Here is a 56447-nt window from a genome sequence, read left to right on the forward strand (position 1 = left end):
CCCAGGCTTCCTTCAGCGAGACGACGCCGATGTCGACGTTGCGCTGCTTGAAGATGCGGTTGGCGGTGAGCAGCCGGTCGAGATCTTCGACCACTTTCAGGAACGGATCACACCAGGCGTCGATGTCGTCGACCAGCTTCTGCGGCAGGTCCTGATGCACGCCGCCGACGCGGAAATAGGCTGCGTGCATGCGACTGCCGGAGGCGCGCTCGTAGAACACCATCAGCTTTTCGCGCTCTTCGAAGCCCCACAGGGGCGGGGTCAGCGCGCCGACGTCCATCGCCTGCGTGGTGACGTTGAGCAGGTGCGACAGGATGCGGCCGATCTCGCAATAGAGCACGCGGATCAGCTGCGCGCGGCGCGGCACCTCGATGCCCAGCAGCTTTTCTGCAGCCATGCAGAAGGCGTGCTCCTGGTTCATCGGCGCGACGTAGTCGAGACGATCGAAATAAGGGATCGCCTGCAGATAGGTCTTCTGCTCGATCAGCTTTTCGGTGCCGCGATGGAGCAGGCCGATATGCGGGTCGACGCGGGCGACGACCTCACCATCCAATTCAAGCACAAGACGAAGAACACCGTGCGCAGCTGGATGCTGCGGTCCGAAGTTGATCGTAAAGTTGCGAAGCTGTTCGGGTTGCTCGTTCATGATCAGACCTTCGGCCCTGCTTTTTCATCGCCCGGAAGGACTGGATAGTCGGCGCCCTCCCACGGGGACAAAAAGTCGAACTTGCGGAATTCCTGGTTGAGCCTGACCGGCTCGTACACCACCCGTTTCTCCTGGTCGTCGTAGCGGACCTCGAGGAAGCCGGTGGTCGGGAAATCCTTGCGCAGCGGATGACCCTCGAAGCCGTAATCGGTCAGGAGGCGGCGCATGTCGGGATGACCGACGAAGATCACGCCGTAGAGGTCGTAGGCCTCGCGCTCGAACCAGTCGGCGCCGGGAAACACTTCGATCAGCGACGGCACCTGCGTGGTCTCGTCGGCCTGGGCCTTGAGCCGGACCCGCGCGTTCAGGGTCGGTGACAGGAAGTGATAGATCACGTCGAAGCGCTTTTCGCGCGACGGATAATCCGCCGCCGTGATGTCGGTGAAGTTGATGAAGCGGCAGTTCGGGTCGTCACGGAGGTACTTGACCACCTCCACGATTTTGCTGACCTCGACATCCACCGTGAGCTGGTTGAAGGCCACCGAATGACCGATGGCGGCGCCCGGAAGCGCGCTAACGATCGTCTGCCCCAGGGCGTCGAGCTTGGCGTCGTCCATGACGTAAAACCTTAGCGTTCGATGGTGCCGGTGCGGCGGATCTTCTTCTGCAGCAGCAGCACGCCGTAGAGCAGCGCTTCCGCCGTGGGCGGGCAGCCCGGCACGTAGATGTCGATCGGCACGATACGGTCGCAACCGCGCACGACCGAGTAGGAATAGTGATAATAGCCGCCGCCATTGGCGCAGGAGCCCATCGAGATGACGTAACGCGGCTCGGGCATCTGGTCGTAGACCTTGCGCAGCGCAGGCGCCATCTTGTTGGTCAGGGTCCCCGCGACGATCATCACGTCCGACTGACGCGGCGAGGCGCGCGGCGCGAAGCCGAAGCGCTCGACGTCGTAGCGCGGCATCGACACCTGCATCATCTCGACCGCGCAGCAGGCGAGCCCGAAGGTCATCCACATCAGCGAGCCGGTACGCGCCCAGGTGATGAGGTCGTCGGTCGCGGCGACGAAGAAGCCCTTGTCGGACAGTTCCGAATTGACCTCGAGGAAGAACGGATCATTGGCCCCGACCGGCTTGCCGGTCGACGGGTCCAGGATGCCCTTGGGGGCCGGCGCGAGAACCGGACCGGCGGACGACACAGGGTTCAATCCCATTCGAGTGCGCCTTTCTTCCATTCATAGGCGAACCCGACCGTCAGCACGCCAAGGAACACCACCATCGACCAGAAGCCGGTCGCGCCGAGCTTGCCGAACGCCACCGCCCAGGGAAACAGGAACGCCACCTCGAGGTCGAAGATGATGAAGAGGATGGCGACGAGATAGAAGCGGACGTCGAACTTCATGCGGGCGTCGTCGAAGGCGTTGAAACCGCACTCATACGCCGACAGCTTTTCCGGGTCAGGCTGCTGGAACGCCACGATGAACGGCGCGATCAGCAGCACCAGGCCAATGAGGCCCGCTACCCCTATGAAGACGACGAGTGGAAGATAGTTCTGCAGAATGCCGCTCATTGACGAGCCCTTTTTCCCGCAGCCTCGGGACAGCCACGGATTCGTCCAGTTTGGAATTGTTCTGAGCCTTAGCGCAGTGCACCAATGGGCGCAAGACACGCTCTTTTTAGGCCCTTTGTCGCCCTCAGAACGGTGGAAATCCCGGAATCACCCCGCGGCTGGTATGGAGCAGATCGACCGCCCCAGCAAGGGCGCCCCGATCAGTCCACACGCGCTGGGCCGTGACGTCCGTGGTTGGGAAGGCTCACTCTATCTAGGCCGCGACGCTGCAAAGTCCAGATTACAACGAGGCCAAGCGCGCCCATTATCGGGCGAGCGACCCGGGAGCCATGCATCACGATCGGACCCGGGCTCGTCTGGCGAATGCGTCGGGCAGGAGGCGCCCGCTTCGCCGCAGCGAAAAATGGGTGGCGAGCGCGGCGGCAACGTGGCTGGGTCGTCGCGCGCCGCGCTCGCATGAGCTTCGGGCCGGGGGGCATGGCCCGCGAGCTCATCGATCTCGTGGTGGAAGCCGGGTGACGAGCCGGTCAGGCTCTCACGATCGCCTTTCGCCTTTCCCCACCATTTGGCCTGTCCTCACCATTTGTAGGAAACGCTGGCGGTGACGCGCCGGCGGTCGCCGTAGAAGCAGGAGGACGCCGCCGCGCAGCTGGCGACGTAGATCTTGTCGGTCAAGTTGACCACGTTCAGCGCGGTGCGCCAGTTCTGCCACTCATAGTGGAGCGCGAGATCGCCGAGCACGACCGCGGGAACCTCGAGGGTATTGGCGGTATCCGCCCACGACGAACCGATATAGCGAACGCCGCCGCCGAAGCCGAAGCCCGCCAGCGGCCCGTCCTTGAAGGTGTAGTCCGCCCAGCCGGACACCAGGAGCTCAGGCGTGTTGGTCGGGGTCTTGCCAACCAACGCCGGGTCCAGATCCCTGCTGTTGAACAAATGGTAAGCCGTGAACGAGCCGATCAGCTTCAGCTCGCGCGTGGCGTTCGCCACCGCTTCGAGCTCGATGCCGCGCGAGGTCACCTCGCCGGTCTGGTTCTGCAAGGTCGTGACGACAGGATCAGTGGTTGCCACGTTCTGGCGCTTCAGGTCGAACACCGAGACGGTGAAATAGCCGTCAAATCCCCGCGGCGCAACCTTCACGCCGATTTCCGCCTGCTGGCCGGTCTCCGGCAGGAACAGCTGGTTTTGCGCGTTGAGGCCGATGATCGGATTGTAGCTCGTGGCGTAAGACACATAGGGCGCGATGCCGTTGTCGAAATTGTAGATCAGCCCGGCGCGCCCGCTGAACTTGCTGTCGTCGCGGCTGGCGAGCGTGGCGCCGGTATCACGGCCAGCCTGCGTCGTCTCGACCCAATCGTTGCGGCCGCTCAGCACCAGCGTGAAGTTGCCGAGCTTCATCTGGTCCTGAAGATAGGTGCCGGCCTGCTTCTGCGTGATCTGGAAGTTGCGGAACGGTGCGCCCGTCAACGGAATGTCAAATCCATAGGCGGGATTGAAGATGTTGATCGAAGGAACGGTGCTGAAGTTGAATGCCTGATAGTCGTCGATCTGGTAGCCCTTCAAATCGACCCCGAACAGCATGGTGTGCCGCACCGCGCCGGTGTTGAAGCGGTACTCCAGCTGGTTGTCGAGATTGGCCTGGTTGGCGGTGTTCTTCGCGTACCAATTGTAGCGACCGAGACTGGCCGTGTTGATGTCGGCCCAATTGTTGCCGACGTAGCCGCGATAGGTCACGTCGACATGGGCAAAGCGCGCATTTTGCCGGAACGTCAAATCGTCGGTGAGATTGCGCTCGACCTGATAGCCGAGCATCTCCTGCTCGCGCGTGAACTTGTCGACGCTGGGATCCCCGGCGAAAAAGCTGGTCGGGATCTTGCCAAACCGAGCGTTGGTCACCGTGCCCTCATAGGGTAGGAAGTTGATGCCACGGGTTTCCTGCCGGGAAGCTGAAGCCAGCACCGTGAACGTCGTGTCGGCGTCCGGCTTCCAGGTCACCGACGGCGCGATGAAGTAGTTGTTATCCGGCGTGAAATTGACTTGCGTGGGGCCGTTCTGGACCTGGCCGACGACGCGGTAGAACAGCTTGCCGTTCTCAGGGCTCGTCGCGACCGGACCGCCGACATCGAAGCCGACATAGGCATTGCCGAAATTGTTGACGCCGGTCTCGATGAAACGGACGGGCTCCGCGGGCGGCATCTTGCTGATGACGTTGACGATGCCGCTCGGGCTCGATCCGCCATAGAGCACGGCCGACGGACCGCGCAGCACTTCGACGCGCTCCATGTTGGGCGTCTGAAGCTTCCAGCTCGCATAGGACGTGTAGAACAGCTGCATGCCGTCGAGGAACAGTCCGACATCGTCGGACTTGAAGCCGCGGATCAGCCACCAGTCGTTGCGCGTGTCCGCGCCAAAGGTCCCGGCGCGGACTCCGGCCGTATAACGCAGGACCTCGTCGAGCTTGTTCGCCTTCTGGTCGCGGATCTGCTCCGCGCCAATCACCGACACCGCCTGCGGCGTCTCCATGATCGGCGTGTTGGTCTTGGTGCCGGACGAGCTGCGGCCGGCGACGTAGCCGTGCACCGGCCCGCGTGGCGTCTCGACGAAACCGACATTGCGCGGCGGCGGCCTGCTCCGGCTGGCGGTCTGCTCGGATGATCGCGGCGCGCGGCGCTGGACGGAGGGCGCCGCCCGGCGGCGCGCTTCCGGCGCGGTGACGGTCACCGACGGAATGTTCTGCGCGCCACTCTGCGCAGGAGATTGTGCAAGCGATGCCTGCGGCAGCAAAACCCAGGCGGATGCGGTCGCCAATACGGCCGACCGCAGCATTCCAAGACTGTTCACGCGCAACCCCAAAACTGCGTGTTTTGATTGCACATGCTGTCGGCCAATGACGGCATGCGCTTGCGGTGACGCTTAGGGGAGCGCGCGCGAATTCCCTAATTGAAAGCCTCTTAGAAGGAGTCTTAGAAAGAGTCTTGGAAAGGGTCTTGGAAGCGATCCAACATGTTCCCGGATCGCCGAAACGTCAGCGCGAAATCTTCTCGCTCTCGAGCATCTGGGCGGCGATCGCCGTCAGCTGATCGACCTGCTGCAGCAAGGTCGCGAACTCGGCTTCGCTCAGATGTTCGCGCAAACGCCGATTGCGCTCCTGCGCACCGGCGACGATCGCATCATGTGCCGCAAGGCCCGTTGCGGTCAGCGAGACCAGCACCTCGCGGCTGTCTTTCGGGTTGGCCGATTTCGCGATCAGCTTGCGCGACACGAGTTCCGCAAGCGCGCGGCTGATCTGCCCCTTGTCCTGGCCGACGGCTTCCGCAAGCCGCGCCACGCTCATCGGCGGCCGCCGGCCGAGCGAGGCGACCAGGCCGAACTCGACCGATGACAATCCGGCGAGGCGCTTGTAGCGCAGGATGGCACCGCGCTTGAGCAGATTGGCCAGCACCATCAGCCGCGACGATAGCATGACGGTGATCGGCGCCGGCGACTGACTTTCGTCCGCATCGGACGATGTGCGCCCGGCCCTGCTTGATGTCTGGCTCATGGTCCACCTCTGCCAAGAAAGCCGCGGCGTGCCAAGTCTTGGTAGCGCGACCTCCCCAGCCTGATCCGAATGCGACTAAGAGGCATTTAGAAATCGTTGACATTGTCATCTATCTAATCTTCACTTGGCACAAGGCATCAAAAATGGCCCGGCCGGTACGGCCAACTGCGGGAGGACCGGTATGAGCATCACCCAGCGGGATCGCGATCTCGGCACGGCCTATGCGATGAAGCCGGCGCACACCCGCACCGAGCTCACCTCGGTCGTGCGCGGCACGCCGATGGGCGAACTGCTCCGCCGCTACTGGCATCCGGTCGGGCTGATCAGCGACGCCACCGACACGCCGAAGAAGGTTCGCGCGCTCGGCGAGGATCTGGTGCTGTTCCGCGACAAGCACGGCCGCGCCGGTTTGCTGCACGCTCGCTGCTGCCACCGCGGCACCACGCTCTATTATGGCAAGGTCGAGGAGGACGGCATCCGCTGCTGCTATCACGGCTGGAAGTTCGACACCGAGGGTCATTGCCTGGAGCAGCCCTGCGAGCCCGACGGCGGCCAGTTCAAGGACAAGGTGCGCCAGCCCTGGTATCCGGTCGAGGAACGCTACGGGCTGATCTTCGCCTATATGGGCCCGGCCGAGAAACGCCCGGTGCTGCCGGCCTATCAATGCCTGGAGACCATGGACGACGGCGAGTTCGTCGAGGCCGACGATTCCTCGATCGGCGGCGGCGGTCCCGCGATCATCCCCTGCAACTGGCTCCAGCATTTCGAGAATGTGGTCGATCCCTACCACGTGCCGGTGCTGCACGGCTCGTTCTCGGGTCCGCAATTCACCAACATGATGGCGTCGATGCCGGAGGTGACGTTCGACAAAACGCCGCGCGGCATCGCCGTACGCTCGATCCGCAAGCAGGATGACGGCCGTGTGTTTTACCGCGTCACCGAGGCGGCGCTCCCCACCTTGCGCGTCGTGCCGAACCCTCGCGTGGCGCAGTTCGCCCGCGTCGAGTCGCTCGGCTGGACGCTGCCGATCGATGACACCTCGTTCCGCATCTACGTCGCCGGTCGCGTCAAGAGCGCCGGCGACATCGGCCGCATGCGTTCGAAGTTCAACGGCAAATTCTGGTGGGACATGACCGAGGAAGAGCACCAGCAATTTCCGGGCGATTACGAAGCCCAGGTCGGCCAGGGACCGCAGACCATCCATTCCGAGGAGCATTTCGGCCAGAGCGACCGCGGCATCCTCATGATCCGGCGCATGCTGAGCGAGCAGCTGGAAGCGATGGAAGCAGGCCGCAATCCGATCGGAATCTCATTCGATGTGAACGCGCCTCCGGTCGAATTCGAAGCGGGGAATTACATCCGCGAAGGCTGACATGCCAGCGCCAATCAGGGCTGGACCGACAACGATAACAAAGACTAATTGGGGGAAGCGATGGTCGATGTGACGTCACAAATGTCGGTGCAAACGGCCGCCGCGGCAAAACCCTCGGCACGGCGCTATTACGTGCTCGGCCTGCTCACCATCATTTACGCGCTGAACTTCCTCGACCGCACGATCTTCAACGTCCTGATCGAGCCCATCAAGAAGGAATTCCAGCTCAGCGACACCATGATGGGCCTGCTCGCGGGCTTCGGCTTCGCCCTGTTCTATTCCCTGCTCGGCATTCCCATCGCGCGCGTCGCCGACCGGCTCAACCGGCGCAACATCGTCGCCGCTGCGTTCGCGTTCTGGAGTGCGATGACGGCGTTGTGCGGCGCCGCTTCGAGCGTCACTTCGCTGGCGCTGGCGAGGATCGGCGTCGGCATCGGCGAATCCGCTGGCTCCCCCGCCTCGCAATCGATCGTCGCCGATCTTTTCGCCAAGAACGAGCGTCCGCGCGCGCTCGGCATCTACGCCGTCGGCACCTATCTCGGCGTCTTCCTCGGCTATTTCGTCGGTGGCTACGTCAACCAGCACTATGGCTGGCGGATGGCGTTCTACGTCGCGGGCCTGCCCGGCATCCTGCTCGCCTTGATCCTTTGGCTGACGATCTCCGAGCCGAAGCGCGGCGCCATGCAGGAGAATTTCGTGCCTGAGCCGCTCGGGCCGACGCTGCGCTTCCTGGCCTCGCAGCAGAGCTTCATCATCGTGCTGATCGGCTTCTGTCTCACCACTTACACGAACTATGCGACCGCGGCGTGGATACCGCCGTTCCTCGCGCGCGTGCACCATCTGTCGAGCGCCGAGATCGGCACCTATGCCGGCACTTTCAAGGGGCTCGCCGGCATGGCCGGAACCCTGCTTGGCGGCTTCGTGGTGGCGCAAATCAGCCGCCGCGACGACCGCTGGAAGCTGTGGGCGCCCGCCATCACCTCGGGCCTTGCTGGCCCGGCGTTTGCGCTGTGCATGCTGACGCAGGACTTTGCGACGATGGTGGCCATGCTGGCGCTGACCTCGTTCCTGGTCGGCTTCCATCTCGGGCCGATCTTCGCGATCGCGCAGACGGTGGCCAAGCCGAGCATGCGGGCGCTGGCCTCCGCCCTGATCGCGCTCACCGCCACCTGCTTCGGCCAGGGCGTCGGGCCGCTCGCGGTAGGCGTGGTCAATGATGCCCTGAAGGGCGCTTACGGCGCCGAGGCCGTGCGCTATTCCCTGCTCTCGGCGGCGGTCACGACCACGCTGGGGGCGCTCCTGTTCGTCTGGGCGGCGCGCGCGATCCGGGACGATATCGGCCGGGCGGCCGTCTGAGGCCGGTGCAGGCCGCAAGCCCGGCGAAACCAACCGGCCGTACTCATGAAACCATTTTGCGGAACCCGCGAAACCATCCGGAAACAGACGGTCCTTACAAGAAGAGCCATAGACGGCGGCAAAGCCCGTCGGGAGGCTCAGATGAACCACTCAATTCACTCTGCTGATCGTGCGACCCACCTGAAGATCGTGGTGGTGGCGCTGGTGGCCGGCATCACGGTGGCCGCCTTCGGAATCGCAGCCCGCACCAATGCCGATTACAGCCAGACCGCCCAGTCCGCCCACGTGATCAAGGCCGGCAAGCCGGTCGTGGTCACCAGCGCCGGGACGTCGGAGATCCGCTGAGGACCAAAAAGGTCCGGTTTGATACCGAACGGCCGCCTTCGGGCGGCCTTTTTGATTCAGGCGATGGGGTGATGCTCCGATATGGATCGGGTCAATAGCTGCCGCAGCAGTGCTTGAATTTCTCGCCTGAACCACAGGGACAGGGATCATTGCGGCCGACACCGCTCTGCCCATAACGCAGCCGGTTGAGGGCCTTCCTGTTCTGCTCCAGGATCATCTTGCGGCGCGTCTCCTGCACGCCGATCACGGCAGCATTGTCGCCGGCGTCCCAGAACGCCTGCGGCTTCAGATGGGCGAGCTTGCCGCTGACATAGACCGGGTAGAACCAGCCGAGCGTTCCGTCGCGCAGGCGCTGCAGCGTCGTCAAATCGTAGAGGAAGAAACCTGCGTCCAGCAGCATCGCGTTGATGTCCTGGAAGTCGTCAACGTCAGTCTCGCAGACGACCACGCTGCAATTCTCGAGCACGTACCGCGCGCCCTTCAGTGCGGCCTGTTCCGCGCCCTGCACATCGAGCTTGAGCAGGAACGGCGGCTTGAGCGACAGCTCCTCGACCAGCGCATCAAGCGTCGTCGCCGGCACTTTCACCTTGCTGGTGGAGAGGTCGTTGACCCGCGACCAGTAGACGTCGCCGGCGGGGCGCAGCGATGACCAGTAGGGATGCACGGATTCCGTGATCTCGATCTCGCCCTCGTGGTCGGTGATGGCGCAAATGCGATAGTGCCCGCCAAGCACCTCCTTGATCGCCTTGAGGGAGTCCTCGTAGATCCTGTTAGCATCGACGTTCAGTGGCACCGCACCGCCGAGGCACGACTGATGGTTGAGCACGAAGTGCCCATCGGCGCAGCCCAGATCGATGACGGTCCCGTAGCGCACGCCCTTCGCGAACAAATTCTGCAACGTCGCGCTGAAATCGGCTGCCTGCATCAAATCGATCCGAACAATCCCGGATTGAGCGGTACCATGCGATCGACGGCGCGATCAATCCGGCGCCTGACGGCCGTCGCGCGGGCGAGGAATTTTTGCGGAGGTCGAAGACCAAAAAGCGTGCAGGCGTCGGGTCGCGCGTGACCCGGGATCGAAGCGAGATCAGGATTTGAAGATAAGGGGATGAAAGGATTGCCAAAAATGGCGCGAGAGACGGGGCTCGAACCCGCGACCTCCGGCGTGACAGGCCGGCGCTCTAACCAACTGAGCTACTCCCGCGTGACACGCAAATGTCTGCGGAACGAGGGGGGACTTAAAGGCCGGACCTGTTGAAGTCAAGGATGTTGCATCCACAGCCGGAACGATCGGTTTTCCGCTGAGAGCGCGCACGAACGTGACCCTCGCCCGCGGGCCTGACGTGTCAGTCCAGCCCCGAATCGTCTACCCCTCCGGGAACTTGCGGGGTTTGGGGGCCGTCATCCCGACCACCGGCAGGAATCGAGGAGGCCAGACATGGCTAAGAAAGACTCGGCCAAGAAGGATTCGGCGAAGAAGGCAGCCGCGCCCGCCACCATCACGCTCAAGCACCTCGCCGCCGACATTGCGGAGAGCCAGGACCTGTCGAAGAAGCGCGCCGAGGCCGTTCTGACCGATATGGTCGACCTGATCACCAAGCATCTGAAGAAGGGCGACCGCGTCCGCATCGTCGGGCTCGGCATCCTCCAGGTCCGCAAGCGCGCCGCCCGCACCGGTCGCAATCCCGCCACGGGCGAGCCCATCCACATCAAGGCCAGCAAAAAGGTCGCCTTCCGCCCGGTCAAGGAGCTGAAAGAGGCGATCTGACCACTCACGTTTCGTTAAGCCTGATCGGCGTGCTCCGGCCGCAACGCGGCCCAGTTTTCTGGTATACCGCCTCTCTCACCTCACTCGGCGGTTTGACCAGAAATGTCCTCCCTCACCTTTTCGCACACCGTGACCGAGCGCTTCCTGCGCTACGTCACCATCGACACCCAGTCCGATCCGGAATCCCCGAGCTCGCCCTCGACGGAGAAACAGAAGGATCTCGGCCGTGTGCTCGCCGCCGAGCTCAGGGAAATGGGCGTCGAGGACGCTCATCTCGACGATTACGGCTACGTCTACGGAACGATCCCGGGCAACACACCCAAGAAGGTGCCGGTGATCTGCTTCTGCTCGCACATGGACACCTCGCCCGACGTCACCGGCAAGGACGTCAAACCGCAAATGGTGAAGAACTATCGCGGCGGCGATATCACCCTCCCAGGCGACACCAGCCAGGTGATCCGCTTCGCCGAGCATCCGGCGCTGAAGAACCAGATCGGCAACGACATCATCACCACCGACGGCACCACGCTGCTCGGCGCCGACAACAAGGCCGGCGTCGCCGAGATCATGGATGCCGCGCATTTCTTCATCAACAACCCGCAAGTGAAGCACGGCACCATCAAGATCCTGTTCACGCCTGACGAGGAGATCGGCCGCGGCGTCGACAATGTCGACATCAAGAAGCTGGGCGCCGAGTTCGGCTACACCATGGACGGCGAGAGTGCGGGCAGCGTCGAGGACGAGACCTTCTCGGCGGACGGTGCCACCATCACCATCAACGGCGTCAGTGCCCACCCCGGCTACGCCAAGGGCAAGATGGAGCATGCCATCAAGATCGCCGCCGCCATCGTCGAGCGCCTGCCCCGGGAAGGCTGCTCGCCCGAGACGACATCAGGCAAGCAGGGCTTTCTGCATCCGATCGGCATCGAGGGTGCGCTGGAGCAGGCGACGCTCTCCTTCATCGTGCGCGACTTCACCGAGGAAGGGCTGAAGGAGAAGGAGATCCTGCTCGAGAACATCGTCAAGGACGTGATGAAGGATTTTCCGCGCTCGACCTACACATTCGAAGTGCGGGAGCAGTACCGCAATATGAAGCAGGTGATCGATCGCCACCCGCACATTCTCGAATACGCCATCGAAGCGATCCGCCGCGCCGGCCTGCGCCCGATGCGCACCGCGATCCGCGGCGGCACCGACGGCTCCCGCCTGTCCTTCATGGGCCTGCCCTGCCCCAACATCTTCGCCGGCGAGCACGCATTCCACTCGCGGCTCGAATGGGTCAGCCGGCAGGACATGGAGAAGGCGGTTCAGACGATCGTCCACCTCGCCATGATCTGGGAGGAGAAGGCCTAGCGCCTCTCGTCGCGCCTCTGGTCAAAGCACACCATGGCCGGGATCGCTCCCGGCCATGTTCTGAACGTTACGGCACCGGCATCGCGCGCGGATTGCGATGGAAGCGGTTCGAGCTTGCCATCCACTTCGGCAGCGGTTCGCCGTCGCGATGGCGACCGCCGGCAACCGCCGCAGCCCAGGCCACCGCCGCGCCGATCAGGGTTGCTGCCGCAACGGAGAAGGCGACGATGATGGAGTTACGCCGCGCCCGATTGATCGCCGTTCTTGAATCCGCGATCACGGCGTCGACCCGTCGTTCCGAGTCGGGTGCCGCGAGTCCCGTCAGCGCGGCCACCTGCTGCACGAGGTAGGCCCGATCATCGGTGCTGACGCCGCTGTGGCTCGATGACGTCATCAGGATGCGTCCTGCTTCGGCACGAGGTTCCCTGAGGTCGGTGTTGGGGGGCCGCCGCGCTACGCGAAACAGCTTATCCAGCTCGTAACTCAACAAGGGCTCGGCGGCGGAGGTATTGCTGGCCGAACTGCGCATCGGCGAGCGGTCAATCGCTGCTGCGCCGAGCATCGCGAGCAGAGCGGCACCAAGCAGCACGGCAAGCGCCCAGGACATCAGCCCATGCACGCCATCCCGTCGTTCGCCATCGTCTTCGATCGTCGCAATCGCCGGCGCTGGTCGCGCTGTACGGCCGGCGACATAGCCGCCAAAGCCGAAGCTGATAATCGCCTGGATGATCAAATAGAAGCCGGACAGCAGCGCAAGCGCCGCCGAAGCATCGCGCCATGTCGGCGAGGCTGAACTGACGCCTAGCCCGACTGCGACTCCAAAGCCGACCAGGATGAACGACATAGCGCCGGCAGCCAAAGCGCCTGCGATGACCGAGCTCCACTGGATGGTGCGCCGGTCATCGGCAGCGACGCCGCCGCCTTCCATGATGTCTTCCCGTATGAGAGTTTCCATCGTCATCACCGCCCTCTCAACGCAGGCCGAAGAACGACAGGATCGCCATGATCACGACGATCAAGCCGATGAGATAAATCAATCCGTCCATGGTCCGTCCTCCTCAATGTCTCCTCGTCGCTAATCACAACGAATAAGGAACGTTCCAAATTGGACCGAGCCTGCGGGAACGAACCGGCGCGATGCGGATTATCTGTCCAAGTCCCAAGGATGAAGTTTGTGAGCACGAAAGCCCCAGCCGGTCGGTCCCGGCTGGGGCTTTGTTTTTGGGCGGCGGTTCCTGTCCTATGTTAACGACGCCGGCTCTCCGATCATCAAGGATGCGATCGGGGCGGAACCTCTGGATTGGGAGAGCCGCGTGGATCGCAGAACCGCGTGCCTTCATCAGGCAGATGCATTCCGGGAAAAGGCAATCGCCGATCCCGAGCACCACGACCAGTGGATCGACGAAGCCATCAAATGGCTGGAACGGGCCATGGAAGCGGGCTGTCACGCCGTCGTCACCGTCGAAGACGGCGACACCAGCGATGTGCCGGAAGCAGCACGCGGAGCGGCAGCCGATGCTCAGCTCAGCCTGATCACGCGCCAATGATGAAGAGCTGCCGTCTTCGCGACCGCTGCGGCAATTGTTCCAGGGACGCAACAATGTTGCGGGTCGACACTGTTCCCGCCCCCATGCTAGGCCGGACGCAGACCGCAACCAGAGTGAAATCGTGCTCGCGAACCGCCAGCCCTCAGGATCATGCCGGCCGCGCAACTGGCGCGGGCTGCTGTCTGTGCTGATCGCGGTTGTCTACCTGCTCGCGGGAGCGCTGCATGGCCTGCATGACATCGACGTCACCACGCCCGGTGGCGGCTCGGAGATCAGCGCGGTCCTTGACGGCTCCGCAGATCACAACGACCACAAGGCCATCGGCGGACATCATTGCCATGGCTGCTTCTCGGTGACGGTGGCGCAGCCGGCGCCACCGGCCGCATCGATCGGGCTCGTGTCCGTATCGCGCCCACAACGCGCACCCCGGCTCGCCGGAATTGTTCCCGACACCGACTCCCCGCCTCCCAAACATATGGCCTGAACGGATTGGTCGGGCGCCGCGCGCGCCCATTCGGTCATCATTTACAGGTCGGTTTCATGTTTTGCAGGGGAATGGCCGCGCGCCTGGCGTGCGCGGCAGCGTGTCTGATTGCCGGATTGGCGCTTGCGCCGTCTCACGCCCAGACTCTGACGATGCGGAGCGCGCTCTCGCGCGCGCTGGCCACGAGCCCGCGGCTGACTGCGGCGGAGCGCGATGTCGGCATCGCCACGGGCCAGCGCATCCAGGCAGGTGCGCTTCTCAATCCGGAGCTGACCTATGAACAGGACAATTCGTTCGGGTCCGGCATCTATCGCGGCACGCGATCGGCCGAGACCACGCTGCAGATCAGCCAAGCCTTCGAGCTGTTCGGCAAGCGCGACGCGCGGATTGCGGCGGGTGTCGCCGGCATCGAGGTCGCCGCGATCCAGCGCAAGGCCGTCAGGCTGGAGGTGCTGTCGGAGACCGCGATTGCCTTCCTTAGCGTGCTCGGCGCACAGCGGCGCATCCAGATCCTCGACGAGCAGATCACCGCCATTGACCGGCTGACGCCGCTTTTGCGCCGCCGCGTCGAGGCCGGTGCCTCTTCGCCGGCCGAGACCGGCCGTGCGGAAGTGGCATCCGCCTTGGTGAAGGCCGATCGCGAGCGCTTCAAGGCGACGCTGGCCAGCGCCCGGCGCGAGCTTGCAGTCCTGATGGGCGACGCGGCTCCGAAATTCGGCGAGGTCTCCGGACGGCTCGACACCATGGGACGGCCGCCGACATTCCAGTCGGTCGTCGCCGCGATCGATGCCAATCCGCAGTTGGTGCGCTGGACCGCGATCTATGCCCAGCGCAATGCCGAGCTGTTGCTGGCGCGGCTGCGGCCCTATCCCGACGTGCGGATCGCCGCCGGCTGGCGCCATTTCAACGAGACCAATGACGACGCGGCGCGCCTCACCGTCTCGGTGCCGATCCCCGTGTTCGACCAGAACCAGGGCAATATCCTCTCGGCGCAGGAGAGCCTTGCCAAGACCAAGGCCGAGCGCGAGGCCAACCGCAACACGCTGATCGTGGTCGCCGGCCGCGCCTACGACTCGCTCCAGGGCTCGCTGCGCGAGCTTGCGGTGCTGCGCGAGAGCGCCATTCCCAAGGCCACCGAAGCGTCTGACGCCATTGCTCAAGGCTACGGCCAGGGCCGTTTCAGTCTGCTCGAAGTGCTCGACGCCCAGGCCAGCGTCACCCAGGCGCGGCTGCGCGAGCAGGAGGCGCTGCAGAATTTCCACGCGGGGGTGGCGACCATCGAAGGCCTCGTCGGCAACCCCTTCACGCTGGCGCGGGAGAGCGCACGATGAAGACGTCCTCCACCATCCTCGTCGCATTCGTTGCCGCCGCGCTTGGCACCGCACTTGGCGCTTACGGCTATTCCCTGCTCGGCCCGGCCAGGGTCGAGCATGCCGAACACGCCACGGACAAGAAGCCGGAGAAGCCGAACGACCATGTCGAGCAGGACGAGCACGGCGCCGACCGGATCCGCATCTCCGACATCAAGCTCGCAGCCGCCGGCGTAACGTTGGCGGAAGCCGCGAGCGTCACGCTGACCGACACGCTCGCCTTCAACGGCATCCTGCGCGCCAACCAGGAAGCCGTGGTGCAGGTGACGCCGCGCTTTCCCGGCGTCGCCAAATCGATCCAGAAGCGCATCGGCGACAAGGTCGGCAAGGACGATCTGCTCGCCGCGATCGAGAGCAACCAGAGCCTCACCGTCTACGAGCTCAAGGCGCCGCTTGCCGGCACCATCATCGAGCGGCAGATCTCGCTCGGCGAATACGCCTCCGAGCAGAAGCCGGCTTTCGTCGTCGCCGATCTCTCGACCATCTGGGTCGACCTGTCGATCTACCGGCAGGATCTGCGGCGCGTTCGCCTCAACGACGAGGTGCTGATCGATCCCGACGACGGCCGCGGCGAGATCAAGGGCACCATCTCCTACATGGCCCCGATCGGCTCGAGCGAGACCCAGACCGCGCTGGCGCGCGTGGTGCTGCCAAATCCCGACGGGCGCTTGCGTCCCGGCCTGTTCGTCACTGCACGGCTGATCCTCGCCGCGCGCGACGTCGCGGTCGCCGTGCGCAAAAGCGCGATCCAGACGCTGGAGAACAGGACCATCGTTTTCGTCCGCGAGGACGGCGACAAGATCGAGGCGCGCCCCGTGGAGCTTGGCGATTCCGATTCCCGCCATGTCGAGATCAGGGCCGGACTATCGGCCGGCGAGCATTACGTCGCGGAAAACAGCTTCGTCGTGAAGGCGGAGATGGGCAAGGGCGAGGCCGAGCATGATTGAGCGCCTCATCGCGGTCTCGCTGCAGCAGCGCTGGCTGGTCCTCTTGCTCGCACTCGGCGTCGTCGCTTTCGGCGCCTGGAATTTCCAGCGCCTGCCGATCGACGCCGTTCCTGACATCACCAACGTCCAGGTCCAGATCAACACCCGTGCGCCCGGCTATTCGCCCCTGGAAACCGAGCAGCGCATCACCTTCCCCGTCGAGACCGCGATGGGTGGGCTGCCGAAACTCGACTACACCCGCTCGCTGTCGCGCTATGGCCTGAGCCAGGTGACGGTCGTCTTCAAGGACGGCACCGACATCTATTTTGCCCGCCAGCTCGTCGGCGAACGGATCCAGCAGGTAAAGGACCAGCTTCCGGCCGGCGTCGAGGTCGCGATGGGACCGGTCTCGACCGGGCTCGGCGAAATCTTCATGTACACCGTCGAGGCCAAGGCGGGCGCGAAGACGCAAGGCGGTCACGACTATTCGCTGACCGATTTGCGCACCGTGCAGGACTGGATCATCAAGCCGCAGCTTCGCAACGTGCCGGGGGTGATCGAGGTCAACACCATCGGCGGCTTCGAGCGGCAATTCCACGTGCTCCCCGATCCCGGCAAGCTGATGGCCTACCGGCTCGGCTTTCGCGACGTCATGACGGCGCTCGCCGCCAACAATGCCAATGTCGGCGCCGGCTATATCGAGCGTAATGGCGAGCAGTATCTGGTTCGCTCGCCGGGCCAGGTCGGCAATGTCGGCGAAATCAGGGACATCGTCATCGGCTCGCGCGGCGGCAATCCCGTCAGGATCAGGGACATCGCGACCGTCACCGAAGGCCGCGATTTGCGCACGGGGGCCGCAACGCGCGATGGCGAGGAAACCGTGCTCGGCACCGCCATGCTGTTGATCGGCGAAAACAGCCGCACCGTGGCGCGCCGTGTCGCGGCCCGGCTCGAGGAGATCGCCAAATCGCTGCCCGACGGCGTCGTGACGCGGACCGTCTACGACCGCACTGATCTGGTCGAAGCCACCATCCGCACCGTCGAGAACAATTTGGTGGAAGGCGCGGCCCTGGTCGTGGCCGTGCTGTTCCTGATCCTCGGCAACATCCGCGCAGCGCTGGTAGTGGCCTGCGTCATTCCGCTGTCCATGGCCATGACGGTCACCGGCATGGTCGAGACCAGGGTCAGTGCGAACCTGATGAGCCTGGGCGCAATCGATTTCGGCATCATCGTCGACGGCGCCGTGATCATCGTCGAGAACTGCCTGCGCATGCTGGCCGAGGCCCAGCGCGAGAAAGGCGGCCTGCTCACGATCTCCGAACGGCTGTGCGCGATCCGGCGCGGGTCGAGCGAGGTGATCAAGCCGAGCCTGTTCGGAACGCTGATCATCGCGGTGGTCTACCTGCCGGTGCTGACGCTGACCGGCGTCGAAGGCAAGATGTTCACGCCGATGGCGCTGACGGTGCTGATGGCACTGGCCGCCGCGGTGCTGTTCTCCATCACCTTCGTGCCGGCCGCGGTCGCCATCTTCGTCACCGGCAAGGTGTCGGAACACGAAAACCTGTTCATGCGGCTGGCGAAGCGCGCCTATCTCCCCCTGCTCCGGCTGGCGATCGACCATCGCCTCGGCGTCGCAATCATAGCCGCCATCATCGTGGTCGCAAGCTGCGTTGCCGCCGCGCGCATGGGCGGTGAGTTCATTCCGAGCCTGGACGAAGGCGACGTTGCGCTGGCCTCGATCCGGATTCCCGGCACCAGCCTGACCCAGTCGCTGGACCTGCAAAAGGCGCTGGAAAAACGCATCAAGCAGATTCCGGAGGTGAAGGAGTTCTTCACCCGCATCGGCACCGCGGAGATCGCGACCGACCCGATGTCGCCGGCACAGACCGACGGCTACATCATGCTGAAGCCGCGCGCCGAATGGCCCGACCCCGGCAGGCCCAAAGCCGAGGTGATCGAGGCCATCGACCGTGCCGCCGACGACATCCCCGGCAGCGCCTATGAAATCTCCCAGCCGATCCAATTCCGTGTCAACGAGCTGATCTCCGGCGTGCGCAGCGACGTCGGCGTCAAGATCTTCGGCGACGATCTCGACATCCTGCAAGGCGCGGCAAAACAGGTGGAGGCTGCGATCCGCGGCATCCGCGGCGCCAGCGACGTCAAGATCGAGCAGGTCTCGGGCCTGCCGATCCTCACGGTTCGTCTCGACCGCCAGGCACTCGCCCGGTACGGGCTCAGCATCAGCGAGGTGCAGGGCATCGTCGAGATCGCGGTCGGCGGCAAGTCCGCCGGCAAGCTGTTCGAGGGCGACCGCCGCTTCGACATCGTCGTGCGCCTGCCGGAACATCTGCGCGGCAATCTCGAAGCCATCAGGGCGATCCCGATCCCTCTGCCGCCCGGTGAGGAAGCAACAATCGGTGCGCCGATCCGGACGGCACTGCCCGGCTCCCCCCTCGCCCAGATGCGCTATGTGCCGCTGTCGTCGGTCGCAACCGTCGATGCGACGCCCGGCCCGAACCAGATCAGCCGCGAGAACGGCAAGCGGCGCATCGTCGTCACCGCCAATGTCCGCGCGCGCGACCTCGGCTCCTTCGTCACCGAGGCCGAGGCGGCTGTCGCGGAGAAGGTCAAACTGCCGCCGGGCTACTGGATCGGCTGGGGCGGACAGTTCGAGCAATTGGTCTCCGCCACCAAGCGGCTTACGCTGGTGGTGCCGGTGGCGCTGCTGCTCGTGTTCCTGCTGCTGTTCATGGGCATGGGATCGGCGGCGGATGCGGCGCTCGTTTTCTCCGGCGTGCCGCTGGCGCTGACCGGCGGCGTCATGGCGCTGCTGCTGCGCGGCATTCCCCTATCCATCAGCGCTGGCGTCGGTTTCATCGCGCTGTCGGGCGTGGCCGTGCTCAACGGGCTCGTGATCATCGCCTTCATCGAGCGGCTGCGCAGCGAGGGGCACCCCGTTGTTGACGCGGTGCGCGAGGGCGCGCTGACACGCCTGCGTCCGGTGTTGATGACGGCGCTGGTGGCGTCCCTCGGCTTCGTGCCGATGGCCCTTGCGACCGGCGCCGGTGCCGAGGTGCAGCGGCCGCTCGCGACCGTGGTGATCGGCGGCATCATCTCCTCGACCGTGCTGACGCTGCTGGTGCTGCCGGCGCTCTACGTGCTGTTCCGCCGTGACGGGGGCGCCGAAAGGCCTACAATGGCGCCTGATCTGGCAGCTTCCGGGGAGCGGTAGAGGTGGGCAACCACGACCATCACGGTCATCATCACCATGATCACAGTGCCGATCATGGTCACGATCATGGTGCTGGCCATGCGCACGTCCACGCACCCGCCAGTTTCGGCAAGGCGTTCGCGATCGGCATTTCGCTCAACACCGCGCTGGTCGTGGCCGAGGCCGTGTACGGCTACATCGGCAACTCTACGGCCCTGCTCGCCGACGCCGGCCATAATCTTTCCGACGTGCTCGGCCTGGTCGTGGCCTGGTGCGCGTCGATTGCGGCGCGGCGCGCGCCCAGCGGCCGCTTCACCTATGGCCTGCGCGCCTCCACCATCCTGGCGGCGCTGGCGAACGCGGTGTTCCTGCTGGTCGCAACCGGCGCGATCGGCTGGGAAGCGTTTTTGCGCCTGCGCGAACCGGAGCCGGTCGCCGGGATCACCGTGATGGTGGTCGCCGGCATCGGCATCCTCATCAACGGTTTTACCGCCATGCTGTTCGCGCGCGGACGCAAGGACGACATCAATATCGAAGGCGCCTATCTGCACATGGCGGCCGATGCCGCGGTCTCGCTCGGCGTCGTCATCTCGGCGGCGCTGATCATCTGGACCGGCTGGCTCTGGCTCGATCCCGTCACCAGCCTCGTCATCTGCGTCACCATCCTCTGGAGCACCACCAGCCTGCTCCGCGGCTCCATCGACATGTCGATGGCGGCAGCGCCCAGGGGCACCGACATTGCCGCGATCAAGATCCTTCTGCTGGGGAGGCCCGGTGTAACTGCGATCCACGATCTCCACGTCTGGCCGATCTCGACCACCGAGACAGCGCTGACCTGCCATCTCGTCATGCCCACCGGCGCCGCCGGCGATGCATTCCTGATGGAGACCGCGCAGATGCTGAAGAGCTCCCACCGCATCGGCCACACCACCCTTCAGGTCGAGACGCACCCGGACAATGGCTGCGCCTTGGCGCCCGATGATGTGGTGTAGCATTCGCCAGTCGCGACTCGTCATTGCGGGCGCAGCGAAGCAATCCAGACTGCCTCCGCGGACACAGTCTGGATTGCTTCGTCGCAAGAGCTCCTCGCAATGACGGGGACAGAGCGGCGCCTACGCCGCCTTCGCCGTGACGATCCAGATCGCGCCCTGCAACGCCACGCTCTGCCCCTTGAGGAACGGCGCGAGCATTTCGCGGATCGAGGCTTTTGCCGCGGCATACATCTCCGGAGGATGGCCCTGCAGCGCGCGGCTGGCGGGACCGATCTGGAGCGAGCCCTCGACCGCGGCATCGAGCCCGCCGCCGATCGCAACATCCATCGCGAGATTGTGCGGCTCCATCGCCACGTCGACGAAGCCCGCGCCTTTCAGGATGCGCGTCACGCGCTCTTCCGAGGCGAAGGCGAACGGGCCCGGCTCTTCCGGCCCGACCGGCGGCATCTTGGGAACGTGTTTGTAGACCGCCATCAACGGCGCCATCATCCAGGGATTTTCCTTCGGCTCGCGCCAACAGGCGAACGCCAGCCGTCCCGACGGCTTCAGAGCACGACGGAGATTGGTGAAGGACGCAATCGGATCGGCGAAGAACATCACGCCAAACCGCGAGGCCAGCAGGTCGAAGCTTGCCGGCTCGAATGGATAGACCGTCGCATCCGCCAGCACGAAATCGAGCGGCAGGCCTTTTGGCGCAAACGCTCGCGCCTGCGACAGCATCGGCTCGGAGACGTCGAGCCCGAGCGCGAAGCCATCAGGCGCGACAGCCTTCGCGAAGGCGAACGTGGTCGCGCCGGAGCCGCAGCCGACGTCGAGGACGCGCTCGCCCGGCGTCGGCCTGGCGCGGGCGATCAGCACGTCGGCAATGGGCCCGAGCAGGCTCTCCTGCGCCGCATGGCGATCGGCCCAGCGTTGTCCGCTGGGGCCGTTCCAGTAAGCGATCTGGTCGGCGTTCTGCTCGTGTCCGCTAGGGTGTTCCATTGGGGCCTCTGTGGCTCGGTATCGCCCGCCTGCGCCTATTGGCTTCGGCGCGGCAGCCTTCGTTCGCTTCGTGCCAATAAAGTGTGAGGCTGGCTCGCCGAGCCGAAGCTCGCGACGCGAGCAAAGGCTGGTGGGCGGTGAGAGATTCGAACTCCCGACCCTCTCGGTGTAAACGAGATGCTCTAACCAGCTGAGCTAACCGCCCCTCGCCGCTTCTTTATCCCCACCGAGCCCGAACGGGCAAGCGCGGAACTGCACTTCCTCGGCCTCAATCTCCCGGCCGGCCCGGCAGCAGTGGCACCGCGTCGATCCACACTGCCGCCGACTGACACCAGATCTGCCTGACGGGCCGCAATTTGTCGCGCTGGCGGATGCTGCCCCAGCGGATGCCCCAATCGTCCTCCTGGTCGCCCTCGCCGCTCGTGAATAGCGGGGAACCGCAGTCGGCACAGAAGTGCTGGAAGCGCATCCGGCCGTTGTCGCCGCGCTTGCCGTAGATCCTGGGCGTACCGGCCGTCAGCTTGACGTCGGACTTGGTGCAGATCGCCGTCACCCGGAACGGCGATCCCGTTAGGGTCTGGCAGTCCCGGCAGTGGCAGACCGACACCGTCTCGGGGTCGATCTCGGCTTCAAAGGTAATCTGGCCGCAATGGCATTGCCCGTCGATGTGCATTGTCATCCGCTGCCCCACAGCAAAAACGGCGCCCGAAGGCGCCGTTTTATCATCTTTTCGAGCTGCGATCTCAGTGAGCGGTCAGGCCACCGGCGGCTTCGTCGCCGTCCGGCTTCACCGTCACCTTGGTGTCCTCTTCCCAGACGATCGGCACCGGCTTCTTGACCAGCGCCTTGGCAACGACGTCGTCGAGGCGCGAGACCGGGATGATCTCCATGCCGCCCTTGATCGCATCGGAAATCTCCGTGAGATCCTTGGCGTTGTCCTCGGGGATCAGCACCGTCTTGATGCCGCCGCGGGCAGCAGCCAGCAGCTTCTCCTTCAGGCCGCCGATCGGCAGCACGCGGCCGCGCAACGTAATTTCGCCGGTCATCGCGACATCGTGGCGGACCGGGATGCCGGTCATGACCGAGATGATCGCGGTGGCCATCGCCACGCCCGCCGACGGACCGTCCTTCGGCGTCGCGCCTTCCGGCACGTGCACGTGGATGTCGCGCCGGTCGAACAGCGGCGGCTCGATGCCGTAGACGATCGCGCGCGAGCGGACGTAGGACGCCGCCGCCGAGATCGATTCCTTCATGACGTCACGCAGATTGCCCGTGACCGTCATCTTGCCCTTGCCGGGCATCATGACGCCTTCGATCGTCAGCAACTCGCCGCCGACATCGGTCCAGGCAAGGCCGGTGACGATGCCGACCTGCGGCTCGCTCTCGATCTCGCCGTAGCGGTACTTCGGCACGCCGAGCAGCTCTTCCAGAGTCTTCTCGGTGACCTTGACCGACTTCTTCTTGGAGATCATCAGCTCCTTCACCGCCTTGCGGGCGAGTGTGGAGAGCTCACGCTCCAAATTGCGCACGCCCGCTTCGCGGGTGTAGCGGCGGATCAGAAGCAGCAGCGCGTCGTCGTCGATCGAGAACTCCTTGGAGTCCAGGCCGTGCTTGGACACCGCGTTCGGGATCAGGTGCTTGCGCGCGATCTCGACCTTCTCGTTCTCGGTGTAGCCCGCGATCCGGATGATCTCCATGCGGTCCATCAGCGGCCCGGGAATATTGAGCGTATTCGCGGTCGTGATGAACATCACGTTGGAGAGATCGTAGTCGACCTCGAGATAGTGGTCGTTGAAGGTCGCGTTCTGCTCGGGGTCGAGGACCTCGAGCAAAGCCGAGGACGGATCGCCGCGGAAATCGGCGCCCATCTTGTCGATCTCGTCCAGCAGGAACAGCGGATTGGACGACTTCGCCTTCCGCATCGACTGGATGATCTTGCCGGGCATCGAACCGATATAGGTGCGGCGGTGACCGCGGATCTCGGCCTCGTCGCGCACGCCGCCGAGCGACACGCGCACGAATTCGCGCCCCGTCGCCTTCGCGATCGACTTGCCGAGCGAGGTCTTGCCGACACCAGGAGGGCCGACGAGGCACAGGATCGGGCCGGTCAGCTTGTTGGCACGCGACTGCACGGCGAGATACTCGACGATGCGGTCCTTGACCTTCTCCAGCCCGTAGTGATCGGCATCCAGAACCGCCTGCGCAGCTTCCAGATCCTTCTTCACCTTGGACTTCTTGTTCCACGGAATCGACAGCAGCCAATCCAGATAGTTGCGCACGACGGTCGCTTCCGCGGACATCGGCGACATCTGGCGCAGCTTCTTCAATTCATGCTGCGCCTTCTCGCGCGCTTCCTTGGAGAGCTTGGTCTTGGAGATCTTCTCTTCGAGATCGGCGAGCTCGTCGCGACCGTCGTCGTCGCCGAGCTCCTTCTGGATCGCCTTCATCTGCTCGTTGAGATAATACTCGCGCTGGGTCTTCTCCATCTGGCGCTTGACGCGCGAGCGGATGCGCTTCTCGACCTGGAGCACCGAGATCTCGCTCTCCATCAGGCCCAGCACCTTCTCCAGGCGCTGCGTGACCGACAGCGTCTCCAGGATGCCCTGGCGATCCGCGATCTTGACGGCGAGATGCGAGGCGACGGTGTCGGCGAGCTTGGCGAAATCGGTGATCGCCTGCACGACGCCGACGACCTCGGCCGAGATTTTCTTGTTGAGCTTTACATAGCTCTCGAAGTCGGACACGACCGAGCGCGCCATGGCCTCGGCCTCGACCGACTTCGCATCGGTGTCGGCGAGCGCAATCGCGGTCGCTTCGTAATAGTCGGCGCGATCGGTGTACTTCTGCACGCGCGCCCGCTCGAGCCCTTCGACCAGCACCTTCACGGTGCCGTCGGGAAGCTTCAAGAGCTGGAGCACGCTGGCAAGCGTACCGGTCTCGTAAATGGAATCGGGTGCCGGATCATCGTCGGACGCGTTCTTCTGCGTCGCGAGCATGATCAGCGCGTCGTTCTTCATCACCTCTTCGAGCGCGCGGATCGACTTCTCGCGGCCGACGAAGAGCGGAACGATCATGTGCGGGAAGACGACGATGTCGCGCAGCGGCAGCACGGGATAGGCGTGCGTTTCGCCATGAACGATGGTTGGCCTGGGTTTTGGATTGGTCATGGCCTTTTCCTTTTGCTTTGCCCCCTTGCACGCAGCCCGCCATGCTCATGCGCAACCGCCACAAGGTGCCGAGGTGATCCGCAAAACCGGTCGGTCCTTCTGAGGTTGGACCGGCCTGCCGGATCGGAACTGAGGCGAATCTTGAAGAGAATTTTTGCTCGCCGCCGACATTAGGTGGCTATCGACCCGGGGGGTGTCAAGTCATTGAAAGACGCGCGCCATCAGGCGCTTACGCACGCGAACAAGCGACACAACACCGGCTGCGGAGATATTTTCCGCAGCCCTTACCTGGGGAGACGATTGGAGCGTTCCAGCGCCGTAAAATCAGGCGCTGGCGTTCTCGACGGCGCGATCGGACCGATCGGCGTAGATGTAGAGCGGACGCGCCGTTCCTTCCACAACTTCGCGGGAAATCACGACTTCTTCCACACCTTCGAGGCCCGGCAGGTCGAACATGGTCTCGAGCAGGATCGCCTCAAGGATCGAACGCAGCCCGCGCGCACCGGTCTTGCGCTCGATCGCCCTGCGGGCCACCGCGCCAAGCGCCTCGTCGGCGAAGGTCAGCTCGATGTTCTCCATCTCGAACAGCCGCTGGTACTGCTTCACCAGCGCGTTCTTCGGCTCGACCAGGATCTTCTTGAGCGAAGCCTCGTCCAGATCCTCCAGCGTCGCCACGACGGGCAGACGGCCGACGAATTCCGGGATCAGGCCATACTTCAGGAGATCCTCCGGCTCGACGTGACGGAAGATTTCGCCGGTGCGGCGGTCTTCCGGCGCGAGCACCTGGGCGGCGAAACCGATCGAGGTCGACCGTCCGCGTGCCGAGATGATCTTTTCGAGGCCCGAGAACGCACCACCGCAGATGAACAGGATATTGGTGGTGTCCACCTGCAGGAACTCCTGCTGCGGATGCTTGCGGCCGCCCTGCGGCGGGACCGAAGCCACCGTGCCTTCCATGATCTTGAGCAGTGCCTGCTGCACGCCCTCACCCGACACGTCGCGCGTGATCGAGGGATTGTCGGACTTGCGGCTGATCTTGTCGATTTCGTCGATATAGACGATGCCGCGCTGGGCACGCTCGACGTTGTAGTCGGCGGCCTGGAGCAGCTTCAGGATGATGTTCTCGACGTCCTCGCCGACATAGCCGGCTTCGGTCAGCGTCGTCGCATCCGCCATCGTGAACGGCACGTCCAGGATGCGGGCGAGCGTCTGCGCGAGCAGCGTCTTGCCCGAACCGGTCGGACCGATCAGCAGGATGTTCGACTTCGCAAGCTCGACGTCGTTGTGCTTGGTCTGGTGGTTGAGGCGCTTGTAGTGATTGTGCACCGCGACCGAGAGGACCTTCTTCGCATGGTTCTGTCCGATTACGTAATCGTCCAGCACCTTGCAGATTTCCTTCGGCGTCGGAATCCCGTCGCGCGACTTCACCAGCGAGGATTTGTTCTCCTCGCGAATGATGTCCATGCAGAGCTCGACGCACTCGTCGCAAATGAAGACCGTGGGACCCGCGATCAGTTTGCGAACTTCGTGCTGGCTCTTGCCGCAGAACGAGCAATACAGCGTGTTCTTGGAGTCGCTCGTGCCGACCTTACTCATTCATGTCTCCGTCCGCGGTTCGATCCCGTCCGCTCGATCGCCCTATTCCGGCACGACAGCCGGTACAGTCCTTCAAATAGAGCAAATTCCGTACCAAAAAAGACCCTACGCGTTGCATGCCGTGCGAATCACGGTCACTCGATTCTCCGCGACCATAGCCGATCAGTCGTAGCGAACCATGCTGTCACCCGACTATCAAGAATTCGCTAATCGGGGGGCGCCGGCTACCCGTGACAATACCGTGATTTCCGGTCTTGGCACGGGCGAAGTGATCGAAATCACCCCGGCGTTGCTGGATTGCCACGAAAAACAGGCACGAAAGCGGAACTTTCTGCCTGTCGCAGGGCGCAAAACTGCGTTTTGCGACGCGCGCACGTGTCCTTAACGTGAACGCTCCCTGACGGTGCCGGCGATCCCGGAGGGTTCGCCGTCACAGTAGTGCTACGGAGTCTTCGGCGCCGCGGTTTCCTCGGCGCGCTTGTCGATGACCCTGTCGACCAAACCGAACTCCTTGGCGTCGCTCGCGGTCAGGAACTTGTCGCGTTCCAGCGCGTCCTCGATCGCCTTGTAGGTCTGGCCGGTGTGCTTCACGTAGATCTCGTTGAGCCGCTTCTTCAGGTTCAGGATTTCCTGGGCGTGCAGCATGATGTCGGTGGCCTGGCCCTGGAAGCCGCCGGAAGGTTGATGCACCATGATGCGCGCGTTCGGCAGCGAGAAGCGCATGTCCTTCTCGCCGGCGCAGAGCAGCAGCGAGCCCATCGAGGCGGCCTGGCCGGTGCACAGCGTCGAGACCGGCGGACGAATGAACTGCATGGTGTCGTAGATCGCGAGGCCCGACGTCACCACGCCGCCCGGCGAGTTGATGTACATCGAGATTTCCTTCTTCGGATTTTCCGCCTCAAGGAACAACAGCTGCGCGACGATCAGCGTCGACATGCCGTCCTCGACCGGCCCGGTCAGGAAGATGATGCGCTCTTTCAGAAGGCGCGAGAAAATGTCGTAGGCGCGCTCGCCACGGTTGGTCTGCTCGACCACCATGGGCACGAGGTTCATGTAGGTTTCAACCGGATCGCGCATGAGTCACCTAGGGTTTTGAAGAGGCGGACATCGCCAGGCCCGGCTGCCAGTCGGGGCTGGATCTGCCGGAAGGCCGATGGACGTCCCGTGATGCAGGAACTTGGTAGAAGAACTTGGTAGAAGCAGAAGGCGTAGCGACAGATATAGCCCAATTCGCGCCTGACAAGTGCGGAGCGAATTAAGGCTTAATCCGTGAGGCAGTTGAAGCTGATTCGTACAAAGAGGCCCAGCCGGCCACCTGGCTAGCTCGACCTCTTCGCTGATCATCCTTAATGCAAGGCTATCCCAAAGGCTCTCCTAAAGGCTCTTCTGGAGCCCTCAGGCGGCGGTCTTTTCCGCCTCGTCGTCCTTGTAGAGATCGTCGCGCGAGACCTTCTTCTCAGTCACCTTGGCAAGCTCGAGGATGAAGTCGACGACCTTGTCCTCATAGATCGGTGCACGAAGCTGGGCCAACGCTTGGGCGTTGCTGCGGTAATAGTCCCAGACCTCCTTCTCGCGGCCCGGCATCGAGCGCGCCCGCTCGATCACGGCGCGGCCGACCTCGTCGTCGGTCACGGAGATCTTGTTCTTCTCGCCGATCTCGGAGAGCACGAGGCCCAGCCGCACGCGGCGGTCGGCGATCTTACGGTACTCTTCCTTGGCGGCGTCTTCAGTGGTGTCCTCGTCGGCGAAGGTCTTGCCGGCGGAGTCCATCTCGGCCTTCACCGAGTTCCACATCAGATTGAACTCCTCGTCGACCAGCGAGGGCGGAGCCTCGAAGCGATGGGCCTCGTCGAGGCGGTCGAGCAGCGCGCGCTTGACGCGCTGGCGCGTCGCGGTCGCGAACTCGGCGACCAGCCGCTCGCGCGCCGCTTCCTTCAGCTTGTCCAGCGATTCGAGGCCGAGCGTCTTGGCGAACTCGTCGTCGATCGCGAGATCCTGCGGCGCCTCGATCAGCGTCGCGGTGGTCTCGAACTCGGCCGGCTGGCCGGCGAGCTTATCGTTCATGTAGTTCTTGGGGAACGCCACCTTCAGCGTGCGGGTCTCGCCCGCGCCGATCCCGATGAGCTGCTCTTCGAAGCCGGGGATGAAGGTGTTGGATCCGATCACCACCTGGATGCCCTCGCCGGCGCCGCCCTCGAAGGGCTCGCCGTTGATGGTGCCCTTGAAGGCGACGGTGACGCGATCGCCCGACTCGGCCTTGGCGCCCTCGCCCTTCGCGGCATAGCCGCGGTTCGAATCGGCGATGCGCTTGATCGCCTCGTCGACGTCGGCGTCGGTGACTTCGGCGACGGGCTTCTCGACCTCGAAGGTCTTGAAGTCGGCGAGCGCGATCGACGGCACCACCTCGATCGCAACCGTATAGGTCAGGTCGGTTTTGCCGTTGAGCAGCTCCTCGACCTCGGCCTGCTCGGTCGGCATGGTGATCTTGGGTTCGGTCGCAAGGCGGAAGCCGCGCTCGGAGAACAGCTGCGTGTTGGTGTCACGAATGGTCTGGTCGATGGTCTCGGCCATCACCGAGCGGCCATAGACCTTCTTGAGGTGCGTGACCGGCACCTTGCCGGGACGGAAGCCGTTGATGCGAACCTTGTCCTTGAGGTCGACGAGCTTGGCACCGGCCTTGGCGTCGAGATCAGACGCGGGAACGCTGATCTTGAACTCGCGCTTCAAACCTTCCGAGAGGGTTTCTGTGACCTGCATGGTGTCCAATCTTCTTCTCGTTCGGTCCCGGCGCGCATGCGTCGGGACGCTGTCATTAATCGATCCAGCGCGAGGCGAACGCCTCAACGCCGGTGGTTCATCGGACCGGCTTCCGGCGGACAAACATCCGCGCGGGAGCAGATCGCGTAATCCGTGCAAACGCTGAAAGCGCTTGGTGCGGGCGGAGGGACTCGAACCCCCACAACTTTCGTCACTGGAACCTAAATCCAGCGCGTCTACCAGTTCCGCCACGCCCGCGTAAATTTGCATCAAGACCGGCCGCGATGCCGCGGGCGGCGGGCTTATAGCATGTGCCCGCCTGTTCGCAGCAAAAAAATGGCCCGATAGAGGCAGCCTTCAACTAGGCACGACGGCTGGACTTATCCAGCACGGCGTGGTCGGGATCGGCCATGAGAACGCGGATTTTCGACCCGACGAGGCGCGAGGTTTTGGCCGGGCTTGGAGCGGGACTGGGCGCCTCTGCGGCCGGGCTGATGGCGGGCGGCGCAGTCCCGGCCACGACCGCCCAGCTCGCCCTTCAGGCAAGGCCGGCGACGCTGGCTCTGAGGCCGGGTCAGCCGGCTACACCGATCTGGGAGCTGGCCGCCGTAAGCCACCTCGGGGATGTCCGTCTCAAACGTGGCGATCGCTGCGAGGTGGTCTTCCGCAACGGCCTGCCTGTCCCGCTTGCACCAGTCTGGTACGGCCTCAATGGCCCGGACGCGGCCGACCCGCTTCGGGGTCGCGCCCCGACGGCCCCGGATGCGACGGAAACATCAATCATTTCAGTCCCAAATGCGGGGACCCTGCTGGCCGACTTCCGGCTGTTCGAGGACGGCCTGAAGCAGCCCGCGCGCCCGCTTCCGATCATCGCCACCGAGACCAACGCGGTCGCCGCCGATCGCGACGTGGTCCTCTTGATCGAGGAATGGCGGCTGCGGCCGGATGGGACCGCGCTTCTCCCGGGCCGGGACCCGAAGGACACGTCCCCGCTCTATACAATCAACGGAACGACTTCATTCGAACTCTCAGCTTCGGCGAATGAGCGGCTGCGGCTGCGCTTTATCAACGGCTCGCAACGTTCTGTTCTGGCGATCAAATTGGAAAGTCACGAGGTCCAGGTGCTGGCCCTGGACGGACAGCCGGCTGAGCCGTTCCCGGCTCGCAACGGCGCCCTGGTGCTGGCTCCCGGCGCACGCGCCGACGCCTTTGTCGATACGGCCACATCGGCCCCATTCCTGCTGCATGATGGCAAGGAGGCGCGCCAGGTCGGCCGCCTGACGGTCTCCGGCAAGCTTGAGCGGCGCGCGCCGCCGTCGCCGCCGCAGCCGCTCCCTCCGAATGACCTGCCCGAGCGACTCGATCTGAAAGGCGCCCTGCGGTTCGATGTCGCGCTCGGGGCAGCCGACGCCGGGTGGGTACGGCCCGCAAATTTCTCGACGTCCTCCGCCCCCGCTTTTCGCACCAAGGCCGGCCGCACCGTCGTGCTGGCGCTCAAGAACCCCGCACCCGTCGCCATCGTCGTCCATCTGCACGGCCACCATTTCCGCCTGCTCGACAAGCTCGACGACGGCTGGAAGCCCTATTGGCTCGACACGCTCGCGATCGAACCCGGCCAGACTCAGCGCATCGCGTTCGCTGCGGCCTCCCCCGGGCGATGGCTGATCGAAACCGTCGTAACCGAATGGGCCGCCCCGCGGCTGGTGCGCTGGTACGGGGTGGAGTGAGGGGCTCCGACTAGGCGTGCGGCTTGGCTGTGAGTTCGATCCCGAGCGCCTTCATCACCGCAATAGTCGTTTTCAGCGTCGGATTGCCGTTGGTGCTGAACGAGCGATAGAGCTGCTCGCGAGAAAGACCAGTCTCTTTGGCGATCTGCGTCATCCCCTTGGCGCGGGCGACGACCCCAAGTGCATGGGCGATATAGGCCGCATCCTCGGTCTTGAACGCCTCTTCCATGAACACGGCAATGGCCTCGTCGGACTGCAGGTCTTCGGCCGGGTCATAGGTCGTCAGCTTCTCGCCCATCTCATTCGCTCCACATCTCGGCAAGGCGCTTCGCCGCCTTGATGTCTTTCACCTGCGTGCTCTTGTCGCCCCCGCACAGCAAAACGATGATCGCGTTGCCCCGCTTCCGAAAATAGATGCGATATCCGGGCCCGTGATGAATACGCAGCTCGCTCACACCGTCGCCCACCGGTTCGACGTCGCCTGCGTGTCCATGAGCCAACCGACCCAATCGCGAAGCAATCAGCGCTCTGGCACGCTCATCCTTGAGACGTGATCGCCACTTCCGAAACGTCTCAGTCTGCTTTCAATCACATGTAGTTTTTAGACTACAATTGTTCACAAATCAAGTGGCCTACGCATCCAGAGGTACCGAGCGTCGGGTTCTTTCTCCTCGTTTCGGGTCCCGTTGGTCTGCTCGATCAACGTAAACTGGCGCGCTTCATAGAAGCGCCTTGCGCGCGCATTGCACTGGAAGGTCCAGAGCTCCAGCCGTTCGTTGGCATGCCTGGCGACGTCGAGAAGTTCGGCGCCAGTCCCCCGCCCTTGAACAGCAGGAAGCACGTAAAGCTGCTCGATCCAGCCGTCACGGAAAGCGATGATCCCGCTCAGTACATCGCCGTTGAAGCGTCCCCACACGCGGCACGTCGCGAACACATGCTCGCGGTAGAACCAGTGATCCTCGTCCGGCGTATGCAGCCCAGCGAGCCAGGGCATCGCATGGTTGAATGCAGCCCGGTGAACCTGCGCCGCCGCGCCCATATCGGTGAGCGCGAGCTGCCTGAGCATTAGTACTCGATCCCCAGGGCACCATAGATCCGCCGGTGCACGGCGGGCAGCGTCTCGGTGAGATCCTCCGCGATCAGGCCCGGCCCCGCCTCGCTGCCCGCTTCGCCATGCATCCAGACGGCGATGCTGGCGGCTTCGAACGCCGGGACGCCTTGCGCAAGGAGGCCTGCGATGATGCCGGCGAGCACGTCGCCGGCACCCGCGGTGGCGAGCCAGGGCGGTGCGTTGGCGGCGATGGTGGCGCGGCCGTCGGGCGCGGCAATCGTGGTGTCCGCGCCCTTCAGCAGCACGACCGCGCCGGAGCGTTCGGCGGCGGCGCGCACGCGCTCGATCTTCGAGCGCCCCGGATGTTTATTGCTGAGGTCGGAGAACAGCCGCGGGAACTCGCCCTCGTGCGGCGTCAGCACTACCGCCTTGTCCTGCGACGTCTTGATCGATTCGAACAGGCGCTCGGGATTGGCGGCAAAGCTCGTCAGCGCATCCGCGTCGAGCACCAGGCGCCGCTGCGCGTTAAGCGCCGTGTGGACGAGATCGCAGGTGCGCTCGCCGACCCCCGCGCCGGGGCCGATCATGCAGGTGTTGTAGCGCTTGTCACCGAGCAGCTCGCCGAACTCGATGGCGGTATCGACGGGGCGAACCATCACCGCGGTGAGCGCAGCTGCATTGATCGCCAGCGCATCACGCGGCGTAGCCAGAGTCACCAGGCCCGCGCCGGCGCGGAGCGCCCCGCGCGCGGCGAGACGCGCCGCACCGGTCGCGGCCGCATCGCCCGAGACCGCCAGCACATGGCCTCGCGCGTATTTGTGGCCGTCGATGCGCGGCACCGGAAAGGCGGTGCCCCAGAAGTCCGGATCGTTCTCGAAAATCTGCGGCGCGATCTCGTCCAGCACCTGCGCCTCGATGCCGATGTCGGCGACGCGGACGTGGCCGCAATGCATGCGCCCCGGCAGCAGCAGATGCGCCGGCTTCTTGCGGAAGAAGGTGACGGTCTCGGTGGCGTTCACCGCCACGCCCAGCACGGCCGCGCTGGTGCCGTTGATGCCGCTTGGCAGATCGACCGCGAGCACCGGCGCACCGTTGGCGTTGATCGCCTCGATCATCTCACGTGCCTCGCCGTCGACCGGACGGCTGAGGCCCGCGCCGAACAGCGCATCGATGATCAGCGCCGGTCGCCCGATCGCCTGCGGGTTGAACGGGAGCACCGGGTGTTTCCAGCCCCGTGCGGCCGAGGCCGCATCGCCCTGGAGCTGGTCGCGCTCGCACATCAGGATGACCGAGACCTCGCGGCCTTGCGCGGCGAGCTCGGCGGCTGCGACAAAACCGTCCCCACCGTTGTTGCCGGGGCCGGCCACGATCAGGATCGGCCCCTCCTCCACCAGCGCGTTGGCGGCCTCGGCGACCGCCTGGCCAGCACTGAGCATCAGCTTGAAGCCGGGGGTGCCTGCCGCAATGCTGAGCTGGTCGGCACGCTGCATTTCGGCGTTGGTCAGAACTTCCATGCCACTTCCCTGTCCAAAAGCCTTTTCAAGAGGCACGTTCTGCGTCGGGCGATCCGACGGAACAATGATCTGCACAAATATTGGACCGTTTGCCTATTCCGTAGTCTGCGGTATTTTGTGCGGGTCGGCGCCACCTATCAGAGCTGCACGTTAAAAGGCTGATAACGCTCCAATAATCAGGGCATTTGCAACTTGGCATAGACCCTGCTTTCGCGGAAGTCGCTTCGGTTCGTCGTGCTCACTGGCATTTATCAGGGTGTGGCCGGCCGTTGTTGCCGGACTGGTCAGGGATCCCGGCATAGCGAAGACAAGATCGTGCGTTATGAAAAGCGCATCCTGACGAAGACGTTGCTATTTGTTCGAAAGGCCGGGAGGCGCGCAGTGAAGAAGATCGAAGCCATCATCAAGCCATTCAAGCTCGACGAGGTGAAGGAAGCGCTTCAGGAAGTCGGCCTTCAGGGCATCACCGTCACCGAAGCCAAGGGCTTCGGCCGGCAGAAGGGTCACGCCGAGCTGTACCGCGGCGCAGAATACATCGTCGACTTCCTGCCCAAGGTGAAGATCGAGATCGTGATCGGCGACGATCTGGTCGAGCGCGCCATCGACGCAATCCGCCGCGCAGCGCAAACCGGGCGCATCGGCGATGGCAAGATTTTCGTCTCCAACATCGAAGAGGCGATCCGCATCCGAACCGGCGAATCCGGGCTGGACGCTATCTGAGCCGGGTGCTATCCCGCATTTTGCGACATTCTGACAAGAAATAGGCTGCTTCGGCGGCCTCATTTTGTTTGTGCCTCGCGCGCCTCAAGAAGCGTGAACACGGTCGCTTGAAGCTTGGAAACCGACCCGCAGAGCCAAAAGGGGTATGCATGAAGACCGCCAAAGACGTCCTGAAATCGATCAAGGACAACGACGTCAAATACGTCGACCTGCGCTTCACCGATCCGCGCGGCAAGTGGCAGCACGTCACCTTCGACATCAGCATGATCGATGAAGACATTTTCGCCGAAGGAACGATGTTCGACGGCTCCTCAATCGCCGGCTGGAAGGCGATCAACGAGTCCGACATGTGCCTGATGCCCGATCCGGTGACCGCGACGATCGATCCGTTCTTCGCCGAGACCACCATGGTCATCACCTGCGACGTGCTCGAGCCGACCACCGGCGAGCCCTACAACCGCGACCCCCGCGGCATCGCCAAGAAGGCCGAGGCGATGGTGAAGTCGATGGGCGTCGGCGACACCGTGTTCGTCGGCCCCGAAGCCGAGTTCTTCGTGTTCGACGACGTGCGCTTCTCCGCCAATCCCTACAGCACCGGCTTCCGCCTCGACTCCTCGGAGCTGCCGACCAACTCCGACACCGAATATGAAGGCGGCAACCTCGGCCACCGCGTCCGCACCAAGGGCGGCTACTTCCCGGTGCCGCCGCAGGACTCCGTGCAGGACATGCGCTCGGAGATGCTCGGCGCCATGGCCAAGATGGGCGTGAAGGTCGAGAAGCATCATCACGAAGTCGCTTCCGCCCAGCACGAGCTCGGCATGAAGTTCGACACGCTGACCTTGATGGCCGACCACATGCAGATTTACAAATACTGCATCCACCAGGTTGCGCACATCTACGGCAAGACCGCCACCTTCATGCCGAAGCCGGTCTTCGGCGACAACGGCTCGGGCATGCACGTGCACCAGTCGATCTGGAAGGACGGCAAGCCGGTGTTCGCCGGCAACAAATACGCCGACCTGTCGGAGACCTGCCTCCATTACATCGGCGGCATCATCAAGCACGCCAAGGCGATCAACGCCTTCACCAACCCGTCGACCAACTCCTACAAGCGTCTGGTCCCGGGCTACGAGGCTCCCGTGCTGCTCGCCTATTCCGCGCGCAACCGCTCGGCCTCCTGCCGCATCCCCTACACCGCTTCGCCGAAGGCCAAGCGCGTCGAGGTGCGTTTCCCCGATCCGCTCGCCAATCCCTATCTCGGCTTCGCCGCGATGCTGATGGCCGGCCTCGACGGCATCAAGAACAAGATCGATCCGGGTCCGGCGATGGACAAGGACCTCTACGATCTGCCGAAGGAAGAGCTGAAGCAGATCCCGACCGTGTGCGGCAGCTTGCGCGAGGCGCTGGAAAACCTCGACAAGGACCGCGGCTTCCTCAAGAACGGCGGCGTGTTCGACGACGACTTCATCGACGCTTACATCGAGCTGAAGATGACCGAAGTCGCCCGCTTCGAAATGACCCCGCATCCGGTCGAGTTCGAAATGTACTATTCGGGCTAAACGGCCCGAACGACCGCGACACACGAAAGGCGCCCCTCGGGGCGCCTTTTTTGTTTGTGGTCCTCGACTTTCGTTCTGTGTCTGACTCCACTTCGTTCTCAAAGAACGAATCGGAATCGAGAAAACCGGCGCGCACCATTTCTTGATAACTGGTTTATTACGCCCGAGAGATCGAGGCCGCCTTCACGCCGTCACCCGACAGCGACTGGATTTGCTTCGCTGCGCTCACGATGACGATGGTTATGGGCCTCGGCGCGCTCCGCAGCTACGCCGCCGCGCGCTGCTTCGCCACCATAGCCTCACCGAACGCCTCGAACAGTTTTCGGTTGATCGGATTGTGCTGCGGGTCGTATTCGGCGTGCCATTGCACCCCGAGCGCAAAGGCCTTGGCTTCCGCGATGCGGATTGCCTCGATGGTGCCGTCCTCGGCGATGCCCTCGATCAGCACGCGCTTGCCGGGATCGAGGATGCCCTGGCCGTGCAGCGAATTGACCCTGATCTTGTTACAGCCGAGCAAGTCTGCGAACGCGCCGCCCGGCGTCAGATCGACGTCGTGACGATCGGCGAACACCACGGTCGGATCGGGATGGATCTCGCCGTTCTCGAGCCTCGGCATGCGATGGTTCATACGGCCCGGGATTTCGCGGATCTCGGGATGCAGCGAGCCGCCGAAGGCGACGTTCATCTCCTGGAGGCCCCGGCAGATGCCGAACAGCGGGATGCCGCGGGCAACGCAGGCGACCGAGAGCGCCAGCGCCACCTCGTCGCGGTGGATGTCGTAGGGCTCGTGCGCCTCACACGGATCGACGTTGAAACGGGTTGGGTGGACATTGGCGCGAGCACCGGTGAGCACGATGCCGTCGACAGTGTCGAGCAGCGCGCCGATATCGGTGATATCGGGCGAGCCCGCGAACATCACCGGCAGGCCGCCGGACACCTCGGCCACGGCGCGCAGATTACGCTCGCCGACCATCTGGACCTGAAATCGATTTTCAACGCGATGGGCGTTCCCGATCACGCCGACGACCGGCTTTCTCATCTCCCGTTCAGACCTTTCGCCGAAGACGATTCTCCAAACATGCCCCTGGGATGGAACAAATTCAACAGAAGGGTACGCGGGACGGCAATGCTATTTTCGCGCAAATGGCCGGGCGGAGGACGGGCATGGCCCCCTCTCTCGCCGGCGTCCGTGGCCCGCAGGGCCAAGGACGCGTCAATCGCGCCAGAGCCTGGCTTGATCCGAGGCGGGATTTCGCGAAAGAGTGCCTGCCTGCCGCCTTCGCATAGGAGCCGATGTGACCATTCCCGCAGATGAACGGCCCCGGACCCGCACCGATCTGGCCTGGGCGATCTCGGTCGGGGGCATCGGAATCGTGCTGTTCGCGGCAATGCTGGTCTTCACCTGGTATTTTGCAGCTACCCTGCTCCTGATCTTCACCGGAATGCTGCTCGGCGTCGGCCTCAACGCGCTGACCAACGCGCTTGGCCGCCGCGTGCACCTGCCCCACGCGGTCCGGCTCGCGATCGTCTGTGCCGCGCTGGCGGTAATGCTCGCAGGCGTTGCTTATCTCGGCGGCGCCACCATTGCCGAGCAGGCCTCGCTGCTGAGCAAGACAATCAAGTCGCAGATCACCAACGTCCGGTCCTTCCTCGAAAACCATGGGATCGACACCAGCTTCTTCGATCTCGGCAACGCCGCACCCGCTGCCTCCACCGATGCGACGCCGACGCCCGCCCCGACCCCGGGCTCGCACGGCGGATTGCCGGGCGCAGGCGCGCTGGCCTCGAGCGGCGGGGCGATCGTGAGCCAGACCTTCAAGCTGCTGCTCGGCACCATCAGCGCGGTCGGCAACATCTTCATCGTGCTGTTCCTGGGGCTCGCCTTCGCCGCCCAGCCCGCGGTCTATCATGACGGCCTGTTGTTTCTCGCGCCGGCCAGGCATCGCGCCCGCATCACCCTGATCATCGACGGTATCGGCGAGACGTTGGAGCGCTGGCTGATCGCGCAGATCATCGTGATGCTTGCGGTCGGCGTGGTGACCTGGATCGGGCTCGTCCTCATCGGCATTCCCGGCTCGTTCATCCTGGGGATTCAGGCAGGCCTGCTCGCCTTCATTCCGACGGTGGGCGCCATCATAGCCGGCGTCGTGGTCGTGCTGGCGAGCCTCGCCTCAGGATGGATTCCGGCGCTGTCGGCCTTTCTCCTCTTCATGGGCGTGCACGCCATGGAGAGCTATGTGCTGACGCCGATCCTTCAGCGGCAGGCACTGGACATTCCGCCGGCCACGCTGTTCGCGTTCCAGATCCTGCTCGGCGTCGTGTTCGGAATCTGGGGCCTGGCGCTGGCGCTGCCGCTGGTCGCCATCGCCAAGGTGATGATCGACCATTTCAAGACGTATGAAGCGCCGCCTCTGGCGGAGGCGGCCTGAGCCGCCTCAGGTGGTGAGCACGGTTTCGGTGTGCTCGACCTCGGGGGGTGCCGCGAAATACTGGCCGACGAGGCCGCGCCATTCGGTGAAATTCTCGGAGCCGCGGAAATCGACGGTATGGCTCTCGAGCGTTTCCCACTTCACCATCAGACGATAGCGCTGCGGCTTCTCGATCGACTTGTGCAGCTCGAAACCGTGAAAACCCTTGGAGCGGCCGAAAGCGGCCTTGGCCTTGGCGACGGCGGCCTCAAAGTCCTTCTCGCTGCCCGGCTTGACGTCGATTTGCGCGATCTCGGTGATCATCTGTTTCCACCCATTTTGTTTGATGGGCGTGTCTACCGCAGCCCGCGACAAAGAAAAAGGCGCCAAAACGGCGCCTGCCCGGTCCAAAAATGCAGATCACTCAGGCGAACAGCAAAACGGTGCCCGCCACTGTCAGCGCACAACCGGCGAACAGCGCGAGCGGCCAGTAATTGCGGCCTTGCGTGTAACGCCCCTGGGCGCGGCGCTCGGTGAATCGAATGGTAAACAGGGGATTACCGCGAGGCCTCCTTTGCCTAGGCCGTCGCCGGTTGTGTCTTGGATTGCGTGTTGGGCACGCCGATCCGAGCGGCGCTCTGGCGGCGCCAGTTCTCCAGCGACAGTGGCAGCTCCTCCGCCGATTCGACGCGGTTTCGGCCGCCGCGCTTGGCTTGGTAGAGCGCGGTGTCGGCCGAGGCCAGCAGCACTTCGAGCTCGGTGCCGGCCGGACCGCCGGCGACGCCGATGCTGACGGTGGTGTCGACCGGGCCCTCGTCGACGACGACGCCGGAGGTCTCGAAGGCCTCACGCACGCGCTCGGCGACCAGCACGCCCTCCTCCAGCGAGCAGGGCAGCAGAGCGGCGAACTCCTCGCCGCCGATGCGACCCGACATGTCGCTGATGCGCAGATTGCTGACGACGACGGTCGAGAACAGTTTCAGCATCTCGTCGCCGGCGGGATGGCCGAAGCGGTCGTTGATCGACTTGAAATGATCGATGTCGAAGATCATCACGGTCACGGGACGGCCGGCCTTGGCCTCGCGCTCGATCACGCGTCCGCAGGCTTCCGAGAAGCCGCGGCGGTTGAGCATGCCGGTCAGGGGATCGGTGGAGGCGGCGGTCCGGTGCGCGGTGACGGTGCGCTCGGACACCAGCATGAAGATCACGAACACGGTGCCGACGGCATAGAGCACGAGCTCGACCGCGAACACAGTGACCCAGATGCTGGTGGAGAAGCCGGCATCGTTCGGGCGCAGGAAACTGCCGAGCAGGATCGGCAGCATCAAGACACAGCCGTGCATTACCGGAACCACGAAGGCCGGCCAGCGCCGTTGCAGGCTCTTGCGCCGCTCGACCCAGAGCTCGCTCGCGGTCAGCGCCGCATAGACCGAGACGATGCCGGCGCCGACGATCATGCGCAGCATGGACGCGGTGGGATCGAGCAGTGTGGCGGCAGCGGCCCAGGCGAGCGCGCCGACCAGGAGTCCCGGCCAGTTCGGCTTGCGGCCGTGGAAGACGCGCGCCGCATTCCACACCATGCCGCAGGCGACGAAGCCGACCGCGTTCAGCGCAAGGTAAAGATGCGGCCCCAGTCTGTCGCCGGCCGCCGTCCAGAGCGCGACCGATGCGGCGCCGAGCAGATACGCGGTGCCCCACCATTTCAGCGCAGGGCTGTTCTCCTGCCTTCCGAAAAATACCATCATGGCGCCGAGCAGTGCGGCGACCATGGTCGCGACCAAATAGAGCGTGATGCTATCGAGCGACATCATGTCGGCCCCCTCTTAGACATAGCAGTTACGCGATCGGCTCAGCCGATTTGCGCGCCCTTCCAAATGCGACGCTATGTCTCGCGGGTTCCATTCAGGTTTTCATGCGGGCCCAAGTTTTCAGGAAACACGCCATCAATTTGCATACAAACGAACAGCAAAAAGGGCGCTGAAATCAGCGCCCTTTTGCATCTCATTGAAGCCGCTTTCGCGGCGAATGCGACCGAAGCGATTAACGCTTCGAGAACTGGAAGGACCGGCGGGCCTTGGCCTTGCCGTACTTCTTGCGCTCGACCACGCGGGAGTCGCGGGTGAGGAAGCCGCCCTTCTTCAGCACGGTGCGCAGCTCCGGCTCGAAATAGGTCAGCGCCTTGGAGATGCCGTGACGAACGGCACCGGCCTGGCCGGACAGACCGCCGCCGGCGACGGTGCAGATCACGTCATACTGGCCGGACCGCGCGGCCACGGAGAACGGCTGCTCGATCATCATGCGCAGCACGGGACGGGCGAAATAGACCTCGACCTCGCGCGCGTTGACCGTGACCTTGCCGGCGCCCGGCTTGATCCAGACGCGGGCGACCGCGTCCTTGCGCTTGCCGGTGGCGTAGGCGCGGTTGAACTTGTCGACCTTCTTCTCGTGCTTGGGCGCGTCGGGCGCGGCCGCCGTCTTGAGCTGCGAGAGCTGGTCGAGCGACTGAATGGATTCGGCCATGTTATGCGGCCCTCGTGTTCTTGCGGTTCAACTTGGCGATGTCGATCTTCTCGGGCGTCTGGGCCTCGTGCGGATGATCGGCGCCGCCATAGACGCGGAGGTTGCCCATCTGGACCCGACCGAGCGGACCACGCGGGATCATGCGCTCGACGGCCTTCTCGAGCACGCGCTCGGGATGCTTGCCCTCGAGGATCTGGCGCGCGGTGCGCTCCTTGATGTGGCCGACGTAACCGGTGTGCTTGTAATAGGTCTTCTGCTCGCGCTTGCGGCCGGTGAGAACCGCATACTGCGCGTTGATGATGATGATGTTGTCGCCGCAATCAACGTGCGGGGTGTAGGTCGGGAGGTGCTTGCCGCGCAGGCGCATGGCGACGATGGTGGCGAGACGGCCGACGACCAGACCCTTGGCGTCGATCAGTACCCACTTCTTCGTCACCTCAGCCGGCTTTGCCGAAAAGGTTTTCATGTCAGAGTTTCCGTGGACGGGGAGCATCGGCGCGAACACCGCACCGGACTGGCGGTTTTCTAGAGAACAGGGGCGCCGCGGTCAATGCCCAAAGCTGTAATTTACATGTGCAATATCAATTGCTTATAATTAAGGTATTAGGATACCCGCAAAAAGCTCAAACGTTTGGAATGGAATAGGTTGAGGTGACATGTGCAATCGGATCGGGCGAGGTACCGGACAACAGCTTCACCTCGCCGACCGCGAGGCGCTTGCCGAGCTTGAGCAGCCGCGCCTCCGCCAGCACGTCCTGCCCGGGCTGCCCCTTGCGCAGGAAGTTGATGTTGAGATTGGTGGTCACGGCGAGCCCGATCGGCCCGATCGCGGACAACAGCACCACGTACATCGCGAAGTCGGCGAGCGCCATCAATGTCGGGCCGGACACGGTTCCGCCTGGCCGCAGCATCTTTTCGCTATAGCGCTGACGCAAAAGGCAGGCCTGACCGTCCGCGCTCTCGATCGTGATGTCGTCGCCGCTGAAGGCCTGGGGAAACTCGTTGCGGAGGAACTGCTCGAGCTCCGCCACGCTCATTTTCGCTAACGCCATGCTACCCCTCACCCTCGCTTCACGTCCCCTGTTACATTAAGTTATCTGCGTCATCCAATCGCAATAATCCAACCGGAAACGCTTTGATGTCCGTCCAGGCCGCCCGCGCCCCTTCCCCGCAACCACCTATCCTGCTGCGCGAGACCGTGGGCCCCATCGCGGTCCTGACCCTCAACCGCCCGGCCGCCCGCAACAGCCTGTCGGCGACGATGATCGCAAGCCTGCACGCCGCGCTCAACGAGATCCGCGACGACAAGGCCATCCGCGGCGTCGTAATCGCGGCCAACGGTCCCGCCTTCTCCGCCGGCCACGACATGAAGGAGCTGACCGCGCGCCGCGCCGACCCGGATCGCGGCCGTGCCTTCTTCGCCGAGATGATGACCGCCTGCAGCGCGATGATGCAGGCGATCGTGCACCTGCCCAAGCCCGTGGTCGCATCCGTCCAGGGCATCGCGACCGCCGCGGGCTGTCAGCTCGTGGCAAGCTGCGATCTCGCGATCGCCTCGGAAGCAGCACACTTCGCTACCCCCGGCGTCGACATCGGCCTGTTCTGCTCGACGCCGATGGTGGCGCTGTCGCGCAACGTGCCGCGCAAGCAGGCGATGGAGATGTTGCTGACGGGCGAGCCGATCCCGGCCGTACGCGCCCGCGAGATCGGCCTCGTCAATCGTGTCGTCGCCGCCGGCACCGAGCGCGCCGCCGCCATTGCGCTCGCCGAACAGGTCGCGCTGAAATCCGCCTATACCGTCAAGCTCGGCAAGGAGGCGTTCTACCGCCAGGCCGAGATGAGTCTTGCAGACGCCTATCGCTATGCGGCAGAGGTGATGACCGAGAACATGATGGCGCGAGACGCCGAGGAAGGCATCGGCGCCTTCATCGAGAAGCGTACGCCGACATGGCGGGATGAATAGTCAACTCCTCATCCTGAGGAGCCGCGGAACGCGGCGTCTCGAAGGATAGAGGCCCGACTGCGGCTTCATGGTTCGAGACGCGCGTGCCGCGCTCCTCACCATGAGGTCAGAGAAAGAAGAAGATGAACCACGACGCCTATCCCGACAATTACATCCGGGGCATCCTCAACAACGTGAAATCGATCGCGATGGTCGGTGCCTCGCCGGCCAACGTGCGGCCGAGCTATTTCGCGTTCAAATATCTGGCCCAGCGCGGCTACGACATGATTCCGGTTAATCCCAGCCATGTCGGAAAGGAGCTGCTCGGAAAACCCTTCGTCGCCTCGCTGTCCGACATTGACCGTCCCGTCGACATGATCGACATTTTCCGCAACTCCAGTCACATCATGCCGGTGGTCGAGGAAGCCCTCACGCTTGATCCGCTGCCGATGGTGATCTGGATGCAGTTGGGGGCGCGCGACGATGCGGCGGCGCTGAAGGCGGAATCGGTTGGTATCAAGGTGGTGATGAACCGCTGCCCCAAGATCGAATATGGCCGCCTGTCCTCGGAGATCTCCTGGATGGGCGTCAATTCGCGCACGCTGAGCTCCAAGCGCGCGCCGGCGCCGACGCAGGGCATGCGGCTATCCCTCAATCGGATGAGTGTTGGCGGCGGCGAAACCGCGGCCTCGGACCGCGCCGCCAAAAACAAGACTGAGCAAAGCTGACGCAGTTGCGAAGGTTTCATTTCGCGAACGCGACAATGCGTAGCACGATCGTTCCGATGTGAAGCCCCGCCTTGACGGCAGCCGCGGCGCCAATCAGCATGCCGCGCGATTTCAGACCACGAGAACAGGACGCCCTCAATGAGCGATCGCCTTCCGGGATTTTCGACCCTCGCCGTGCATGCCGGTGCACAGCCCGATCCCACCACCGGTGCGCGCGCGACTCCGATCTATCAAACGACGTCATTCGTCTTCAACGACGCCGACCATGCCGCCTCGCTGTTCGGCCTGCAGGCGTTCGGCAACATCTATACCCGCATCGGCAATCCCACCAATGCGGTGCTGGAAGAGCGCGTCGCGGCCCTCGAAGGCGGCACTGCCGCGCTTGCGGTGGCCTCGGGCCATGCCGCGCAGGTCGTGGTGCTGCAGCAATTGCTCCAGCCCGGCGACGAGTTCATCGCCGCGCGAAAGCTCTATGGCGGCTCGATCAACCAGTTCACGCACGCGTTCAAGAGCTTCGGCTGGAACGTGGTGTGGGCCGATCCCGACGACATCGCGAGCTTCGAGCGCGCGGTCACGCCGCGCACGAAAGCAATCTTCATCGAGTCCATCGCCAATCCCGCCGGCAGCATCACCGACATCGAGGCGATCTCGACGGTGGCGCGCAAGGCAGGCGTCCCGCTGATCGTCGACAACACGCTGGCCTCGCCCTATCTGATCCGTCCCATCGATCATGGTGCCGACATCGTCGTGCACTCGCTGACGAAGTTTCTCGGCGGCCACGGCAATTCGATCGGCGGCATCATCGTCGATGCCGGCACCTTCGACTGGTCGACCGGCGGCAAATATCCGATGCTCTCCGAGCCGCGGCCCGAATATCACGGCATCCGGCTGCAGGAGACGTTTGGCAATTTCGCCTTCGCGATCGCCTGCCGCGTACTCGGCCTGCGCGACCTCGGACCCGCGCTGTCGCCGTTCAACGCCTTCATGATCCTCACCGGCATCGAGACATTGCCGCTGCGCATGCAGAAGCACTGCGACAATGCCAAAGCGGTCGCCGAATTCCTCGCCGGCCATCCGGCGGTGGCCGCGGTGAACTATGCGGGGCTTGCAAGCGACAAGTACAACCAGCTCGCGCGCAAATACGCACCGAAGGGCGCCGGCGCCGTGTTCACCTTCAGCCTGAAGGGCGGCTACGATGCCGGCGTCAGCCTGGTGTCGAAGTTGCAGCTGTTCTCGCATCTGGCCAATGTCGGTGACACCCGCTCGCTCGTCATCCATCCGGCCTCGACCACGCACAGCCAGCTCGACGACGCTGCCAAGATCAAGTCCGGTGCCGGCCCCGACGTGGTGCGGCTTTCGATCGGCATCGAGGACAAGGAAGATTTGATCGCCGATCTGGAACAGGCGCTGGGTACGTAGCATCACCGTCATTCCGGGGCGCGCGACAGCGCGAACCCGGAATCTCGACGTCGCATCATAAGCTCTAGATTCCGGGTTCGGTGCTTCGCACCGCCCCGGAATGACGATCGCCGTTAACAGTCATTAACCATATCTGCCGCATACATCGTCACTGGATCGCCCCTTTGATTCGGAGCCGACGATGCTGCGCTGGATGGTGCCTGCCCTTGCGGCGATGCTGACGGTCTCAGCTGCGATTGCCGCCGATTTGCCGGCCACGCCGAGGCGACGGGCTGCCGCTCCGCCACAGGAGCCGCCGCAGGTCTATGTCGAGACCGATCCGGATGCGCTGATCTCGCCGGCCTACGGCATCGGCAGCTACATCCGCAATTTGCCGGGTACACCACTGCTGCCGGGCTCGCACACGCTGCCGGGCTATTACGGACGCCCCTGGGACTACGATTACCAGGGCTCGTATTACGGCGGGAAGCAGGTCGATTATTTCTGGCGCCTGCCCTACTCGTGCGGCATCTACGGCTATTGCTGAAGAGCAGATCCGATCAGCCGGCCTGACCGACGGGAACCGCGCGCGGCTGCGCTTCGGTTGAATGCCGTGGAGCGAGCCGCTCCATCTGCGTCACCGCAAGCGTCAGCACCACGATCGCGACCGCCTGATGTGCGAGCGCGAGATCAATCGGCACCTGGTTGAGCAGCGTGAGGATGCCGAGCAATGCTTGCAGGCTTATCGCGCCCAGCAGCAAGAGCGCGCCGCGCGCCGCGGATCCCGCGCGTGAACGCACCGCATCGAACGCGTGCAACGCCGCCAGCGCCAGCAGCGCATAGGCGGTCATGCGGTGCTCGAACTGCACCGTCAGCACATTGTCGAACATGTTGCGCCACCACGGCGTCTCGAACCACAGCCGCTCCCCTGAGGGAATGAACGCACCGTCGATCTGCGGCCAGGTGTTGTAGGCGCGACCGGCGCGCAGGCCGGCAACCAGCGCACCGAAATAGATCTGGATAAAGGTCACGACGAGGAGCAAGCCGCTCGTGAAGCGCAGCGGCGACGACGCCGCAATTTGCGGCCGTTCTGCGAGCCGCCGCACCGTCCAGACGATGCCGGCGAAGATGATGAGCGCGAGCACAAGATGCGTCGCCAGCCGATATTGCGACACCTCGACGCGTTCAGACAGCCCCGAGGCCACCATCCACCAGCCGACCGCGCCCTGGAGCCCGCCGAGCCCGAACAACAGCCACAGCCGCCGCTTCAAATCACCGGACAGGCCGCCGCGCCAGAGGAAGAACAGGAACGGCAACAGATAGGCGACGCCGATGAAACGGCCGAGCAACCGGTGGCTCCATTCCCACCAGAAGATCTCCTTGAACTCGGACAGGCTCATGCCGGCGTTGAGCTCGCGATATTGCGGGATCTTCTTGTAGGCCTCGAAGGCCGCCGTCCACTGCGTTTCCGAGAGTGGCGGCACGCTGCCCGTGACCGGCTTCCATTCGACGATCGAGAGCCCGGATTCCGTCAGCCGCGTCGCACCGCCGACCAGCACCATCAGCGCAATCAGCGCAGCCACTGAGATCAGCCACCAGCGCACGGCGCGATGCGGCTCGGACGGGGCGGAAATCGTCGTCATTCGAGGCAAAACCAGAGCTTGAACCGGCAAGGCTTGAACCAAACTGCGTGCCCCTTATAGTCCCCCGCTCCCGCAGCGCAAGTTACGCGAAAGCCGCGACATTCCGTCATGACGATCCGCACCCGCAAGTTCCTCGGCACCATCCTGCTCCTGGTGCTCGCCACCGTCTGGGCGCTGCTCGGCATGGCGCTCGCGCAGATGCCGTGGATCGCCGAGTCCGGCTGGCGGCAGGCAATCTACTACGTGGTGGTCGGCATGGGCTGGGTGCTGCCGGCGATGCCGATCGTGAGCTGGATGCAGCGGCCCGACCGGGCCAAGTCGAGCTCGTAGCGCTTCCAGTTCGTAGCGCTTTTAGGGTGTCGCAGTGCCCGTCGGCTTCACCGGCGCAAAGGCCGTGCCCGACACCAGCACCCGCATCATGCGCAGCGAGCGCACCCGGCCATCCCAGCAAATGCGCGGCAACGCGCGCAGATTGGTGCGGCCCTCCGCGTCCACGACGCCCGGGATCGTCGTCACAGCACTGGCAAAGCCGGCCTCCTCCGCCATGATGACATGGCTGCGCCGGAACGAGGCGCGATCGCCGAACGGAAAGGCGAGATGCCGGATGTCGCGAGCGAAGGCCGCCTCCGCCACCGCCTTGCCCATCGTCATCTCGCGCAGCGCGGCCGCATCCTTCATGTTGGCGAGAACGGGATAGTTCACGGTCGCACTGCCGATCGTCACCAGCGGATCGGCCGCAAGCCTCGCCAGATCCTCCCAATTCATCGATGCCTCGCGTGAGAGCGCGGCAAGGTCGACCCGGTAGCGCGTGCAGAGATCTGCGATCGCAGCCGACACATCCGCCGGCGGCAGCGAGTGCAGCCAGGCCTCGACGAACGAAAACAGCGCCTGCTTCCCGGCGTTATCAGCGACAGTGAAGCGCTGCTCCTTCTCGCCCATCATCAGGCTGACACGGCTCTCGCGCGCGATCACCTGTTCGAGGCCGAGCCACCAGGCCTCGCCGACGCCATCGGGAAACGCCGTGGGCACGTAGATCGTGAATGGCACGGCGTGGCGCGCCAGCACCGGATAGGCAAAGTCGATCAGATCCTTGCCGGCGCCGTCGAAAGTGAGCGCCACGAAGCGGCGGTGTTCCGACAGCGTCACCGCGCGCCGGCAGACCTCGTCCATGCCGATAAAATCATACTTCCACCGCTTCAGCGCGCGAATGGCGCGATCGAGGAAATGCGGCGTGATCTCGTTCTCGCGCGACGGCTGAAACCCGCCGCGCCGCCGCGGCCGCACATGCGCAAAGCGCAGGATGGCGCCGGCACCACGACTGCGCAGCGCAGCCTGGCCTGTGAACCAGGTCAGCTCAAGGCGCAGCCGTTCCAGCCATCTGTCGTCGGATGCCAATGTCCCACCTCGCGCCCGTCGGCGACCGTTCCCCCTCTTATAGTCATTACCCTTTGTTGACATTTCTTTGCAAAGGTCGGCCACAGGCCGAATTACGCATATTTTTTCTCGACGGGTTCGCGAATGACCATGGCTGCGGCGATGCAAAGCCGGACGGCGGAATTGCCAGCGCGGTCGAAAGCGGGCCGTATCGCGTATGTCGATATCGTGACCGATCTCGGCGCGGCCGAGGCCGTCTGGCGCGCCTTCGAGCAACCCGGTCACCTCTTCACGCCCTATCAGCGGTTTGATCTGCTCAGTCCCTGGCAGCGTCTGGTCGGGGAGCACGAACGCGCCCGCCCTTTCATCGTCATTGCCCGCGACGCCGAGCATCAGCCGCTGCTGCTGCTGCCGCTCTCGCTGCGCCAGAACCACGGCGTGCGCACGGCCTGCTTCATGGGCGGCAAGCATACGACCTTCAACATGGGCCTGTGGAACGCCGAATTTGCAGCGCAGGTCGGCATCGGCGATCTCGACGCGCTGTTTGCGCCGCTTGGCGAGCATGCCGACGTGCTCGCATTGACGCAGCAGCCTCTGCGCTGGAACGACCAGCAGAACCCGTTCGCGCATTTGCCGCGCCAGAGCGCGATCAACGGCTGCCCGCTGCTCACGATGGAACCGGGCGGCCCCCCGGCATCGCGGATCAGCAACTCCTTCCGCCGCCGCCTCAAGAGCAAGGAGAAGAAGCTCCAGGCGCTCGCCGGCTATCGCTATCATTTGGCGACCACCGACGCGGACATCACCCGCCTGCTCGACTGGTTCTTCCGCGTCAAGCCGGCGCGGATGGCCGAGCAGAAGCTTCCCAATGTCTTCGCCGAACCCGGCGTCGAGCAATTCGTCCGCAGCGCCTGCCTTGCGTCACGCGGTGACGGCCGCGTCATCGACATCCATGCGCTCGAATGCGACGACGAGGTGATTGCGATCTTCGCCGGCGTCGCCGACGGCCAGCGCTTCTCGATGATGTTCAACACCTACACGATGTCCGAGCACGCCCGCTACAGCCCCGGGCTGATCCTGATGCGCTACATCATCGACCGCTGCGCCGAGCGCGGCCACCGCTCGCTCGACCTCGGCATCGGCTCGGACGAGTACAAGCGGATGTTCTGCAAGGACGACCAGGACATCTTCGACAGTTTTGTTCCGCTGACGTCACGTGGAAAACTCGCGGCAATGGCGATGTCCTCGCTGAGCCACGGCAAGCGGCTGGCGAAACAGAACCAGATGCTGTTCGACCTGGCGCAGCGGCTGCGGCGAGCGTTCGGGTAAGAAATTCTGCGGTTGGGAAACGCTCCCCTGCGGCCCATCCTTCGAGACGCCCGCCTCTGGCGGGCCCTCAGGACGAGGACAGAGTTCGCGGCAGCAGCTTCAACGGATTCCGATTTAGCCAAGCCTCATCCTGAGGAGACCGCGAAGCGGTCGTCTCGAAGGACGAGGCGCTCGCTCGGTCCCCACGGAGAGGCAAGAACATCACGCCGCCACGACCCGCGGCGCATCCCTCGCATCCGACGGCTGCACCGGCCTGCTCAGCATCGTCACGTCGCTGAAGCCGACGGCGCTGAGCTGCTCGCGCATCAGCGCGCGCGCATCCGCCGTCATCGACGCGTCGGGCACCACGACGGCGCGGGCATTCGCCGTCAGGAGCTCAGCCGGAAGGTCGGAGGCACTGCCGGCATCGAGCAGCACGTGGTCGTAGGCGCGCAGCAGCGCGTCGATCGCGAGCGTCACGCGCGGCGACTGCAACAGGCTGCGATCGAAGCCGGGACGGCCGGCCATGACCAGATGCAGCCGCGAAAGCTTGTCCCGGGTGATGATCTGCGCGAACGACGCCTCGCCCTGCATCAGTTCGGCAAGACCGGGGGCCGAGGCATCGACGGACACGGCGGCCATGGTCGGCGAGGACGCGGCAAGATCGACCACGACGACCCGCGCATCGCGCGCCAGGTGCCGGGCCAAGGTCAGCGTCGACAGCGTGATGGCTTCGCCGCTGGCAGTGCCGAGTACCGTAACCTTCTTCGCCATGGCTCCGGCGGCGCGGAGGCTATCGGCCAGATGCTCGATCTCCGCGAATGCGGTGACATCGGCATCGGCCGTCATCTCCGGCTGGAGCGGCGCGGGTTCTGCCATGACTGGATCGACGACCGGATCGGCGAAGGGCTCGACGACCGCTGGTTGGACGATTTGTTCCTGGCGAGCCGACGCCCGCGCTGGCGCGAACACCGCGACCGCCCGGGGCGCAGTCTGGCGCAGCAACTCTCCGGTGACGACGACGCCGGACGAGAGCAGCAGTGTCGCGATCGTCGCGATCAGCACGATCGGCAGCTTCTTCGGATAGGCCGGCGTGTTCGAAACGATGGCGCGCGAGATGATGCGGCCATCTGTCGGCGCGGTGTCGATGGTCTCGCGGGTGTTGGCTTCACGGTACTTCGCCAAATAGGTTTCGAGCAGGTCGCGCTGGGCCTTCGCCTCACGCTCGAGGGCGCGGAGCTGCACGTCCTGGCCGTTGGTGGCCGTCGCCTGCTTCTTGAGCTGCTCCAGGCTTGCGGATAATTCCTGGACGCGCCCGCTGGCGGCGCGCGCATCGTTTTCGAGCGTGCGGGCAAGCTTGGCGGCCTCGTCGCGGATCTGGGTGTCGAGGTCGGCGAGCTGCGCCTTCAATTCCTTGATGCGCGGATGGTTGCCGAGCAGCGTCGAGGATTGCTCGGCCAGCTGGGCCCGCAACGCCACGCGCTGCTGCGAAGGCGTGCGCATCGATTCAGAGTTCAGCACTTCCGACGATTCGATCGGCTTGCCGCTCTGAATCATCTCGCGGATCAGGCGCGCCTTGGACTCGGCGTCGGCCTTGAGCGCGCGCGCATTGTTGAGCTGGGTGTTGACCTCGCCCATCTGCTGGTTCGACAGAGTCGTGTTGTTGGTGCCGACGAACAGGCTCGACTTTGAGCGGAAGTCCTCGGCCTTCGCTTCGGCCTCGGAGACGTTCCGTCGCAGCTCGTCGATCCTGCCGGCATACCACTGGCTGGCGTTTCGGGCCTGATCCTGGCGCGCATCCTGCTGGAGCACGAGATAGCCGTCGGCGATCGAATTGGCGACGCGCACGGCGAGATCGGGATCGGCAGACTGGAATTCGATCACGATCACGCGCGACTTGTCGACGGCGTAGGCCTGGAGGCGCTCGTAATAGGCGTCCAGCACGCGCTCTTCCGGCGTCATCGAGAACGGATCGCGGCCGATGCCGACCAGCGCCGCAAGCGACTTCAGCGGCGAAATGCCTTGCAGCACGGGATCGAACTCGGGCCGCTCCGCAAGCTTGTTCTTCTTGATGATCTCGCGCGCGAGATCGCGCGACAGCACGAGCTGCACCTGGCTGGTGACGGCTTCGGCGTCGAGCGCCTGCCGTTCCTCGGCGCGATCACTGTTGGGGCGTAGAAACACGTTCTCGCGGCCGTCGATCAGGATGCGGGATTCGGACTTGTAGCGCGGCGTGATGAGATTGACGATCGCGACGGATGCGACGAGCGCCAGCACCGTCGGCACGATGATCCAGCCGCGCTTGCGCGCCAATGCCGCGCCGAGCGCGTGCAGGTCGATGTCGCCGGACTCGACTGGCGCCGGCCTCGGTGCGATGGGCGCAGGCTTTGCTTCAATCCGGGGCTCGAGCTCGGCCCGCTTGGCTGCGGCCTTCGCGACAGCCCGCTCGACCACCGCCTTGTCCTTGCCGGCACGCCAGAACGCTAAACGCATCGAACACTCCCGCAGGCGCAACGCCACGAACCTACCTCAACCAGGGCGATTACACTCCATTAAGGTTGCCGCTGGGTTAATCGTGGCGTGCGGCAGCTCGCGCGTGCACGTCCGTCACCGTTTGTTAACCACGAGGGCTCTTAATCCGTCTCGATATTTCGTCAGATTGTTCGAGCATTCGCCGTCGAGCGCTGGTTTTGATCATGCCCCCCTCTCCCGACCAGCCGCTCCGCATCCTGCACGCTGTGCGCGCTCCGGTCGGCGGCATCTTCCGCCACATCCTCGACGTCGCCAACGGCCAGGTCGATCGTGGCCATCATGTCGGCATCCTCGCCGACAGTCTCACCGGCGGTGAACGCGCCGACAAGGCCCTTGCCGAGTTCGCACCGCGGCTGAAACTCGGTGTGCACCGGATGGCGATCCGCCGCGAACCCTCGCCCGACGATGTCCTGGTCTGGTTCCGCTTGCGGCGCCTGATCGCCACGCTCAAGCCCGACGTGATGCATGGCCACGGCGCCAAGGCCGGCGCTTTCATCCGCATGCGGAGGCGATCCGACGACACCATCCGCATCTACACCCCGCATGGCGGCTCATTGCATTATCCCCTCAACACCTTCAAGGGCGAGTTTTACGCGCGGCTCGAGCGTACGCTGATGGACGCGACGGACCTGTTCCTGTTCGAAAGCGCATTCGCCCGCGACACATATCAGCGCATCGTCGGCAAGCCGAAGGGCGTGGTGCATTGCGTCTTCAACGGCGTGACGCCGGAGGAATTCGAACCTGTCGTCATGGCCGACGACGCCACCGACCTTGCTTATGTCGGTGAGTTCAGGCACATCAAGGGCGCCGATCTGCTGGTCGGAGCGGTGGCGCGCCTGCACGAGGGCGGCAAGAAGGTCACGCTGACGCTCGGCGGCGACGGCGAGGAGACCGCAGCGCTGAAAGCGCAAGTCGAGCGGCTCGGCCTCTCCAGCGCTATCCGCTTCATCGGTCACGTCAAGGCACGCTACGGCTTCTCCAAGGGGCGGCTGTTGGTCGTTCCCTCGCGTGGCGATTCCATGCCCTATGTCGTGATCGAGGCCGGTGCCGCCGGCATTCCGATGATCGCGTCCAAGATCGGCGGCATTCCCGAGATTTTCGGCGCGGAGAACCCGGCGCTGTTTGCGCCGAGCAACGCGGAGGCCATGGCGGAAGCGATTGCCGCCGCGCTCGATAATCCGCTGGAAACAGCGCAGCGCGCCTCGTCGCTTCGCGAGCGCATCTCCGCGCATTTCTCCCAGCAGGCGATGGTCGAGGGCGTGCTCGCGGGCTATCGCGACGCATTTACCAATCACTAACCATTCTTAAGACCCGCTTTAGAGAATCTTCCGATTTGTCCGATAATCCAAGGCCCAGGGGATGCTCGCCCGGGGCGCAAGGACGCGGCCCGCGGGTTTTTGGAATGGACGTGGACTCCCGTGGAACCGCTCAACGCACGCTCGATGCTCGATGCCGCGACCAGCGCCGCGGCGAAGCCGGCTGACCAGCCCTTTGTGGAGCGCCGCCAGCGGCTCTCGCTCGCCGCGCTTGACGTCGTCAACCAGAAGGTCGCCCGCGCCTATTCGCCGATCGTGATCACCGGCTTCGTACGCCTCGCCGATTTCGCGCTGCTGAGCCTCGTCGGCATCGTACTCTATCTCGGCTATGTCATGCCGCACGCCGGCTCCTTCAGTTGGATCTATCCCGCGCAGATCATCGCCGTCGCGATCTCCGCCGTGGTCTGCTTCCAGGCCGCCGACATCTATCAGGTGCAGCTGTTCCGTGGTCAGCTCCGGCAGATGACGCGGATGATCTCGTCCTGGTCGTTCGTCTTCCTGCTGTTCATCGGCATCTCCTTCTTCGCCAAGTTCGGCAGCGAAATATCGCGGCTGTGGCTTGCGGCCTTCTACGTCCTCGGGCTGGCCGCGCTCGTCTGCGAGCGTCTGGTGCTGCGCTCGCTGGTGCGCGCCTGGGGGCGCGAGGGCCGGCTCGACCGACGCACTATCATCGTCGGCTCCGACCGCAACGGCGAACAATTGGTCGAGGCCCTGAAAGGGCAGGAGGATTCCGACATCCACGTACTCGGCGTGTTCGACGACCGCAACGACAGCCGCGCGCTCGACACCTGTGCCGGCGCGCGCAAGCTCGGCAAGGTCGACGACATCGTCGAGTTCGCCCGCCGCACCCGCGTCGATCTCGTGCTATTCGCGCTGCCGATCTCGGCCGAGACGCGCATCCTGGAGATGCTGAAGAAGCTCTGGGTGCTGCCGGTGGACATCCGCCTCTCCGCGCACACCAACAAGCTGCGCTTCCGCCCCCGCTCCTATTCCTATATCGGCGAGGTGCCGACGCTGGACGTGTTCGAGGCGCCGATCACCGACTGGGACCTGGTGATGAAATGGCTGTTCGACCGCGTGGTCGGCACCCTCGCGCTGCTCGTGGCCTTGCCGGTAATGGGATTAGTGGCGCTGGCCGTGAAGCTCGACAGCCCCGGCCCCGTGCTGTTCCGACAAAAGCGCTTCGGCTTCAACAACGAGCGCATCGACGTCTACAAGTTTCGCTCGATGTACCATCACCAGGCTGATCCGACGGCCTCGAAGGTCGTGACCAAGAACGACTCGCGCGTCACCCGCGTCGGCCGCTTCATCCGCAAGACCAGCCTCGACGAGTTGCCGCAGCTCTTCAACGTGGTCTTCTCCGGCGATCTCTCTTTGGTCGGCCCGCGTCCACATGCGGTGCAGGGCAAGCTGCAGAGCCGCCTGTTCGACGAAGCCGTCGACGGCTATTTCGCCCGCCATCGGGTCAAGCCCGGCATCACCGGCTGGGCCCAGATCAACGGCTGGCGCGGCGAGATCGACAATGAAGAGAAAATCCAGAAACGCGTCGAGTTCGATCTCTATTACATCGAGAACTGGTCGGTGCTGTTCGATCTTGTCATTCTACTGAAGACGCCGATCTCGCTGCTGACCAAGAACGAGAACGCGTATTGAGTTTGTGGTGCCCGAGCCACGCTGTCATCGCCCGGCTTGACCGGGCGATCCAGTAATCACCGGCAGCGGAAACTGCCACTAACGGCTCGGAGTACTGGATGCCCCGCTCCAGTGCGCAAGTGCGCACAAGGCGGGGCATGACGGCGGAAGTTGTGTGGTAAGAATAGCGTGAGCATGTGATGGCGTATGCGGCAACAGCCGGGGAGATGAATGCAGCGGTTCGCGCTGCGCCCGGCGTGCTGGCGCTCCAGCGCGCGCTGGTATGGCTGGTCGGCGCCTCCGGCGCGATCGTCTTCATCGAGCCGAGCCCCTACGAGATCGTGACGCTGCTGGCCACCGTCACCTTCTTCGCCACCGGCCTGCGTCTGCGGCTCGCTTTGATGCCGCTGGTGCTGATGCTGATCCTGCTCAATGTCGGCTACACGATCAGCGCGATCCCGCTGTTCGAGCAGTCCGAGGTGGTGAGCTGGATTGCGACCTCCTGGTACATGGCGGTGACAGTCGTGTTCTTCGCCATGGTCACGTCGGAGGACACCGCGGCCCGGCTTGACATGCTCCGCCGCGGGCTCGTGGTCGGCGCGATGGTCGCCTCGCTATTGGCGGTCGCCGGCTACTTCCACCTGATTCCCGGCGGAGATGACCTCCTCACGCTGTATGGACGCGCGCGCGGCACCTTCAAGGACCCGAACGTGCTCGGCGCCTTCCTGATCCTGCCGGCACTGTTCTCGCTGCAGAGCGTGGTTTCCGACAAGGCCGGCAAGGCGTTTCGCAACGTCATCGCCTTCGGCATCATGTCGCTGGCGATCCTGCTCGCGTTCTCCCGCGCCGCCTGGGGCGGGCTGGTGCTGACATCCGCCTTCATGCTGGCGCTGATGGTGCTGACCAGCCGCACCAACGCGCAGCGCTCGCGCATCATCGTCATGGCGATCCTCGCCGCGGTGCTGGGCCTCGCGCTGATCGCGGTGTTGATGTCGTTCGATTCCACCGCCGAGATGTTCAAGCAGCGCGCGAGCTTCGACCAGAGCTATGACGAAGGCAGGTTCGGCCGGTTCGGCCGGCACATCCTGGGCGCGGAGATGGCGCTCGACCTGCCGTTCGGGATCGGCCCTCTGCAATTTCACCGCTTCTTCCCCGAGGACACCCACAATTCCTATCTCAACGCCTTCATGTCCGGCGGCTGGCTGTCGGGCATCTGCTATCCCGCGCTGGTCTTCACGACCGTCATCATGGGTGTCAGGCACATCTTCGTGCCTGTGCCCTGGCAGCGCGCTTATCTCGCGGTGTTCTCCGCCTTCGTCGGCACCGTCGGCGAAAGTTTTGTGATCGACACCGACCACTGGCGGCATTTCTGGATGATGCTGGGCGCGATGTGGGGCATGATCGCGGCCGCGCAGATCTACAAGGCTAGGGCTGGCGACGAAGCTTCTTCAGCTTGAGATCGGGGCGTTTCTCCGGCGGCGTATCGAGCAGGCCCTTCAGCGCCGCAGTCGCCGCCAGCACGCCCTTGTAGCCCTCATTGGCGAAGCGCAGCAGCAGGCGCAATTCCTGGTCGGAATAGCCGCCAAAAACCCTCTCCATCGCCTGCTGCATCGGCACGTAGAACTGGCCGAGCCTTTCTATCGCCTCCGGCACGACGGCAATGAAGACCTTGCGACGGTCGGCATCGTCGCGCTCACGACGGACCAGGCCTGCCTTTTCGAGCCGGTCGACCACGCCGGTAATGGCCCCCGTCGTCAGGCCCGTGACTTCGGCGAGCCGGCCGGCGGTGACACGGCCTTCCAGATACAGGATGTCCATGCATTCGAGGTCGGAATTGGCAATTCCGGCAACGTTCGCAACGGTCTGGCCATAGAGCACGCCCTGCGCGGACGACCTGCGCATCGCCTCCTCGAGTTCCTGCAGCAGCGCGGCGCGCGCCTTCGTCCTTGACAAGGCAGACCTCGTATCTTAGTCAATATATATCTTAGTCACTAAGATATTTAGCGACCATAATTCTCCTAGCACCACGGAAACGTCGGGAGCAAGCCATGTCCTATCCTCCCCGCAAGGCCCTGATCATCGGCGCCGGCGTCG

Annotated in this window: 52 protein-coding genes, 3 tRNA genes and 1 pseudogene (2 of these 56 cut by a window edge); 25 read left to right on the plus strand and 31 right to left on the minus strand. The window is 64.2% G+C overall.

The genetic code is table 11. The annotated features are described in order from the left end of the window. The 6 genes from ABIB90_RS18420 to ABIB90_RS18445 form a co-directional block, all read right to left on the minus strand. Nucleotides 1–646: the 5' portion of an NADH-quinone oxidoreductase subunit D gene (locus ABIB90_RS18420; protein WP_007603549.1), read on the minus strand. 551 nt of this gene lie to the left of the window's left edge; 646 of the gene's 1197 nt are visible here — the first part of the coding sequence; the start codon lies at nt 644–646; the stop codon falls past the left edge of the window. A 2-nt stretch (nt 647–648) separates the two neighbouring features. Then, entirely contained in the window at nt 649–1263 is a 615-nt protein-coding gene (locus tag ABIB90_RS18425; protein WP_007603539.1) for an NADH-quinone oxidoreductase subunit C, read from the minus strand. Nucleotides 1264–1274: 11 nt separating this feature from the next. Beyond that, nucleotides 1275–1862, minus strand: a complete 588-nt coding sequence (locus ABIB90_RS18430; RefSeq protein WP_007603537.1) for a NuoB/complex I 20 kDa subunit family protein — start codon at nt 1860–1862, stop codon at nt 1275–1277. After that, nucleotides 1853–2218, minus strand: a complete 366-nt coding sequence (locus ABIB90_RS18435) for an NADH-quinone oxidoreductase subunit A (protein ID WP_007603535.1) — start codon at nt 2216–2218, stop codon at nt 1853–1855. Before ABIB90_RS18435 ends, ABIB90_RS18430 begins: the two co-directional genes overlap by 10 nt. A gap of 576 nt (nt 2219–2794) precedes the next feature. Beyond that, complete coding sequence (locus ABIB90_RS18440) at nt 2795–5044, minus strand: TonB-dependent siderophore receptor (protein ID WP_354164315.1); 2250 nt, start codon at nt 5042–5044, stop codon at nt 2795–2797. 199 nt (nt 5045–5243) lie between these two features. Beyond that, nucleotides 5244–5759: a MarR family winged helix-turn-helix transcriptional regulator gene (locus ABIB90_RS18445; protein WP_354164098.1), complete on the minus strand. Its 516-nt coding sequence runs from the start codon at nt 5757–5759 to the stop codon at nt 5244–5246. A 181-nt stretch (nt 5760–5940) separates the two neighbouring features. Between ABIB90_RS18445 and ABIB90_RS18450 the strand changes: the two genes are divergently transcribed. The 3 genes from ABIB90_RS18450 (at nt 5941) to ABIB90_RS18460 (ending at nt 8832) form a co-directional block, all read left to right on the plus strand. Then, nucleotides 5941–7131, plus strand: a complete 1191-nt coding sequence (locus tag ABIB90_RS18450; protein WP_354164096.1) for a Rieske 2Fe-2S domain-containing protein — start codon at nt 5941–5943, stop codon at nt 7129–7131. 60 nt (nt 7132–7191) lie between these two features. After that, nucleotides 7192–8487 (plus strand): spinster family MFS transporter, encoded by a 1296-nt coding sequence (locus ABIB90_RS18455; protein WP_354164094.1) that lies wholly within the window; start codon nt 7192–7194, stop codon nt 8485–8487. Nucleotides 8488–8628: 141 nt separating this feature from the next. After that, nucleotides 8629–8832, plus strand: coding sequence for a hypothetical protein (locus ABIB90_RS18460; RefSeq protein ID WP_007603528.1), 204 nt, complete (start codon nt 8629–8631; stop codon nt 8830–8832). 91 nt (nt 8833–8923) lie between these two features. On the opposite strand, the gene ABIB90_RS18465 is transcribed toward ABIB90_RS18460, so the two are convergent. Both ABIB90_RS18465 and ABIB90_RS18470 read right to left on the minus strand, forming a co-directional pair. After that, a complete protein-coding gene (locus ABIB90_RS18465) occupies nt 8924–9757 on the minus strand; it encodes an FkbM family methyltransferase (RefSeq protein WP_007603527.1) in 834 nt (277 codons plus the stop codon). 202 nt (nt 9758–9959) lie between these two features. Continuing rightward, nucleotides 9960–10036: transfer RNA gene (locus ABIB90_RS18470), tRNA-Asp, on the minus strand. Nucleotides 10037–10270: 234 nt separating this feature from the next. Here ABIB90_RS18470 and ABIB90_RS18475 point away from each other — a divergent pair. Then, on the plus strand, nt 10271–10600 hold the full coding sequence (locus ABIB90_RS18475; RefSeq protein ID WP_007603525.1) for an HU family DNA-binding protein: 330 nt from the start codon (nt 10271–10273) through the stop codon (nt 10598–10600). Nucleotides 10601–10702: 102 nt separating this feature from the next. Beyond that, nucleotides 10703–11953 carry a peptidase T gene (gene pepT / locus ABIB90_RS18480; RefSeq protein ID WP_219682219.1) on the plus strand — a complete coding sequence of 417 codons (1251 nt, stop codon included), beginning with the start codon at nt 10703–10705 and terminating at the stop codon, nt 11951–11953. Nucleotides 11954–12020: 67 nt separating this feature from the next. Here the strand turns inward: pepT and ABIB90_RS18485 are convergent, their stop codons facing one another. Next, entirely contained in the window at nt 12021–12914 is an 894-nt protein-coding gene (locus ABIB90_RS18485; RefSeq protein ID WP_354164088.1) for a hypothetical protein, read from the minus strand. 352 nt (nt 12915–13266) lie between these two features. On the opposite strand from ABIB90_RS18485, the gene ABIB90_RS18490 reads away from it, so the two are divergent. The 6 genes from ABIB90_RS18490 (at nt 13267) to ABIB90_RS18515 (ending at nt 20483) form a co-directional block, all read left to right on the plus strand. Next, nucleotides 13267–13500 carry a hypothetical protein gene (locus ABIB90_RS18490; RefSeq protein ID WP_007603522.1) on the plus strand — a complete coding sequence of 78 codons (234 nt, stop codon included), beginning with the start codon at nt 13267–13269 and terminating at the stop codon, nt 13498–13500. Nucleotides 13501–13621: 121 nt separating this feature from the next. Beyond that, nucleotides 13622–13984: a hypothetical protein gene (locus ABIB90_RS18495; RefSeq protein WP_007603521.1), complete on the plus strand. Its 363-nt coding sequence runs from the start codon at nt 13622–13624 to the stop codon at nt 13982–13984. Between the two features lie 56 nt (nt 13985–14040). Next, a complete protein-coding gene (ihpA, locus tag ABIB90_RS18500) occupies nt 14041–15315 on the plus strand; it encodes a divalent metal ion exporter subunit IhpA (protein WP_063996134.1) in 1275 nt (424 codons plus the stop codon). Next, nucleotides 15312–16301: a divalent metal ion exporter adaptor subunit IhpB gene (gene ihpB, locus ABIB90_RS18505; protein ID WP_354164085.1), complete on the plus strand. Its 990-nt coding sequence runs from the start codon at nt 15312–15314 to the stop codon at nt 16299–16301. Before ihpA ends, ihpB begins: the two co-directional genes overlap by 4 nt. After that, nucleotides 16294–19512 carry an efflux RND transporter permease subunit gene (locus ABIB90_RS18510; RefSeq protein ID WP_354164083.1) on the plus strand — a complete coding sequence of 1073 codons (3219 nt, stop codon included), beginning with the start codon at nt 16294–16296 and terminating at the stop codon, nt 19510–19512. The genes ihpB and ABIB90_RS18510 overlap by 8 nt, the downstream gene beginning before the upstream one ends. A 2-nt stretch (nt 19513–19514) precedes the next feature. Continuing rightward, a complete protein-coding gene (locus ABIB90_RS18515; RefSeq protein WP_354164081.1) occupies nt 19515–20483 on the plus strand; it encodes a cation diffusion facilitator family transporter in 969 nt (322 codons plus the stop codon). Between the two features lie 120 nt (nt 20484–20603). Here the strand turns inward: ABIB90_RS18515 and ABIB90_RS18520 are convergent, their stop codons facing one another. From ABIB90_RS18520 to ABIB90_RS18555, 8 genes are all read right to left on the minus strand, one after another. Then, nucleotides 20604–21464: a class I SAM-dependent methyltransferase gene (locus ABIB90_RS18520; RefSeq protein WP_354164079.1), complete on the minus strand. Its 861-nt coding sequence runs from the start codon at nt 21462–21464 to the stop codon at nt 20604–20606. Between the two features lie 128 nt (nt 21465–21592). Further along, a tRNA-Val gene (locus ABIB90_RS18525) sits at nt 21593–21669 on the minus strand. 63 nt (nt 21670–21732) lie between these two features. Continuing rightward, the gene (locus ABIB90_RS18530) at nt 21733–22137 is read right to left on the minus strand and encodes a GFA family protein (protein WP_354164312.1); all 405 of its coding nucleotides are present in this window, start codon (nt 22135–22137) and stop codon (nt 21733–21735) included. 70 nt (nt 22138–22207) lie between these two features. Next, nucleotides 22208–24631 carry an endopeptidase La gene (gene lon, locus ABIB90_RS18535; RefSeq protein WP_007603504.1) on the minus strand — a complete coding sequence of 808 codons (2424 nt, stop codon included), beginning with the start codon at nt 24629–24631 and terminating at the stop codon, nt 22208–22210. Nucleotides 24632–24955: 324 nt separating this feature from the next. After that, a complete protein-coding gene (gene clpX / locus ABIB90_RS18540; protein ID WP_007603503.1) occupies nt 24956–26227 on the minus strand; it encodes an ATP-dependent Clp protease ATP-binding subunit ClpX in 1272 nt (423 codons plus the stop codon). Between the two features lie 441 nt (nt 26228–26668). Further along, nucleotides 26669–27304, minus strand: coding sequence for an ATP-dependent Clp protease proteolytic subunit (locus ABIB90_RS18545; RefSeq protein ID WP_007603501.1), 636 nt, complete (start codon nt 27302–27304; stop codon nt 26669–26671). 318 nt (nt 27305–27622) lie between these two features. Next, nucleotides 27623–28984, minus strand: coding sequence for a trigger factor (gene tig / locus ABIB90_RS18550; protein ID WP_219682229.1), 1362 nt, complete (start codon nt 28982–28984; stop codon nt 27623–27625). A 173-nt stretch (nt 28985–29157) separates the two neighbouring features. Then, a tRNA-Leu gene (locus tag ABIB90_RS18555) sits at nt 29158–29242 on the minus strand. A 152-nt stretch (nt 29243–29394) separates the two neighbouring features. Here ABIB90_RS18555 and ABIB90_RS18560 point away from each other — a divergent pair. Continuing rightward, on the plus strand, nt 29395–30711 hold the full coding sequence (locus ABIB90_RS18560) for a multicopper oxidase family protein (protein WP_354201178.1): 1317 nt from the start codon (nt 29395–29397) through the stop codon (nt 30709–30711). Nucleotides 30712–30721: 10 nt separating this feature from the next. Here the strand turns inward: ABIB90_RS18560 and ABIB90_RS18565 are convergent, their stop codons facing one another. From ABIB90_RS18565 to ABIB90_RS18580, 4 genes and pseudogenes are all read right to left on the minus strand, one after another. Further along, nucleotides 30722–31009: an addiction module antidote protein gene (locus tag ABIB90_RS18565; protein WP_007603498.1), complete on the minus strand. Its 288-nt coding sequence runs from the start codon at nt 31007–31009 to the stop codon at nt 30722–30724. Nucleotide 31010: 1 nt separating this feature from the next. Next, a pseudogene (locus ABIB90_RS18570) lies at nt 31011–31295 on the minus strand (type II toxin-antitoxin system RelE/ParE family toxin); the annotation flags it as partial. Nucleotides 31296–31327: 32 nt separating this feature from the next. Continuing rightward, the gene (locus ABIB90_RS18575) at nt 31328–31777 is read right to left on the minus strand and encodes a GNAT family N-acetyltransferase (protein WP_354164073.1); all 450 of its coding nucleotides are present in this window, start codon (nt 31775–31777) and stop codon (nt 31328–31330) included. After that, on the minus strand, nt 31777–33276 hold the full coding sequence (locus ABIB90_RS18580) for an NAD(P)H-hydrate dehydratase (RefSeq protein WP_354164071.1): 1500 nt from the start codon (nt 33274–33276) through the stop codon (nt 31777–31779). Before ABIB90_RS18580 ends, ABIB90_RS18575 begins: the two co-directional genes overlap by 1 nt. A 381-nt stretch (nt 33277–33657) precedes the next feature. Between ABIB90_RS18580 and ABIB90_RS18585 the strand changes: the two genes are divergently transcribed. Next, nucleotides 33658–33996 (plus strand): P-II family nitrogen regulator, encoded by a 339-nt coding sequence (locus ABIB90_RS18585; RefSeq protein ID WP_007603495.1) that lies wholly within the window; start codon nt 33658–33660, stop codon nt 33994–33996. 149 nt (nt 33997–34145) lie between these two features. Then, nucleotides 34146–35555: a type I glutamate--ammonia ligase gene (glnA, locus tag ABIB90_RS18590; RefSeq protein ID WP_007603494.1), complete on the plus strand. Its 1410-nt coding sequence runs from the start codon at nt 34146–34148 to the stop codon at nt 35553–35555. Nucleotides 35556–35820: 265 nt separating this feature from the next. Here glnA and ABIB90_RS18595 read toward each other — a convergent pair whose 3' ends face one another. Continuing rightward, nucleotides 35821–36594, minus strand: coding sequence for a gamma-glutamyl-gamma-aminobutyrate hydrolase family protein (locus ABIB90_RS18595; protein ID WP_219682233.1), 774 nt, complete (start codon nt 36592–36594; stop codon nt 35821–35823). A gap of 256 nt (nt 36595–36850) precedes the next feature. Here ABIB90_RS18595 and ABIB90_RS18600 point away from each other — a divergent pair, with 256 nt between their 5' ends. Further along, complete coding sequence (locus ABIB90_RS18600) at nt 36851–37984, plus strand: AI-2E family transporter (RefSeq protein ID WP_219682234.1); 1134 nt, start codon at nt 36851–36853, stop codon at nt 37982–37984. 6 nt (nt 37985–37990) lie between these two features. Here the strand turns inward: ABIB90_RS18600 and ABIB90_RS18605 are convergent, their stop codons facing one another. The 5 genes from ABIB90_RS18605 to ABIB90_RS18625 all read right to left on the minus strand — a co-directional run bounded on the left by ABIB90_RS18605 (nt 37991) and on the right by ABIB90_RS18625 (nt 41535). Continuing rightward, the gene (locus ABIB90_RS18605; RefSeq protein ID WP_007603488.1) at nt 37991–38287 is read right to left on the minus strand and encodes an antibiotic biosynthesis monooxygenase family protein; all 297 of its coding nucleotides are present in this window, start codon (nt 38285–38287) and stop codon (nt 37991–37993) included. Between the two features lie 254 nt (nt 38288–38541). Beyond that, on the minus strand, nt 38542–39774 hold the full coding sequence (locus ABIB90_RS18610; protein WP_219682237.1) for a GGDEF domain-containing protein: 1233 nt from the start codon (nt 39772–39774) through the stop codon (nt 38542–38544). A 229-nt stretch (nt 39775–40003) separates the two neighbouring features. Then, on the minus strand, nt 40004–40483 hold the full coding sequence (rpsI, locus tag ABIB90_RS18615; RefSeq protein ID WP_007603485.1) for a 30S ribosomal protein S9: 480 nt from the start codon (nt 40481–40483) through the stop codon (nt 40004–40006). A gap of 1 nt (nt 40484) precedes the next feature. After that, a complete protein-coding gene (rplM, locus tag ABIB90_RS18620) occupies nt 40485–40949 on the minus strand; it encodes a 50S ribosomal protein L13 (protein WP_007603484.1) in 465 nt (154 codons plus the stop codon). 157 nt (nt 40950–41106) lie between these two features. Continuing rightward, nucleotides 41107–41535: a PaaI family thioesterase gene (locus tag ABIB90_RS18625; protein ID WP_007603483.1), complete on the minus strand. Its 429-nt coding sequence runs from the start codon at nt 41533–41535 to the stop codon at nt 41107–41109. An 86-nt stretch (nt 41536–41621) separates the two neighbouring features. On the opposite strand from ABIB90_RS18625, the gene ABIB90_RS18630 reads away from it, so the two are divergent. The 4 genes from ABIB90_RS18630 (at nt 41622) to ABIB90_RS18645 (ending at nt 45098) form a co-directional block, all read left to right on the plus strand. Further along, entirely contained in the window at nt 41622–42446 is an 825-nt protein-coding gene (locus tag ABIB90_RS18630; protein WP_007603482.1) for an enoyl-CoA hydratase, read from the plus strand. A 122-nt stretch (nt 42447–42568) separates the two neighbouring features. Then, nucleotides 42569–43153, plus strand: a complete 585-nt coding sequence (locus ABIB90_RS18635) for a CoA-binding protein (protein ID WP_354164065.1) — start codon at nt 42569–42571, stop codon at nt 43151–43153. Nucleotides 43154–43291: 138 nt separating this feature from the next. Beyond that, entirely contained in the window at nt 43292–44572 is a 1281-nt protein-coding gene (locus ABIB90_RS18640) for an O-acetylhomoserine aminocarboxypropyltransferase (RefSeq protein ID WP_219682239.1), read from the plus strand. A gap of 181 nt (nt 44573–44753) precedes the next feature. Next, nucleotides 44754–45098: a hypothetical protein gene (locus tag ABIB90_RS18645; RefSeq protein ID WP_007603479.1), complete on the plus strand. Its 345-nt coding sequence runs from the start codon at nt 44754–44756 to the stop codon at nt 45096–45098. 13 nt (nt 45099–45111) lie between these two features. Here the strand turns inward: ABIB90_RS18645 and ABIB90_RS18650 are convergent, their stop codons facing one another. Next, the gene (locus ABIB90_RS18650) at nt 45112–46194 is read right to left on the minus strand and encodes a COX15/CtaA family protein (RefSeq protein WP_354164062.1); all 1083 of its coding nucleotides are present in this window, start codon (nt 46192–46194) and stop codon (nt 45112–45114) included. 108 nt (nt 46195–46302) lie between these two features. Between ABIB90_RS18650 and ABIB90_RS18655 the strand changes: the two genes are divergently transcribed. Next, entirely contained in the window at nt 46303–46524 is a 222-nt protein-coding gene (locus ABIB90_RS18655) for a DUF2842 domain-containing protein (protein WP_007603477.1), read from the plus strand. A 21-nt stretch (nt 46525–46545) separates the two neighbouring features. On the opposite strand, the gene ABIB90_RS18660 is transcribed toward ABIB90_RS18655, so the two are convergent. Then, a complete protein-coding gene (locus ABIB90_RS18660) occupies nt 46546–47589 on the minus strand; it encodes a polysaccharide deacetylase family protein (RefSeq protein WP_219682241.1) in 1044 nt (347 codons plus the stop codon). A gap of 123 nt (nt 47590–47712) precedes the next feature. On the opposite strand from ABIB90_RS18660, the gene ABIB90_RS18665 reads away from it, so the two are divergent. Further along, nucleotides 47713–48894, plus strand: coding sequence for a GNAT family N-acetyltransferase (locus ABIB90_RS18665; RefSeq protein WP_354201179.1), 1182 nt, complete (start codon nt 47713–47715; stop codon nt 48892–48894). A 201-nt stretch (nt 48895–49095) separates the two neighbouring features. On the opposite strand, the gene ABIB90_RS18670 is transcribed toward ABIB90_RS18665, so the two are convergent. Continuing rightward, nucleotides 49096–51366, minus strand: coding sequence for a GumC family protein (locus ABIB90_RS18670; RefSeq protein WP_354164057.1), 2271 nt, complete (start codon nt 51364–51366; stop codon nt 49096–49098). 203 nt (nt 51367–51569) lie between these two features. On the opposite strand from ABIB90_RS18670, the gene ABIB90_RS18675 reads away from it, so the two are divergent. The 3 genes from ABIB90_RS18675 to ABIB90_RS18685 all read left to right on the plus strand — a co-directional run bounded on the left by ABIB90_RS18675 (nt 51570) and on the right by ABIB90_RS18685 (nt 55810). After that, complete coding sequence (locus tag ABIB90_RS18675) at nt 51570–52703, plus strand: glycosyltransferase family 4 protein (RefSeq protein WP_354164055.1); 1134 nt, start codon at nt 51570–51572, stop codon at nt 52701–52703. Nucleotides 52704–52823: 120 nt separating this feature from the next. Further along, entirely contained in the window at nt 52824–54374 is a 1551-nt protein-coding gene (locus ABIB90_RS18680; protein ID WP_354164053.1) for an undecaprenyl-phosphate glucose phosphotransferase, read from the plus strand. Between the two features lie 179 nt (nt 54375–54553). Further along, a complete protein-coding gene (locus ABIB90_RS18685; protein WP_354164051.1) occupies nt 54554–55810 on the plus strand; it encodes an O-antigen ligase family protein in 1257 nt (418 codons plus the stop codon). Here ABIB90_RS18685 and ABIB90_RS18690 read toward each other — a convergent pair. Next, nucleotides 55779–56255, minus strand: a complete 477-nt coding sequence (locus ABIB90_RS18690; protein ID WP_051058561.1) for a MarR family winged helix-turn-helix transcriptional regulator — start codon at nt 56253–56255, stop codon at nt 55779–55781. The genes ABIB90_RS18685 and ABIB90_RS18690 overlap by 32 nt on opposite strands. A gap of 146 nt (nt 56256–56401) precedes the next feature. Between ABIB90_RS18690 and ABIB90_RS18695 the strand changes: the two genes are divergently transcribed. Then, nucleotides 56402–56447, plus strand: partial view of an FAD-dependent monooxygenase gene (locus ABIB90_RS18695; RefSeq protein WP_354164049.1) — the start only. Its footprint extends 1151 nt past the window's final position; 46 of the gene's 1197 nt are visible here — the first part of the coding sequence; its start codon is at nt 56402–56404; its stop codon lies off the right edge, out of view.

The sequence above is a fragment of the Bradyrhizobium sp. JR4.1 genome (genome assembly GCF_040548605.1).
Taxonomy (GTDB): domain Bacteria; phylum Pseudomonadota; class Alphaproteobacteria; order Rhizobiales; family Xanthobacteraceae; genus Bradyrhizobium; species Bradyrhizobium canariense.

Excerpts from the sequence above, each read along its gene's own strand:
- ABIB90_RS18425 (WP_007603539.1), bottom strand. The coding sequence starts at position 1,263 with ATGGACGACGCCAAGCTCGACGCCCTGGGGCAGACGATCGTTAGCGCG.
- ABIB90_RS18430 (WP_007603537.1), bottom strand. The coding sequence starts at position 1,862 with ATGGGATTGAACCCTGTGTCGTCCGCCGGTCCGGTTCTCGCGCCGGCC.
- ABIB90_RS18435 (WP_007603535.1), bottom strand. The coding sequence starts at position 2,218 with ATGAGCGGCATTCTGCAGAACTATCTTCCACTCGTCGTCTTCATAGGG.
- ABIB90_RS18440 (WP_354164315.1), bottom strand. The coding sequence starts at position 5,044 with ATGCTGCGGTCGGCCGTATTGGCGACCGCATCCGCCTGGGTTTTGCTG.
- ABIB90_RS18445 (WP_354164098.1), bottom strand. The coding sequence starts at position 5,759 with ATGAGCCAGACATCAAGCAGGGCCGGGCGCACATCGTCCGATGCGGAC.
- ABIB90_RS18450 (WP_354164096.1), top strand. The coding sequence starts at position 5,941 with ATGAGCATCACCCAGCGGGATCGCGATCTCGGCACGGCCTATGCGATG.
- ABIB90_RS18455 (WP_354164094.1), top strand. The coding sequence starts at position 7,192 with ATGGTCGATGTGACGTCACAAATGTCGGTGCAAACGGCCGCCGCGGCA.
- ABIB90_RS18460 (WP_007603528.1), top strand. The coding sequence starts at position 8,629 with ATGAACCACTCAATTCACTCTGCTGATCGTGCGACCCACCTGAAGATC.
- ABIB90_RS18465 (WP_007603527.1), bottom strand. The coding sequence starts at position 9,757 with ATGCAGGCAGCCGATTTCAGCGCGACGTTGCAGAATTTGTTCGCGAAG.
- ABIB90_RS18475 (WP_007603525.1), top strand. The coding sequence starts at position 10,271 with ATGGCTAAGAAAGACTCGGCCAAGAAGGATTCGGCGAAGAAGGCAGCC.
- pepT (WP_219682219.1), top strand. The coding sequence starts at position 10,703 with ATGTCCTCCCTCACCTTTTCGCACACCGTGACCGAGCGCTTCCTGCGC.
- ABIB90_RS18485 (WP_354164088.1), bottom strand. The coding sequence starts at position 12,914 with ATGACGATGGAAACTCTCATACGGGAAGACATCATGGAAGGCGGCGGC.
- ihpA (WP_063996134.1), top strand. The coding sequence starts at position 14,041 with ATGTTTTGCAGGGGAATGGCCGCGCGCCTGGCGTGCGCGGCAGCGTGT.
- ihpB (WP_354164085.1), top strand. The coding sequence starts at position 15,312 with ATGAAGACGTCCTCCACCATCCTCGTCGCATTCGTTGCCGCCGCGCTT.
- ABIB90_RS18510 (WP_354164083.1), top strand. The coding sequence starts at position 16,294 with ATGATTGAGCGCCTCATCGCGGTCTCGCTGCAGCAGCGCTGGCTGGTC.
- ABIB90_RS18520 (WP_354164079.1), bottom strand. The coding sequence starts at position 21,464 with ATGGAACACCCTAGCGGACACGAGCAGAACGCCGACCAGATCGCTTAC.
- ABIB90_RS18530 (WP_354164312.1), bottom strand. The coding sequence starts at position 22,137 with ATGCACATCGACGGGCAATGCCATTGCGGCCAGATTACCTTTGAAGCC.
- lon (WP_007603504.1), bottom strand. The coding sequence starts at position 24,631 with ATGACCAATCCAAAACCCAGGCCAACCATCGTTCATGGCGAAACGCAC.
- clpX (WP_007603503.1), bottom strand. The coding sequence starts at position 26,227 with ATGAGTAAGGTCGGCACGAGCGACTCCAAGAACACGCTGTATTGCTCG.
- ABIB90_RS18545 (WP_007603501.1), bottom strand. The coding sequence starts at position 27,304 with ATGCGCGATCCGGTTGAAACCTACATGAACCTCGTGCCCATGGTGGTC.
- tig (WP_219682229.1), bottom strand. The coding sequence starts at position 28,984 with ATGCAGGTCACAGAAACCCTCTCGGAAGGTTTGAAGCGCGAGTTCAAG.
- ABIB90_RS18560 (WP_354201178.1), top strand. The coding sequence starts at position 29,395 with ATGAGAACGCGGATTTTCGACCCGACGAGGCGCGAGGTTTTGGCCGGG.
- ABIB90_RS18565 (WP_007603498.1), bottom strand. The coding sequence starts at position 31,009 with ATGGGCGAGAAGCTGACGACCTATGACCCGGCCGAAGACCTGCAGTCC.
- ABIB90_RS18575 (WP_354164073.1), bottom strand. The coding sequence starts at position 31,777 with ATGCTCAGGCAGCTCGCGCTCACCGATATGGGCGCGGCGGCGCAGGTT.
- ABIB90_RS18580 (WP_354164071.1), bottom strand. The coding sequence starts at position 33,276 with ATGGAAGTTCTGACCAACGCCGAAATGCAGCGTGCCGACCAGCTCAGC.
- glnA (WP_007603494.1), top strand. The coding sequence starts at position 34,146 with ATGAAGACCGCCAAAGACGTCCTGAAATCGATCAAGGACAACGACGTC.
- ABIB90_RS18595 (WP_219682233.1), bottom strand. The coding sequence starts at position 36,594 with ATGAGAAAGCCGGTCGTCGGCGTGATCGGGAACGCCCATCGCGTTGAA.
- ABIB90_RS18605 (WP_007603488.1), bottom strand. The coding sequence starts at position 38,287 with ATGATCACCGAGATCGCGCAAATCGACGTCAAGCCGGGCAGCGAGAAG.
- ABIB90_RS18610 (WP_219682237.1), bottom strand. The coding sequence starts at position 39,774 with ATGATGTCGCTCGATAGCATCACGCTCTATTTGGTCGCGACCATGGTC.
- rpsI (WP_007603485.1), bottom strand. The coding sequence starts at position 40,483 with ATGGCCGAATCCATTCAGTCGCTCGACCAGCTCTCGCAGCTCAAGACG.
- rplM (WP_007603484.1), bottom strand. The coding sequence starts at position 40,949 with ATGAAAACCTTTTCGGCAAAGCCGGCTGAGGTGACGAAGAAGTGGGTA.
- ABIB90_RS18625 (WP_007603483.1), bottom strand. The coding sequence starts at position 41,535 with ATGGCGTTAGCGAAAATGAGCGTGGCGGAGCTCGAGCAGTTCCTCCGC.
- ABIB90_RS18630 (WP_007603482.1), top strand. The coding sequence starts at position 41,622 with ATGTCCGTCCAGGCCGCCCGCGCCCCTTCCCCGCAACCACCTATCCTG.
- ABIB90_RS18635 (WP_354164065.1), top strand. The coding sequence starts at position 42,569 with ATGAACCACGACGCCTATCCCGACAATTACATCCGGGGCATCCTCAAC.
- ABIB90_RS18640 (WP_219682239.1), top strand. The coding sequence starts at position 43,292 with ATGAGCGATCGCCTTCCGGGATTTTCGACCCTCGCCGTGCATGCCGGT.
- ABIB90_RS18645 (WP_007603479.1), top strand. The coding sequence starts at position 44,754 with ATGCTGCGCTGGATGGTGCCTGCCCTTGCGGCGATGCTGACGGTCTCA.
- ABIB90_RS18650 (WP_354164062.1), bottom strand. The coding sequence starts at position 46,194 with ATGACGACGATTTCCGCCCCGTCCGAGCCGCATCGCGCCGTGCGCTGG.
- ABIB90_RS18655 (WP_007603477.1), top strand. The coding sequence starts at position 46,303 with ATGACGATCCGCACCCGCAAGTTCCTCGGCACCATCCTGCTCCTGGTG.
- ABIB90_RS18665 (WP_354201179.1), top strand. The coding sequence starts at position 47,713 with ATGACCATGGCTGCGGCGATGCAAAGCCGGACGGCGGAATTGCCAGCG.
- ABIB90_RS18670 (WP_354164057.1), bottom strand. The coding sequence starts at position 51,366 with ATGCGTTTAGCGTTCTGGCGTGCCGGCAAGGACAAGGCGGTGGTCGAG.
- ABIB90_RS18675 (WP_354164055.1), top strand. The coding sequence starts at position 51,570 with ATGCCCCCCTCTCCCGACCAGCCGCTCCGCATCCTGCACGCTGTGCGC.
- ABIB90_RS18685 (WP_354164051.1), top strand. The coding sequence starts at position 54,554 with ATGGCGTATGCGGCAACAGCCGGGGAGATGAATGCAGCGGTTCGCGCT.
- ABIB90_RS18690 (WP_051058561.1), bottom strand. The coding sequence starts at position 56,255 with ATGCGCAGGTCGTCCGCGCAGGGCGTGCTCTATGGCCAGACCGTTGCG.